This window comes from Streptomyces sp. NPDC006458 (assembly GCF_040612135.1).
Taxonomy (GTDB): Bacteria; Actinomycetota; Actinomycetes; order Streptomycetales; family Streptomycetaceae; genus Streptomyces.
Genome location: NZ_JBEXPR010000015.1, coordinates 166,972 through 222,888, shown reverse-complemented (window position 1 = coordinate 222,888; position 55,917 = coordinate 166,972). Strand labels below are relative to the sequence as shown.

52 protein-coding genes and 1 tRNA gene (1 of these 53 only partly in view) are annotated in these 55,917 nt (G+C 71.8%); 28 read left to right on the top strand and 25 right to left on the bottom strand.

All coding sequences use genetic code 11. The annotated features are described in order from the left end of the window. Window positions 1-284: 284 nt before the first annotated feature. Window positions 285-1,571 (bottom strand): M6 family metalloprotease domain-containing protein, encoded by a 1,287-nt coding sequence (locus tag ABZZ79_RS21860; RefSeq protein ID WP_356691152.1) that lies wholly within the window; start codon window positions 1,569-1,571, stop codon window positions 285-287. A 444-nt stretch (window positions 1,572-2,015) separates the two neighbouring features. Between ABZZ79_RS21860 and ABZZ79_RS21855 the strand changes: the two genes are divergently transcribed. After that, the gene (locus ABZZ79_RS21855) at window positions 2,016-2,627 is read left to right on the top strand and encodes a helix-turn-helix domain-containing protein (protein WP_356691184.1); all 612 of its coding nucleotides are present in this window, start codon (window positions 2,016-2,018) and stop codon (window positions 2,625-2,627) included. Window positions 2,628-2,766: 139 nt separating this feature from the next. After that, a complete protein-coding gene (locus tag ABZZ79_RS21850) occupies window positions 2,767-4,305 on the top strand; it encodes an MFS transporter (RefSeq protein ID WP_356691150.1) in 1,539 nt (512 codons plus the stop codon). A 130-nt stretch (window positions 4,306-4,435) separates the two neighbouring features. Here the strand turns inward: ABZZ79_RS21850 and ABZZ79_RS21845 are convergent, their stop codons facing one another. Then, entirely contained in the window at window positions 4,436-4,975 is a 540-nt protein-coding gene (locus ABZZ79_RS21845; RefSeq protein ID WP_356691148.1) for a MarR family transcriptional regulator, read from the bottom strand. A gap of 196 nt (window positions 4,976-5,171) precedes the next feature. Here ABZZ79_RS21845 and ABZZ79_RS21840 point away from each other — a divergent pair, with 196 nt between their 5' ends. Then, window positions 5,172-5,960, top strand: a complete 789-nt coding sequence (locus ABZZ79_RS21840) for a class III extradiol ring-cleavage dioxygenase (RefSeq protein WP_356691146.1) — start codon at window positions 5,172-5,174, stop codon at window positions 5,958-5,960. Window positions 5,961-6,120: 160 nt separating this feature from the next. Here the strand turns inward: ABZZ79_RS21840 and ABZZ79_RS21835 are convergent, their stop codons facing one another. Beyond that, entirely contained in the window at window positions 6,121-6,639 is a 519-nt protein-coding gene (locus tag ABZZ79_RS21835; RefSeq protein ID WP_356691144.1) for an N-acetyltransferase family protein, read from the bottom strand. Window positions 6,640-6,839: 200 nt separating this feature from the next. Between ABZZ79_RS21835 and ABZZ79_RS21830 the strand changes: the two genes are divergently transcribed. Continuing rightward, window positions 6,840-7,838 (top strand): sigma-70 family RNA polymerase sigma factor, encoded by a 999-nt coding sequence (locus ABZZ79_RS21830; RefSeq protein ID WP_356691142.1) that lies wholly within the window; start codon window positions 6,840-6,842, stop codon window positions 7,836-7,838. Between the two features lie 633 nt (window positions 7,839-8,471). Continuing rightward, complete coding sequence (locus tag ABZZ79_RS21825; protein ID WP_356691182.1) at window positions 8,472-9,188, top strand: TetR family transcriptional regulator; 717 nt, start codon at window positions 8,472-8,474, stop codon at window positions 9,186-9,188. A 39-nt stretch (window positions 9,189-9,227) separates the two neighbouring features. On the opposite strand, the gene ABZZ79_RS21820 is transcribed toward ABZZ79_RS21825, so the two are convergent. After that, a complete protein-coding gene (locus ABZZ79_RS21820; RefSeq protein WP_356691140.1) occupies window positions 9,228-10,190 on the bottom strand; it encodes a WYL domain-containing protein in 963 nt (320 codons plus the stop codon). A 62-nt stretch (window positions 10,191-10,252) separates the two neighbouring features. Here ABZZ79_RS21820 and ABZZ79_RS21815 point away from each other — a divergent pair, with 62 nt between their 5' ends. Together ABZZ79_RS21815 and ABZZ79_RS21810 are read left to right on the top strand one after the other, a co-directional pair. Beyond that, entirely contained in the window at window positions 10,253-11,881 is a 1,629-nt protein-coding gene (locus tag ABZZ79_RS21815) for an MFS transporter (RefSeq protein ID WP_356691138.1), read from the top strand. A gap of 496 nt (window positions 11,882-12,377) precedes the next feature. Then, entirely contained in the window at window positions 12,378-12,635 is a 258-nt protein-coding gene (locus tag ABZZ79_RS21810) for a hypothetical protein (RefSeq protein ID WP_356691136.1), read from the top strand. Between the two features lie 43 nt (window positions 12,636-12,678). Here the strand turns inward: ABZZ79_RS21810 and ABZZ79_RS21805 are convergent, their stop codons facing one another. The 4 genes from ABZZ79_RS21805 to ABZZ79_RS21790 all read right to left on the bottom strand — a co-directional run bounded on the left by ABZZ79_RS21805 (window position 12,679) and on the right by ABZZ79_RS21790 (window position 17,414). Further along, window positions 12,679-13,422, bottom strand: a complete 744-nt coding sequence (locus ABZZ79_RS21805) for a DUF6227 family protein (protein WP_356691134.1) — start codon at window positions 13,420-13,422, stop codon at window positions 12,679-12,681. A 188-nt stretch (window positions 13,423-13,610) separates the two neighbouring features. Next, window positions 13,611-14,825: an Ig-like domain-containing protein gene (locus ABZZ79_RS21800; protein WP_356691132.1), complete on the bottom strand. Its 1,215-nt coding sequence runs from the start codon at window positions 14,823-14,825 to the stop codon at window positions 13,611-13,613. Between the two features lie 185 nt (window positions 14,826-15,010). After that, on the bottom strand, window positions 15,011-16,039 hold the full coding sequence (locus tag ABZZ79_RS21795) for a P1 family peptidase (protein ID WP_356691130.1): 1,029 nt from the start codon (window positions 16,037-16,039) through the stop codon (window positions 15,011-15,013). 136 nt (window positions 16,040-16,175) lie between these two features. Continuing rightward, window positions 16,176-17,414: a low temperature requirement protein A gene (locus ABZZ79_RS21790; protein WP_356691128.1), complete on the bottom strand. Its 1,239-nt coding sequence runs from the start codon at window positions 17,412-17,414 to the stop codon at window positions 16,176-16,178. Window positions 17,415-17,523: 109 nt separating this feature from the next. On the opposite strand from ABZZ79_RS21790, the gene ABZZ79_RS21785 reads away from it, so the two are divergent. Next, a complete protein-coding gene (locus ABZZ79_RS21785; protein ID WP_356691126.1) occupies window positions 17,524-17,700 on the top strand; it encodes a hypothetical protein in 177 nt (58 codons plus the stop codon). 163 nt (window positions 17,701-17,863) lie between these two features. On the opposite strand, the gene mscL is transcribed toward ABZZ79_RS21785, so the two are convergent. The 6 genes from mscL to ABZZ79_RS21755 all read right to left on the bottom strand — a co-directional run bounded on the left by mscL (window position 17,864) and on the right by ABZZ79_RS21755 (window position 23,959). Next, window positions 17,864-18,340, bottom strand: a complete 477-nt coding sequence (gene mscL, locus ABZZ79_RS21780; RefSeq protein ID WP_356691124.1) for a large conductance mechanosensitive channel protein MscL — start codon at window positions 18,338-18,340, stop codon at window positions 17,864-17,866. A 138-nt stretch (window positions 18,341-18,478) separates the two neighbouring features. Continuing rightward, window positions 18,479-19,054: a hypothetical protein gene (locus ABZZ79_RS21775; RefSeq protein ID WP_356691180.1), complete on the bottom strand. Its 576-nt coding sequence runs from the start codon at window positions 19,052-19,054 to the stop codon at window positions 18,479-18,481. Window positions 19,055-19,252: 198 nt separating this feature from the next. After that, entirely contained in the window at window positions 19,253-20,086 is an 834-nt protein-coding gene (locus tag ABZZ79_RS21770; protein ID WP_356691122.1) for an S-methyl-5'-thioadenosine phosphorylase, read from the bottom strand. A 101-nt stretch (window positions 20,087-20,187) separates the two neighbouring features. Beyond that, window positions 20,188-20,517 carry an FmdB family zinc ribbon protein gene (locus tag ABZZ79_RS21765; RefSeq protein WP_356691120.1) on the bottom strand — a complete coding sequence of 110 codons (330 nt, stop codon included), beginning with the start codon at window positions 20,515-20,517 and terminating at the stop codon, window positions 20,188-20,190. Between the two features lie 67 nt (window positions 20,518-20,584). Then, window positions 20,585-21,877: an MFS transporter gene (locus ABZZ79_RS21760; RefSeq protein ID WP_356691118.1), complete on the bottom strand. Its 1,293-nt coding sequence runs from the start codon at window positions 21,875-21,877 to the stop codon at window positions 20,585-20,587. Window positions 21,878-22,384: 507 nt separating this feature from the next. After that, complete coding sequence (locus tag ABZZ79_RS21755; RefSeq protein ID WP_356691116.1) at window positions 22,385-23,959, bottom strand: potassium/proton antiporter; 1,575 nt, start codon at window positions 23,957-23,959, stop codon at window positions 22,385-22,387. Window positions 23,960-24,169: 210 nt separating this feature from the next. Between ABZZ79_RS21755 and ABZZ79_RS21750 the strand changes: the two genes are divergently transcribed. Beyond that, a complete protein-coding gene (locus ABZZ79_RS21750; protein ID WP_356691114.1) occupies window positions 24,170-26,995 on the top strand; it encodes a penicillin acylase family protein in 2,826 nt (941 codons plus the stop codon). 140 nt (window positions 26,996-27,135) lie between these two features. Here the strand turns inward: ABZZ79_RS21750 and ABZZ79_RS21745 are convergent, their stop codons facing one another. Beyond that, a complete protein-coding gene (locus ABZZ79_RS21745; RefSeq protein ID WP_356691112.1) occupies window positions 27,136-27,720 on the bottom strand; it encodes a 5-formyltetrahydrofolate cyclo-ligase in 585 nt (194 codons plus the stop codon). A 132-nt stretch (window positions 27,721-27,852) separates the two neighbouring features. Here ABZZ79_RS21745 and galU point away from each other — a divergent pair, with 132 nt between their 5' ends. From galU to ABZZ79_RS21710, 7 genes are all read left to right on the top strand, one after another. Then, the gene (gene galU, locus ABZZ79_RS21740) at window positions 27,853-28,779 is read left to right on the top strand and encodes a UTP--glucose-1-phosphate uridylyltransferase GalU (RefSeq protein WP_356691110.1); all 927 of its coding nucleotides are present in this window, start codon (window positions 27,853-27,855) and stop codon (window positions 28,777-28,779) included. Window positions 28,780-28,783: 4 nt separating this feature from the next. Then, complete coding sequence (gene glp, locus ABZZ79_RS21735; protein WP_356691108.1) at window positions 28,784-30,106, top strand: gephyrin-like molybdotransferase Glp; 1,323 nt, start codon at window positions 28,784-28,786, stop codon at window positions 30,104-30,106. A 122-nt stretch (window positions 30,107-30,228) separates the two neighbouring features. After that, window positions 30,229-30,708 carry a cyclic pyranopterin monophosphate synthase MoaC gene (moaC, locus tag ABZZ79_RS21730; protein WP_356691106.1) on the top strand — a complete coding sequence of 160 codons (480 nt, stop codon included), beginning with the start codon at window positions 30,229-30,231 and terminating at the stop codon, window positions 30,706-30,708. Continuing rightward, window positions 30,705-31,247, top strand: coding sequence for a MogA/MoaB family molybdenum cofactor biosynthesis protein (locus ABZZ79_RS21725; RefSeq protein ID WP_356691104.1), 543 nt, complete (start codon window positions 30,705-30,707; stop codon window positions 31,245-31,247). The genes moaC and ABZZ79_RS21725 overlap by 4 nt, the downstream gene beginning before the upstream one ends. 20 nt (window positions 31,248-31,267) lie before the next feature. After that, window positions 31,268-31,921 (top strand): GNAT family protein, encoded by a 654-nt coding sequence (locus tag ABZZ79_RS21720; RefSeq protein WP_356691103.1) that lies wholly within the window; start codon window positions 31,268-31,270, stop codon window positions 31,919-31,921. Window positions 31,922-32,106: 185 nt separating this feature from the next. Continuing rightward, window positions 32,107-33,555, top strand: coding sequence for a gephyrin-like molybdotransferase receptor GlpR (gene glpR / locus ABZZ79_RS21715; RefSeq protein WP_356691101.1), 1,449 nt, complete (start codon window positions 32,107-32,109; stop codon window positions 33,553-33,555). 104 nt (window positions 33,556-33,659) lie between these two features. Continuing rightward, window positions 33,660-33,733: transfer RNA gene (locus tag ABZZ79_RS21710), tRNA-Ala, on the top strand. 195 nt (window positions 33,734-33,928) lie between these two features. Here ABZZ79_RS21710 and ABZZ79_RS21705 read toward each other — a convergent pair. After that, window positions 33,929-34,405 (bottom strand): GNAT family N-acetyltransferase, encoded by a 477-nt coding sequence (locus tag ABZZ79_RS21705; protein WP_356691099.1) that lies wholly within the window; start codon window positions 34,403-34,405, stop codon window positions 33,929-33,931. Between the two features lie 77 nt (window positions 34,406-34,482). Here ABZZ79_RS21705 and ABZZ79_RS21700 point away from each other — a divergent pair, with 77 nt between their 5' ends. Together ABZZ79_RS21700 and ABZZ79_RS21695 are read left to right on the top strand one after the other, a co-directional pair. Further along, window positions 34,483-35,286: an exodeoxyribonuclease III gene (locus ABZZ79_RS21700; RefSeq protein WP_356691097.1), complete on the top strand. Its 804-nt coding sequence runs from the start codon at window positions 34,483-34,485 to the stop codon at window positions 35,284-35,286. A gap of 200 nt (window positions 35,287-35,486) precedes the next feature. Then, window positions 35,487-37,163 (top strand): hypothetical protein, encoded by a 1,677-nt coding sequence (locus tag ABZZ79_RS21695; protein WP_356691095.1) that lies wholly within the window; start codon window positions 35,487-35,489, stop codon window positions 37,161-37,163. Here the strand turns inward: ABZZ79_RS21695 and ABZZ79_RS21690 are convergent. After that, window positions 37,160-37,780, bottom strand: coding sequence for a MerR family transcriptional regulator (locus ABZZ79_RS21690; RefSeq protein WP_356691178.1), 621 nt, complete (start codon window positions 37,778-37,780; stop codon window positions 37,160-37,162). The two genes, ABZZ79_RS21695 and ABZZ79_RS21690, sit on opposite strands and share 4 nt — an antisense overlap. Before the next feature lie 194 nt (window positions 37,781-37,974). On the opposite strand from ABZZ79_RS21690, the gene ABZZ79_RS21685 reads away from it, so the two are divergent. The 4 genes from ABZZ79_RS21685 (at window position 37,975) to ABZZ79_RS21670 (ending at window position 41,549) form a co-directional block, all read left to right on the top strand. Next, the gene (locus tag ABZZ79_RS21685; protein ID WP_356691093.1) at window positions 37,975-39,498 is read left to right on the top strand and encodes an NAD(P)/FAD-dependent oxidoreductase; all 1,524 of its coding nucleotides are present in this window, start codon (window positions 37,975-37,977) and stop codon (window positions 39,496-39,498) included. Then, the gene (locus ABZZ79_RS21680) at window positions 39,495-40,412 is read left to right on the top strand and encodes an alpha/beta hydrolase (RefSeq protein WP_356691091.1); all 918 of its coding nucleotides are present in this window, start codon (window positions 39,495-39,497) and stop codon (window positions 40,410-40,412) included. The genes ABZZ79_RS21685 and ABZZ79_RS21680 overlap by 4 nt, the downstream gene beginning before the upstream one ends. Then, window positions 40,409-41,290, top strand: coding sequence for an SDR family oxidoreductase (locus ABZZ79_RS21675; protein WP_356691089.1), 882 nt, complete (start codon window positions 40,409-40,411; stop codon window positions 41,288-41,290). Before ABZZ79_RS21680 ends, ABZZ79_RS21675 begins: the two co-directional genes overlap by 4 nt. 94 nt (window positions 41,291-41,384) lie before the next feature. Further along, window positions 41,385-41,549: a hypothetical protein gene (locus ABZZ79_RS21670; protein ID WP_356691087.1), complete on the top strand. Its 165-nt coding sequence runs from the start codon at window positions 41,385-41,387 to the stop codon at window positions 41,547-41,549. 229 nt (window positions 41,550-41,778) lie between these two features. Here the strand turns inward: ABZZ79_RS21670 and ABZZ79_RS21665 are convergent, their stop codons facing one another. After that, window positions 41,779-45,021 carry a S41 family peptidase gene (locus ABZZ79_RS21665; RefSeq protein ID WP_356691085.1) on the bottom strand — a complete coding sequence of 1,081 codons (3,243 nt, stop codon included), beginning with the start codon at window positions 45,019-45,021 and terminating at the stop codon, window positions 41,779-41,781. A 173-nt stretch (window positions 45,022-45,194) separates the two neighbouring features. Between ABZZ79_RS21665 and ABZZ79_RS21660 the strand changes: the two genes are divergently transcribed. From ABZZ79_RS21660 to ABZZ79_RS21640, 5 genes are all read left to right on the top strand, one after another. Beyond that, entirely contained in the window at window positions 45,195-45,800 is a 606-nt protein-coding gene (locus ABZZ79_RS21660) for a TetR/AcrR family transcriptional regulator (protein ID WP_356691083.1), read from the top strand. A 126-nt stretch (window positions 45,801-45,926) separates the two neighbouring features. Next, window positions 45,927-48,140, top strand: a complete 2,214-nt coding sequence (locus ABZZ79_RS21655; RefSeq protein ID WP_356691081.1) for an MMPL family transporter — start codon at window positions 45,927-45,929, stop codon at window positions 48,138-48,140. A gap of 138 nt (window positions 48,141-48,278) precedes the next feature. Next, a complete protein-coding gene (locus ABZZ79_RS21650; protein WP_356691079.1) occupies window positions 48,279-48,794 on the top strand; it encodes a YbaK/EbsC family protein in 516 nt (171 codons plus the stop codon). Further along, window positions 48,791-49,636: a DMT family transporter gene (locus tag ABZZ79_RS21645; protein ID WP_356691077.1), complete on the top strand. Its 846-nt coding sequence runs from the start codon at window positions 48,791-48,793 to the stop codon at window positions 49,634-49,636. Before ABZZ79_RS21650 ends, ABZZ79_RS21645 begins: the two co-directional genes overlap by 4 nt. Before the next feature lie 85 nt (window positions 49,637-49,721). Continuing rightward, window positions 49,722-49,997 (top strand): DUF1876 domain-containing protein, encoded by a 276-nt coding sequence (locus ABZZ79_RS21640; protein ID WP_356691075.1) that lies wholly within the window; start codon window positions 49,722-49,724, stop codon window positions 49,995-49,997. Window positions 49,998-50,019: 22 nt separating this feature from the next. On the opposite strand, the gene ABZZ79_RS21635 is transcribed toward ABZZ79_RS21640, so the two are convergent. The 6 genes from ABZZ79_RS21635 to ABZZ79_RS21610 all read right to left on the bottom strand — a co-directional run bounded on the left by ABZZ79_RS21635 (window position 50,020) and on the right by ABZZ79_RS21610 (window position 55,129). Continuing rightward, on the bottom strand, window positions 50,020-51,189 hold the full coding sequence (locus tag ABZZ79_RS21635) for a serine hydrolase domain-containing protein (RefSeq protein WP_356691073.1): 1,170 nt from the start codon (window positions 51,187-51,189) through the stop codon (window positions 50,020-50,022). Between the two features lie 110 nt (window positions 51,190-51,299). Next, on the bottom strand, window positions 51,300-51,704 hold the full coding sequence (locus ABZZ79_RS21630; RefSeq protein ID WP_356691176.1) for an organic hydroperoxide resistance protein: 405 nt from the start codon (window positions 51,702-51,704) through the stop codon (window positions 51,300-51,302). A gap of 178 nt (window positions 51,705-51,882) precedes the next feature. Continuing rightward, window positions 51,883-52,362, bottom strand: a complete 480-nt coding sequence (locus tag ABZZ79_RS21625) for a MarR family transcriptional regulator (RefSeq protein WP_356691071.1) — start codon at window positions 52,360-52,362, stop codon at window positions 51,883-51,885. Continuing rightward, window positions 52,359-53,108, bottom strand: coding sequence for an ABC transporter ATP-binding protein (locus ABZZ79_RS21620; protein WP_356691069.1), 750 nt, complete (start codon window positions 53,106-53,108; stop codon window positions 52,359-52,361). The genes ABZZ79_RS21625 and ABZZ79_RS21620 overlap by 4 nt, the downstream gene beginning before the upstream one ends. A gap of 208 nt (window positions 53,109-53,316) precedes the next feature. Next, entirely contained in the window at window positions 53,317-54,078 is a 762-nt protein-coding gene (cbiQ, locus tag ABZZ79_RS21615; RefSeq protein WP_356691067.1) for a cobalt ECF transporter T component CbiQ, read from the bottom strand. A 1-nt stretch (window position 54,079) separates the two neighbouring features. Continuing rightward, window positions 54,080-55,129 carry an energy-coupling factor ABC transporter permease gene (locus ABZZ79_RS21610; protein WP_356691065.1) on the bottom strand — a complete coding sequence of 350 codons (1,050 nt, stop codon included), beginning with the start codon at window positions 55,127-55,129 and terminating at the stop codon, window positions 54,080-54,082. Between the two features lie 165 nt (window positions 55,130-55,294). Here ABZZ79_RS21610 and ABZZ79_RS21605 point away from each other — a divergent pair, with 165 nt between their 5' ends. Then, window positions 55,295-55,654 carry an SsgA family sporulation/cell division regulator gene (locus ABZZ79_RS21605; RefSeq protein ID WP_356691063.1) on the top strand — a complete coding sequence of 120 codons (360 nt, stop codon included), beginning with the start codon at window positions 55,295-55,297 and terminating at the stop codon, window positions 55,652-55,654. Window positions 55,655-55,738: 84 nt separating this feature from the next. On the opposite strand, the gene ABZZ79_RS21600 is transcribed toward ABZZ79_RS21605, so the two are convergent. After that, window positions 55,739-55,917: the 3' end of a penicillin-binding transpeptidase domain-containing protein gene (locus ABZZ79_RS21600; protein ID WP_356691061.1), read on the bottom strand. 1,492 nt of this gene lie beyond the right edge of the window; 179 of the gene's 1,671 nt are visible here — the last part of the coding sequence; its start codon lies off the right edge, out of view; the stop codon is at window positions 55,739-55,741.

Sequence of the window (55,917 nt, the reverse complement as noted above, 5' to 3'; positions counted from 1 at the left end):
GGGGCCGGGGAGTTATCGCCGGGGCCCGGGGTGGCGCCGGTGCCGGGTTCCAGGACCCGAGAGTCATGTCCGCTCCGTGGCCCCGGGCTCGAGAGCCGGGCCGCTTCGTGGCCCCGGGCACGACAGCCCCGTAAACCCCGCGTGACCCGCACCCGGTACACCCCGGCTCACGACCCCGAGAGCCATGCCCGCTTCGTGCCTCCCTGGCCCGAGAACGGGCCCGCTTCGTCCCCCTGGCCCGAGAGACGGCCCGCTGCGTGGCCCCCGGCCCCCCGACACCCCCGTCACCCCCGCGTGACCCGCACCCGGTACACCCCCTCCACCCCCACCCCCGCCACCGCGATCGTCACCCCGCGTCCCGGGTCCTTGAACGTCTCGCCGGGGGAGAACGGGGCGTCGGAGAGTTCGGCGTGGACGTTGGGGCTGCGGGTGCAGCCGCCGCTGTCGCGTTGGGAGTCGTAGACGCGGATGGGGCCCTGGCCGGTGTCGATGTCGGCGTCGACCTTGTAGATGAGGACGCCGGGGCGGCAGATGGACTCGTCGTTGCCGCCCCGGGTGCGTAGTTCGACGGCGTAGCCGGTGCGTCTGTCCAGGGGGACGAAGACCAGCTTTGCGCCGCCGCTGGTGGAGAGGGGGGTGAGGGCGTGCTCTGTCGTGCCCTGGGTCGCCGCGCAGCTGATCTGGGTCGTGTCCAGCCAGCCCAGCTTCCATTTGTGCCAGCCGAGGAAGTCGTTGTTGGCCCCCCAGTCCTCGCTCATGATGTCCCAGTGGCCGACCGCGCCCCCGCCCTCCTGGGTGTAGAGGTCGGGCAGGCCGAAGACATGGCCGTTCTCGTGGGGGAGGACGCGGTAGCCGGTGCGGTCGTAGGAGCCGGAGCCGTCGTCCTGGCGGGAGTAGACGAAGGAGGCGTTGGCGACGGGGACGCCGTCGGCGACCGGGGCGTCGCCGTTGCCGGCGAAGGTCACCGACAGGACGGTGTCCAGGGCGGAAGGGCCCGCGTTGGGGGTGACCAGGACGTTCAGGAGGTCGTATGAGCGGAAGTCGACCCGGGGGTCGGCCGAGGCGACGATGTCCTCGACCAGGCGGCGGTAGCCGGGGTCGAAGGGGGCGCCGCGCTCTATGCCGTACTCGGCGAACGGCTTCGGCATGCGCAGCCAGCCGGTGATCGGGGCCTCGGGGCGGTAGTCGAGGCGGCCGTAGCTGGCGGTGCGGAACCAGTGCTGGGTCTGCGGGAAGAACTCCTGGAAGCGGTCGAGTGCGGGTCCCTCGCCGGGGGCGTCGGAGAAGTCGATCATGAGAGTGAGGGCGCGGACCGTGCCGGTGGAGGGGGAGTAGCCGGTCCGGGTCGGGACGCCCTCGGACATCTGGACCTCGGCGCCGCCGTTGATCATGCAGGGCCCGAGGGCCGAGGAGCGCGCCAGCGCCGCGGGACCCGGGCCGGACGCCGTGCCGCCGAGCGTGAGGCGGCCGGCGCCCGCGGACGTGCTGACCGCGAGGGTCAGGGCCGTCACGGAGGCGAGGGCGGCGGCGCGGCGCGGGCGTATGCGGCGGCGGGTCGGCTGCGGCTGCATGCGGGGCCCTTCGGTCTCCGGGCAGCCACCGGTCACCGGCTGCACCCTTTTGATCACCCTGTGCCGCGTGATCCGGGCGCGCTCGCTGGAGGAGACCGATCGTGCGATCCCCGCTCAGGCGTTTGTGATTCAGGTCACATGAAATCTCTCGGAAGTCGGGAAATAAGCGGGGAGCCCATCCCCGTTTAATCGTGCGTACGGCGAAACGGGGATCCAGTCCCCGGATCGACTCGCCGGACACCGGAGCGGCACCCGACGTCCCGCCCCAGACACCCGGGCGGCACCCGACGTCCCGCCCGGACCGAGAACGAACCGAGCAACTACCGAGCACCGACCGAGACCGACCGAACGATCCGATCCGAGCCGAACGATCCGAGCCGAACGAACCGAACCGAGGAGTACGCCGTGACGACGACCGCCGCCACCCCAGTGCGCCGCCCGGCGATGCGGCTGCGCGCCGACGCCCTGCGCAACCGGGAGCGGATCGTCTCCGCCGCCCGCGAGATGTTCGTCGAGTTCGGCCCCGATGTGCCGCTCGACGAGATCGCCCGCCGGGCCGGCGTCGGCAACGCCACGGTGTACCGCAACTTCCCCGACCGCGACGCGCTGGTGCGCGAGGTCGTCTGCTCCGTCATGGACCGTACGGTCGCGGCGGCCGAGGACGCGCTCGCGGAGACCGGGGACGCCTTCGAGGCACTGGAGCGCTTCACGCACACGGCCGCCGACGAGCGGATCAGCGCGCTGTGCCCCATGGTCCAGAGCACCTTCGACAAGAACCACCCGGATCTGGAGGCCGCGCGCCTGCGCTGCGAGGAGCTCGTCGAGGCGATCATGGACCGCGCCAGGGAGGCCGGCCAGCTCAGACCCGATGTGGGCTTCGGCGACCTGATGGTCGCGGTGGCCCAGCTCAGCAGGCCCCCGGCCGGTGCCGCGTGCCTGGACACCGACCGCTTCGTCCACCGTCATCTGCAGCTGCTCCTCGACGGGCTGCGGGCCCCGGCCCGCTCCACCCTGCCGGGGACGGCCCTGACCATGGAGGACCTGCGCAAGCCCTGACCGATCAGTTCAGCGCTCCACTCCAGTCACCACTGCCGCCGAGCTCACGGCACCCGCCGTCGAGTCGTCCCTGACCACGTCTTCTTTCACCTGACACCTCTTGATTTGTCCATCACGAAGTCCCGAAGTGGGTACCTCCATGTCTGAAACAGCCTCCAAGGCCTCCCCGGCGGCCTCTCTCGCACCCGATCCGGGTCGCTGGAAGGCCCTCGTCTTCATCGCGCTCGCGCAGTTGATGGTGGTGCTGGATGCCACGATCGTGAACATCGCGCTGCCCTCGGCCCAGCAGGATCTGGGTATCTCGGACGGCAACCGGCAGTGGGTGGTGACCGCGTACGCGCTGGCGTTCGGTGGTCTGCTGCTGTTCGGCGGCCGGATCGCGGACCTGTGGGGCCGTAAGCGCGCGTTCGTGATCGGGCTGGCCGGTTTCGCGGCGGCCTCCGCGCTGGGCGGTGCCGCCACCACGGGCGCGATGATGTTCGGTGCGCGTGCCCTGCAGGGTGTGTTCGGGGCGCTGCTGGCGCCGGCCGCGCTGTCGCTGCTGGCGGTGATGTTCACCGACGCCAGGGAGCGTGCCAAGGCGTTCGGCATCTACGGTGCGATCGCCGGCGGCGGTGGCGCGGTGGGCCTGATCCTGGGCGGGTTCCTCACCGAGTACCTGGACTGGCGCTGGACGTTCTTCGTGAACATCCCGTTCGCGGTGGTCGCGGCGGCGGGCGCCTGGTTCGTGATCCGGGAGCCGCGGGGCGGCCGCAACCGCTCCTCGCTCGACATTCCCGGCGTGATCCTGTCCACCCTGGGTCTGGTCTCGCTGGTCTACGGTTTCACCCGGGCCGAGTCCGACGGCTGGAGCGACTCGCTGACCGTCGGCATGTTCGTCGCCTCCGCGGTGCTGCTGCTGTCCTTCGTGCTGGTCGAGTCGAGGGTGAGGGCCCCGCTGCTGCCGCTGCGGGTGGTCACCGACCGCAACCGCGGCGGTGTCTACCTCTCGCTGGGTCTGGCGATCATCGCGATGTTCGGCCTGTTCCTGTTCCTGACCTACTACCTCCAGGTGGTCAAGGGCTACTCGCCGGTCAGGACCGGTTTCGCGTTCCTGCCGATGATCGTGGGCATGATCACCGGCTCCACCCAGATCGGAACCCGGCTGATGACGCGGGTCGCGCCGCGTCTGCTGATGGGTCCGGGCTTCCTGGTCGCCGCGCTGGGCATGCTGCTGCTGACCCAGATGGAGACCGGCTCGTCCTACGCGGCGCTGCTGCTGCCCGCGATGCTGCTGCTCGGCCTCGGTATGGGCTCGGCGTTCATGCCGGCCATGTCGCTGGCCACCCAGGGTGTCAGGCCGCAGGACGCGGGGGTCGCCTCCGCGATGGTCAACACCTCGCAGCAGGTGGGCGGCGCCATCGGCACCGCGCTGCTGAACACGATCGCCGCGTCCGCGACGACCTCGTACATCGCGGACCGCATCGGCTCCGCCTCCAGCCCCTCGCAGCAGCGGCTCGTCCAGCTGGAGGGCATGGTCGAGGGCTACACCAGCGCCATCTGGTTCGCGGTCGGCATCCTGGTGGCCGCCGCCGTCATCGCCCTGACCCTCGTCAACGCCGGCAAGCCCGGCGGCAGCCCGGTCGCCTCCGGCGAGGGCGCTCAGGACGAGGCACCGGTCCCGGTCGTCGCCCACTGACCCACCGGTCCCGACGGAGGTACCCCACAGGGCCCGTTCGTACGGACGAGGAAGGGGACGCCTCGTCCGTACGACCCCCCGGACCTGCCCCGGCAGCGCCCAGCCGAAGGAGCTGGCGCCCCAACAGGCACTAGCGCAGCCAGGGCAGGTCCGCTCCCGCGTCCGCGGGCTGAAGTCCCTCGGCGACGATCTGCATGATCTCGCCGAGGGACTTCTGCTGTTCCGGGGTGAGCCGGTCGAACAGTGCCTGCCGTACGGCGGTGACATGGCCGGGCGCGGTGCGGCGCAGCACCTCGTAGCCGTCGTCGGTGAGCACCGCGAACTGGCCGCGCTTGTCCGAGTCGCAGTTCTCCCGGCGCACCCAGCCGTTCTTCTCCAGCCGGGCGATGGCGTGCGAGAGCCGGGACCGGGTGATCTTCGCGTCCATGGCCAGCTCGGTCATCCGCAGCCGCCGCTCCGGGGCGTCGCCCAGCCGCACGAGCAGGCCGTAGTAGATGTGCGGCATCCCCGCGTCGCGCTGGAGCTGGCGGTCGAGGTGGTCCTCCAGCAGGGTGGTTGCATGGAGGTAGGAGCGCCAGACGCGCTGCTCCTCGGCGGTGAGCCAGTGGGGCTCGCCGAAGGGCGTGCGATCGGCCGCGGCTGCGCCGGTGGGTGCGTGTGCCGTGTTCATGGGTCCACTGTACGGCCGTAGTCCTTGAAGTTTAAACAAGACTGGCTTACGCTCGTACCGACAGAAGCTTTAAAGTTCAAGCTCCATGCCCGGTGCCGGCTCGCTGGCTCGCCGGGTCGTCAGGTCCGTCAATCCGTCAGGTGCGTCAGTCCGTCAGGTGCGTCAGTCCGTCAGGCTTCCGGAGGGAGTCCCCGTCATGTCCGCCACCCAGGAGCGCATGCCCGCCCTGTACCTGTCCCACGGGGCCCCGCCGCTCGCGGACGACCCCGTCTGGCCCGGCCAGCTCGCCGCCTGGTCCGCCGGACTGCCCCGGCCCAGGGCGGTCCTCATCGTGTCCGCCCACTGGGAGGAGGCGCCGCTGGCACTCGGCGCGGTGGAGCCCGTACCGCTGGTCTACGACTTCTGGGGCTTCCCCGAGCACTACTACCGCGTCCGCTACGACGCCCCGGGCGCGCCCGAGCTGGCCGATTCCGTACGCAAGCTGCTGCGCGCCCCCGGCATGCCGGTGCAGGACATCCCCGACCGCGGCCTCGACCACGGGGCCTATGTGCCGCTGGTGGAGATGTACCCGGAGGCCGACATCCCGGTCCTGCAGATCTCCATGCCGACACTCGATCCCGTGCGCCTGATGGAGATCGGCCGCAGACTCGCGCCGCTGCGCGACGAGGGCTTCCTCATCGTCGGCTCCGGGTTCTTCACCCACAACCTGGCCGCGCTCCGGCACACCGGCGCCGGGGTCCCCGGCTGGTCGGCCGAGTTCGACGACTGGGGGCGGCGGGCGCTGGAGACGGGGGACGTGGACGCGCTGCTCGACTTCACGGCCAAGTCCCCGGCCGGGCGGCTCGCGCACCCGCGCACCGAGCACTTCGCACCGCTGTTCGTGACCATGGGCGCCGCCGACGCGGGGGGCGAGCTCGGGGAACAGAAGTCCGTGATCGACGGGTTCTGGATGGGGCTGGCCAAGCGGTCCGTGCAGTTCGGGTGAGTGGCGGATCGGCCGGCGGCAGTCCGGGTGAGGACCCGGACCCGGACCCGGACCCGAGCCCGGTCGACCGCTCGGCTCGTGCCGCCCGTGCCGCCCGTGCCGCCCATGCGGTCCGTGGGGTGCGTGCGGTCCGTGCGGTTCGGGTGAGCGCCCCGCGGGGCTACAGCTCCTTCTCGTACCAGGCCACGTCCCAGTAGCGGCCGAACTTGCGGCCCACCTCGCGGTACGTGCCCACATGCCGGAAGCCGAAGCGCTCGTGCAGCCGGACCGATGCCTCGTTGGGCTGGGCGATGCCCGCGTACGCCCGGTGCACGTCCTCGCCCGCGAGGGCCTGGAACAGCGCCTCGTAGAGCAGCGTGCCGATGCCGCGCCCGCCCGCGTGCGGGGCGACGTAGACCGTGACCTCCACCGAGGTCGCGTAGGCGGGCTTCGCGCGGAACGGGCTGGAGGTGGCGTAGCCCAGGACGTCCTGGGAACCGGAGTCCAGGGCAACCTTCAGCCGGTACGGCCCGTCTTCAGGGTGGGAGAGCAGCCAGGGGCGGCGCTCCCGCGCGGTGAAGACGCCGGTGTCAAAGGTGATGGGCGTCTCACGGACGTAGTGGTTGTAGAGGTCGGTGAGGGCCTGGAGGTCTCCCTCGACCCCCGGCCTGACCTGCACGTCCGATGGCTCCGACAGCATCCGATCCCCTCCGTGGCGGCACAGGGTACTGCATGATCAGAAAAATCGAGGACCAGGTTGGGAATTCTGTCCTGATTCCAGTCGTTGTTTCCTTCGGATGCCGGGCACCCGAGAAGAGTGGCCGAGTGTCCGGAACCGCCCGCTGACCTTCCCCCAGCGCCCTGAGGGCCTGGGGGGACCCCATTCGCAAGGGAGCACGCATGGCAACCCGTGCCGTCGCCCGTCGCAAGTCCGCCACCGGCGAGACCGCAGACGCGGCCAGCAGTGTTCGCACCCATGGCGGCGAGATCGCCGACCGCGACCTGGTCGGCATGTATCTCGACGAGATCGCGCGCACGCCACTGCTCGACGCCGCCAAGGAGGTCGAGCTGTCGCAGACGATCGAAGCGGGTGTGTTCGCGCAGCAGGTCCTCGACGGGTGCGAGGAGTCGAAGGCGGACGCCACCCGTGAGGAGCTTCAGGCCCTGGTCGACGAGGGCGAGCGCGCGAAGGACGTCTTCATCCGCTCCAACCTCCGGCTGGTCGTCGCCGTGGCGCGCCGCTACCCGCGCAGTGGTCTGCCCCTGCTGGACCTGATCCAGGAGGGCAACGCCGGCCTGGTGCGCGCGGTCGAGAAGTTCGACTACTGCAAGGGCTTCAAGTTCTCGACGTACGCCACCTGGTGGATCCGTCAGGCCATCACCCGGTCCATAGCCGACCAGTCCCGCACCATCCGTCTGCCCGTCCACCTGGTGGAGGAACTGGGCCGGATCCGGCGCGTGCAGCGCGAGTTCAACCGGGACCAGGGCCGTGAGCCGGAGCACGCGGAGATCGCCGTGGAGCTCGGCACCACGCCTGAGCGCGTCAGCGACGTCCTGGACTGGGCCCGCGACCCGGTCTCGCTGAACATGTCGGTCGACGACGAGGGCGAGACCCAGTTCGGCGACCTCCTGGAGGACACCTCCGCGGTGTCGCCGGAGCAGTCGGTGCTGACCCTGCTGCGCAGCGAGGAACTGGACGGCCTCATCGGCCGCCTCGACCAGCGCACGGCCTCGATCATCAAGATGCGGTACGGCATCGACGACGGCCGGGAGCGCACGCTGACCGAGGTCGGCAAGGAGCACGGGCTGACCCGTGAGCGCATCCGCCAGATCGAGAAGCACGCCCTGCTGGAGCTGAAGAAGCTGGCCCATCAGGCCGGCTTCGACGCGGCGGCCTGACGGACGCGACCGGGGCCGGGGCCGGGTCCGGGTTGTTCCGGGGGTTGTCGCTCCGATGCGCATCGGGCGCCCGGCGCGGGTCCGCCGTGGCCGACAGGGGCGTACGCCGGGTGGCGTGAGGCCGCGCGAACATGGCTGTGTTCCGTCGCTTCAACCCCTGGGGCGGCGGGAACAACCCTTCAGGGCAAGCGGGTTCGCACCGGGTGTGCGGGGCGCGGCCCCAAGGGGCCTGGTGCGCAGGACCGTTCCGCCTGTGACCTGAGGCCTCGGTACCACCGTCCGATCGCGAAGGCTTTTCGTCCACGTCCCGACGCACTCCCCCCGGTGCCGGGACTTTCCCGAGCCGGGCTTCGGCGCCTCTCCCCCCTGAGCGCCGGGGCCCGGCTCTTTCGCGTACCGGGCGCGGCGACGGGTGGTGCGGGTCTCTCGCGGCCAGCGGCGGATGCGCGCCGGCCGGAACGGCGTGGGAGCGTGGAATGACGGGGCACCCCGGACCTGAACCCCGGGGTGGCCCGCCGGATGGCAGATTGTGCCACATCGGCATAGCCTGCCGACGTGAGCAGCACCACCTCCGAGCAGAACCGGCCCGGTTCCCCCACATCGCTGACCGAGCGGCGCAAGGCCGAGACCCGCATGGACATCGCCCGCGCGGCCGCCGGACTCTTCGTCAGCCGTGGCCTGAAAGCCACCCGCGCCGAGGACATCGCCCAGGTCGCAGGCATTGCCCCCCGTACGTTCTACCGCTACTTCGCCTCCAAGGAAGAGGCCGTCGCGCCTCTCTACGCGGCCGGTGCGCAGCGCTGGGCGGAGGCCGTGCGCGAGGCCCCGGCCGGACTGGACCTGCCGCAGGCCCTGGAGCACGCCGTACGGCACACCCTGCAGCCCGGTGTCGGTGTCTCGGCCGCCTCCTGGGAGTGGGTGCGCACCCTGATCCGGCTCGCGGACTCCAGTCCCGCGCTGCGCAAGGTGTGGGCGGAGGTGTGCCAGGCCTCGGAGGAGACGCTGGGGGAGGTGCTCGTGGAGCGGGCCGGGGTGAGGGACGCGGGTGACTCGGCGGACGGTGTGACGGGCGAGGTGGCGGGTGCGTCCGGTGCGGACGGTGTGACCGGCGAGGTGACGGGCGCGTCCGGTGCGGACGGTGGTGACAACGTTGCCCGGAGTGATGAGGGCGTCGGGGCCGAAGGGTACACCGGGCGGCGGTTCCTGGCCGCCGTCGCCGGCGCCGCCGTACGGACGGCCGTGCAGGAGTGGGCGGCCGGTGACGCTCCTCCCGGGGGAGCGCGGGGGCCGGCGGCGCTGGCCCTGCGGAACCTGGAGGCGCTGAAGGGGTTCGACTGGCGGCCGCGCTAGCACGGCCGCCTCCTCCGACGGCTGCCCGGCGCCGCGGGATCACCGCGCCGCACGCGTCAGGCGGCCTCCCAACTCGCGGACGCACGCCACCAGTTCGGCGGGCTCCTGGACCGTGAACTCATGGCCGAGCATGGCGAGCCGCACGGCCAGCCACTGAACGGGATCGCCGCTCGTGCCGCGCAGACGGCAGGTGGCGGCGTCGAGCGGCTCGGGCGGGCTCAACCAGGCGGGGAGCGCCGCGGCGACGGCCTCCGCGGGGGCGGCGAAGGTGACGGCGAAGTCGTAGGACTCCTGGTGCCGGCCGATGGACTGCCGCAGGTACTCCGCGGCGCTGCCCGTCGGCAGTTCCCGCGGCGCGAACCGCGCGCCCGTCGCGAAGGGTTCGCTGACCCGGTCGACACGGAAGGTGCGCCAGTCGGCGCGGTCGAGGTCGTAGGCGACGAGATACCAGCGGCGGCCGGTGGACACCAGCCGGTACGGCTCGGTCAGGCGGCGGGACTCGATGCCGTCCTTGGCCCGGTAGGCGAAGCGCAGACGTTCCTGGCCGGCCACCGTCGAGGCGATCACGGTGAGCGTCTCGGGTGCGATACTCGGGCCGTCGCCGCTGGTCAGGGCGGTCGTCGCGGCCTGGAGAGTGGTGACCCGGCGGCGCAGCCGGGACGGCAGGACCTGCTCCAGCTTGGCCAGCGCGCGCACGGACGCCTCGTCCACGCCCTCGACCGCGTGCCCGGCACCCGCCCGCAGGCCGACCGCGATGGCCACGGCCTCCTCGTCGTCGAGGACGAGCGGGGGCATCGCCTTGCCCGCGACGAGGCGGTAGCCGCCGTCGGAGCCCTTGGTGGCCTGGACGGGGTAGCCGAGTTCGCGCAGGCGGTCGACGTCGCGCCGGACGGTGCGCCGGGAGACGCCGAGCCGGTCGGCGAGCTCGCCGCCGGGCCATTCGCGGGGCGTCTGGAGCAGGGACAGCAACTGGAGGAGCCGAGCCGGGGTGTCCGTCGTCATGAGAACGAGGATGCCTCGGATCTAGGACACGATCTGACCTAATGAGGCTCTAGCTTTGTCTCATGACCTCCACCGAGACCACCTCCGCACCCGCCCCGGGCAGCTCGGGCAGCCCTCAGGGGCAGCCGGAGCCGAACGACCGGCGCCGCTGGTTCGCCCTCGCCATCGTCATGACGGCCGCCTTCATGGACCTCGTCGACGTCACGATCGTCAACATCGCCATCCCGTCCATCCAGCGGGACACCGGCGCCTCCTTCAGCCACATACAGTGGATCACCGCCGGATACGCCCTGGCCTTCGCCGCCGGGCTGATCACCGGTGGACGGCTCGGTGACATCCACGGCCGCAAGCGGCTGTTCCTCATCGGCATCGGCGGCTTCACCATCGCCTCCGCGCTGTGCGGCTTCGCGTCGGACCCGGACATGCTGGTCGCCGCGCGCATCCTGCAGGGCGGCATGGCGGCGCTGATGGTGCCCCAGGTGCTGGCGATCGTGCACGCGACCTTCCCGGCGCACGAACGCGGCAAGGTGTTCGGCCTGTTCGGCGCGGTCGTGGGCATGGGCGCGGTGCTCGGCCCGCTGCTGGGCGCGCTGCTGACGGAGTGGAACCTGTTCGGCCTTGAGTGGCGGCCGATCTTCCTCATCAACCTGCCTGTCGGCATCGCGGGCCTGCTCCTGGGCCGCGCGTTCATCACCGAGTCCCGCGCCCCGAAGGCGCTGAAGCTGGACCTGGTGGGCGTCGCGCTGGTGACCCTCGGTCTGCTGATGCTGCTCTACCCGCTCACCCGTGGCCGTGAGCTGGACTGGCCGCTGTGGGGATACCTCTCGATGGCGGGCTCGGTCCTGGTGTTCGGCGCGCTGGTCGCCTACGAGCGGTACAAGACCGCGCGGGACGGCTCCCCGCTGATCGAGCTGTCGCTGTTCCGCGTCAAGAGCTTCGCCGCGGGCATCGCCGTACAGATCGTCTTCGGTGTCGGGCTCGGCATCTTCTTCCTGGTGTGGACGCTGTACCTGCAGATCGGTCTGGGCTGGGGCCTGCTGAAGGCCGGTCTCACCGGGGTGCCGTTCTCCATCGCGGTGTCGGTGGCCGCGGGAATGTCCGTGCAGAAGCTGGTGCCCCGGTTCGGGCGCAAGGTGCTCCAGGCGGGCGCGCTGACGATGGCGGCCGGAGTGCTGCTCTACCTGTGGGAGTCCCAGCGGTTCGGGCTCGACATCACGCCCTGGCAGATGATCCCGCCGCTGGCCGTGATGGGTGTGGGCATGGGCCTGATCTTCGCCCCGCTCACCGACGCGGTCCTGTCCGAGGTGCCGCGCGAGCACGCCGGTTCGGCGTCCGGCCTCATCAACACGGTCACCCAAATGGGCAACGCGCTCGGGCTCGGCCTCGTGTCCGTCGTCTTCTTCGGGGTGATCGACGACAAGCCTGCTCCGGCGCAGGTGGGACCGGAGTTCGTGGACGCCTTCCAGAACGCGCTGGGGTGGGTCGTGGCCGTGATGGGCGCGATCTTCCTGCTGATGTTCGCGCTGCCCAAGCGGTCGGCCGAGCACGCGGAGGCCGCGGCGTTCGAAGGCGCCGGGGGTGTCGAGGGCATCGGCGGCGCGGAGGACGCCGCGGTCGCGAAGGGCGCGGACCAGGTGCCGGCCGGGGCCGTCGCGGCTGGTGCGCACGAGCACGGTCCGAAGGGCGCCTAGCGCTCGGCGAACCGAACCGGACTAAACCTCCGGACGGCCGAGGGGCCGTCCGCCACGGGCCGCCGCCCCTCCCGCGCAGTCGCGTCGCGGGAAGGGGCGGAGGCCCGTTTTCGCGCCGGTCCACGGCTTTTCGCGCCGGTCCACGGCGCACGCCACTGGCCGGCCGGGGCGGCGAGGCGCACCGGCCGCCGTGGCCCCTGGGGGCGGGCCGCCCCGAACAGCCGCGCCCCCGGACGGAGGAGGGGGTTCCCCGTCCCGGCCTCCGTCACCCGACGCGGCCCGGGTTCCCCCTTTTCCGCGCCTGTCACGCCGAGCAGGCGTGGTTTCACCGGCAGCCTGGACGGCGGTGCCCGCCTGCCCGTTTGCGGCGTGCTGCGCTTTTCGCGCTGTTTGGGGCAGGTTCACGGCACCTGGGCGAAAGCAAGCCAACTGCACCACCTGCGAGATACATCACGGTCCGCGATGAAGGCCCGGACCGTGGTGTCTACTGGGGTGTATGCCTGAGCATGTCTCGATCCTGCAGTGGGCGGGGGTGGCCGTCCTCGCCGTGGGCGCCGCCGCCTGCGCGGTCGGCCTGAGCCGCATGCTGCGTCGCGGCCGCTTCGAGGCCGCCGCACGGGCGCCACGCCCGGTCGGGCTGCCCGCGCTTCCACGCCAGCGGCGCGCGGGCCCCGAACTGGAGTCGGTCGAACTGACCGCGGCCGAGCGGGACGCCTTCGCGGGCCTCGTGCGGCAGTTCGCCGAAGGTCACTGAGCGCGGACGCGCCGCCGAGCCGGACAGACGCCTCGGGCGAGACTCAGGAGACCTGCGCCGCGCGCCGCTCCATCGCCTCGCGTGCCGCGTCCTCGCTGCCGTACACCTCGCACATGTGCCGTCCGTCGGGCGTGGCCGTGTGCTCGGCCTCCCACAGGGACAGCTCCCTGCCGTCACGCAGCAGGAACGCGTGCTCGTAGAGGGCGAATCCCAGCCCGATGCGCCCCGCGCGGCACGGCCGTCCGAACGCCTGGGTGATCTGGTGCGCGAACGCCGTGGCCAGCAGCGCCGCCGTCTCCGCGCCCGGCCGGTCCGGGTTCTCCGCCCGCCGCAGGAGCCGACGCGCGTGGTCCGCAGAGTCGTCGGGCACGTACGCGTGGCGCGGGCCGGGCGGGGGTGACTGCGGCGCGAGTGCCGGCAGTTCGAAGTCGGGGGCCGCAGGCGGCAGCGGGAGCCGGCCGGTGGCCGCGCGCAGCTCGTCCTCGTCGACGTACACCTCGTGCTGTGTCGCTCCCGACAAGGTGTTGTGCACCAGCTCCCACAGGGTGAGCGCCGAGCCGTCGGCCAGCAGCCAGGTGTGCCGGTACGTCTCCCGGTGCAGGCCCGCGCTGTGGTGGGCGGAGTGCAGCGAACTGTCGTGCGCCAGCGCGGAGTCGAGCTGTCGTAACACGTCGTCGGGCAGTTCGAAGGAGTTCAGGGCGCGGCCGAGCAGTCGCGCGAGATGCTCCTCCGGAGACTCCGGCGACTCGTGTGGTTCGTACGCTTCCGTGTCGTACGGAACGCTCAAGGTTTCTCCCGGCGTTGCTGCATGTCACCTTGTGGGTGCATACCGTAGCCCCTCGGTCGGACATCATGTCCGGGAACCGAGAAAACGTACGTGAGGGAAAACGGGTGGGTCGCCGGAGAAGTTCCCGCACGACCCGACACATTGTCAAAACCCGCTGTTCACAAGCTATTTACCCCGATGGCGACCGGTCAGACCGCGCTGCCCGCGACCCAGTCTCCCCACGCCATGTTCCAGCCGTTGAGCCCGTTGTCCGGGGCCACCGCCTTGTCGGCGGAGTTCTTCACGATCACCACGTCCCCGATGATCGAGTTGTCGAAGAACCACTTGCCCGGTGTGTCCCCCTGAGCGCCCTGGACGTCCTGGAGCCCCACGCAGCCGTGGCTGGTCCCCTCGCGCCCGAACGGCGGGTTGCCCTTGTCGTACCAGTAGTTGCCGTGGATGAACGTCCCCGAGCCGGTCAGCTGCATCGCGTGCGGCACGTCCGCGATGTCGTACTGCCCGGCGAAGCCGACCGTCGAGCCGTCCATCCGCGTCTGCTCGGCCTTGCTGGAGATCACCATCTGGCCGTTGTACGTGGTGTTCTCCGGACTGCCCGCCGAGATCGGGAGCGTCTTGAGGGTGCTGCCGTCCCGTACGACCGTCATCGTCTGCGCGGCCGCGTCGACCGTGGAGACCTGGGAGCGGCCGACGGTGAAGGTGACGGTCTTCTTCTGCACGCCGTAGGCGCCGTTCGCGCCTTCCACGCCGTCCAGGTCGATCTTCATCGTGACCTTCGAGCCGGCCTTCCAGTACTCCTGCGGCCGGAAGTCCAGCCGCTGCGAGCCGAACCAGTGCCCGACGACCTTCTGCCCGCTGTCCGACGTGACCGTGATGTGCGACTGCACGGCCTTCTTGTCGCTGATCTCCGTGTCGAAGGTGAACGACACCGGCATCCCCACGCCGACCGTCGTCCCCGCGTCCGGCAGATACGTCCCGATGTAGCTGTTCGCCTCCGAGACCGTGGTGAACCGGGCGTCCGCCGCGGCCGTCCGGCCCTGACCGTTCTTCGCGCTCGCCGCTATCCGGTACGCCGTGCCGCGTTCCAGCCGCTCCTTCGGCCGCCAGCTCGTGCCGTCCGCCGACATCGCCCCCGGCACGGCCTCGCCCGACTCCGCCTCCGTCATCCGTACGCTCGTCAGCCTGCCGTCGCTGACCTTCACACCGGTGGCGTTGATCGACGCGGCCGTCGAGCCGTCCTTCGCCGAGATCACGATCCGCGGCACCGTGTTCCGGGAGTCGCCTCCGCCGTTCTTGTCGTTGTCCGCGCTCGCGCTTCCACCGCACGCGGTCAGGGTGAGCGCGCCCACCGCCAGGGCGGCGCACGCCGTGATCAAGCGACGCGAGGCTATGTCCGGCGTTGTCACGGGCTGCTCCCAGTTCGTGTGATGTGTGTGATCCGCTCCGATGCGTGGGGAAAGAGGCGACCGGACGCGGGCGGGTTCCCGCCCTGTCGCCCCGCGGTCCATCGGTGACAGAACCGGGACAATCGGCCTGACGGGAGGGGCCGTTGGGGCATCCGGGGTTCCGAGCGGGGGCCCGCGCCGCTCACTCAACGGCGCCCGTACAACTCCTCGTACGACGGCCAGGCCCCGCCCGGACCCTCCACGGACTGCGCGGCACGCACGGCCCGGACGATGGCACGGGTCACCGTGTCGGCGCCCGCGGCGAGGATCTCGTTCAGCGCCAGCGGGTGCTCGGCGTCCAGCGGCCGTGCCCCGGCGGCCAGCGCGAACACCGTGTCGCCGTCGTTGAGCAGATGTACCGGCCGCACGGCGCGCGCGATGCCGTCGTGCGCGGTGCCCGCCAGCTTCTGCGCCTGCGCCCTCGACAGGTCCGCGTCGGTGGCGACCACCGCGAGCGTGGTGTTCAGGGGCGGCGGCGCGTTCCTCGCGGCGGCCTCGGCCAGGCGCCGCCGCGCGGCGGCATGGACGGGCGCCGCGGGCCGCTCCAGATGCCCCTCGAACAACTCCCCGTACAGCACGCCCGACTCGGGGTCCGCCGCCGAGCCCGCCGCGTTGGCCACCACCAGCGCGGCCACGGTGATCCCGGAGTCCAGCACCGTGCTCGCCGTCCCGATACCGCCCTTGAGCTGCCCGACCACCGCGCCCGTGCCCGCGCCCACGCTCCCCTCGGCCACCCGTGCCCCGGCCTCGCTCGCCGCGGCGGCCTCGACGGCGGCCCGTCCGGTGGCGGCGTCCGGCCGGGCCCGGAAGTCGCCGCCGCGGCCCAGGTCGAAGACGCAGGCGGCGGGCACGACGGGCACGACGTGCGCCGGGTCCGGGCCGACGGACACCCCGCGCCCCCGCTCCTCCAGCCAGGCCATCACCCCGGAGGCTGCGTCGAGCCCGTAGGCGCTGCCGCCGGTCAGCACGACCGCCTCGATCCTCTGCACCACGTTGCGCGGGTCGAGGGCGTCGGTCTCCTTGGTGCCGGGGCCGCCGCCCCGCACGTCGACGGCGGCGATCACCCCGCCCTCGGGTGCGAGGACGACCGTGGTGCCGGTGAGCCATCCGTCGCCGGTGCGCGTGGCATGCCCCACGCGCAGACCGGCGACGTCCGTCAGAGCGTCGACTGTCATGTGCTCCAGTCTTGCCCGGACGGGGGGCGCGTATGACCGTTCACGCGCGACGGCGCGGTGTCGGGCGACCGGGGGTGTCGGCACCGCACCACGGGCTCGGTGCGGGGCGGGCGTGGTGTCACGGCAGGGCGTGGTGTCAGGCCACCGGGGCGGCCGCTCTCGCCGCGTCGTCCCGCGCGGCCGTGCGGGCCGTCAGGGTGGTGCCGGCCGCCACCGCCAGCGCCGACACCAGGCCCGCCGCGAGCACGGCCCAGTCGCCGAGGAAGGTGCAGCAGATGACCGCCAGCGCCGTGGCGGGCAGCACGACCTGCTGGGCGATGCCCGCCTTGAAGTGGCGGGAGTGCAGCGCCCACACGGTGAGCAGATACAGGGCGGTCGGCAGGGTCACGGCGGCGGAGGCGGCCAGGGCGGAGATGTGCGCCTTGCCGACCGTCTGCTCGACGGCCACCTCCAGGCCCGCGCCGATCGCCGCCGCCGAGGCGAAGATCAGGTAGTGGCCGTAGCCCCACAGGAACGCCTGCCGGTTGGAGCGCAGGTGGCCGTGGATGGGCACCGCGAAGTAGATCCACCAGGCGGAGAAGACGATCAGCAGGCCGCCCGTCGCGATCGGCACCAGGTCGGCGAGGGCGTCGTGCTCCTCCACGCCCGTCTTCACGGCGACCGTGGCCGCCGCGACGGTCTCGCCGAGCACGATGATGGTGAACAGCCCGTACCGCTCGGCGATGTGGTGCGGATGCCAGGCGGTCGTCGCGCTGCGCTCCGCGAGGACCGGCACGCACAACTCGGCGATCGCCATCACCAGGAACACCCAGGGCCTGCCCCCTTCCGGGAAGAACAGCAGCCCCAGCCAGCCGACCTGGCAGAGCAGCACGCCGACCGCGTAGCGCACGGCCACGGTTCTCTCGACGCCCCGGGCCGAACCCGCGGCCCTGAGCCACTGCGCGGCCATGGCCGTGCGCATGATGGCGTAGCCGAGCCAGACGGCCACGAAGTCGTGGTCCTCGAACGCGCGCGAGACACCGGCCGCGAGCACCAGGACGCCGGAGATCTGGACGAGCGTGACCACCCGGTAGAGCACGTCGTCGTTGTCGTACGCCGAGGCGAACCAGGTGAAGTTCATCCAGGCCCACCAGATGGCGAAGAAGACCATCGCGTAGTCCATGATCCCGTCGCCCACGTGGTTCTCGGCGAGGGCGTGCACCAGCTGGGCGCCCGCCTGGGCGATGGCGACGACGAAGCACAGGTCGAAGAAGAGCTCCAGCGGGGAGGCGACCCGGTGGGCCTCGCGGCGGCCCCGGGCGGTCAGCCTGCGCAGCGGCCGGCCGGCGGTGGGCGGCCCGGAGTGCGCCGCCGGCGGAGTCGAACTGGATGTCATGTCTCCCAGCACAGCAGACACCGGCCGGAAAATCCTGTGCGTGGTTTCACAAACGAACAAAGGGCGTCCGGGTGTGAAGGGCAGGTCCGCGGACCCGTACGCTGGAGGCATGAGCACCGCATCCGCCCCCGAGCCGCGCGACCCGAAGGCCGCGCTGAACTTCGACGACCCGCTGTCCCAGCAGTCCTCGGACGACACGGACCGCGGGTGGGGCGAGCGGCCGGCCGGTGACAGTGCCGACGACCTCAAGCGCTTCCTGGACGAGAAGCCGCCGCACCACCTCTGAGCTGCCCACCACCACTGAGGGCCGTGCCGCCACCGGGTGCCGCGCCGCCTCTCGGCGCCGTACCACCACCTGGCGCGGCGCCACCTCCGAGTGCCGCGCCGCCCGGCCGTGGGGCGGACAGCCGGACGGGTCCGTGCCCCAGGGGCCGACCCGGCCCCGGCCGTCAGCGTTCGCTCTGGCCCGAGCCGCGCTGCGCGACCAGCGCGTCGCGGATCTCCTTGAGCACCTCCAGCTCGGTCACCTCGATGACCTCGTGGGCGCCCTCCTTGGCCTTGCGCTGGGCCTCCACCCGGGCCAGGTACTTCGCCATCGGCAGCACCATCAGGAAGTAGACCACCGCCGCGGTGATCACGAAGCTCAGCGTCGCTCCGAGCACCGAGCCCCACAGGATCGTCACGCCGCTCGTGACCGTCCCGTCGGCAGCCACCTCGCAGGGGCCTTTGAGGCAGGACCTGTAGCTGTCGAGGTTCTTGGTGCCGATCGCTCCGACCAGCGGGTTGATGACGCCCCTCACCACCGAGTTGACGATGTTGGTGAAGGCGGCACCGATGACCACCGCGACCGCCAGATCGATGACGTTTCCGCGCATCAGGAAGGCCTTGAAGCCTGCCCAGACGCCCGGATCCCTCTTCTCGCCCACTTCGGAGCCTCTCCTCGTGCACACAGGTTGTGGAACAAGCCGCTCCGCAACCTACGTCAGGGTGAGGCCATCCTGTCCAATTCAGTCGCTCCAAGGAGCGACTTGACAGCGAGTCATGCAAAGAAGGTCGGATTTCGTTCAGCACAGCGTCACCGCCAGCCGTGCCATGGCGCTCGCCCCGGCCAGCCGGGCCGCGGTGGCGCGCGGCACCGAGAGCACGACCAGCGCCCCGGTGTCCGCGGTCTCGGCGAGGGGCTCGGGCACCTTCGTGACCAGCGCCCCGCGGGCGATCACCTCCGCCTCGCCGCCCGTCGCAGTCTCCTGGGCGGCGATGACGTCGACGCGGTCGCCCGGGCGCAGCAGCCGCACCGTCGCGCCGTCGGCGATGCGCACCGGCGCGGTGACCGTCCGGACCGCCGCCCTGCGGTCCGGAGCCCGGTCCGGCACCGGATGGCCGCGGGCCTGCTCACCTCGGTGCGGGCCGGCCCCCGCGTGCGGCCCGGCCGCCACGAGCGCGGCCGCCGTCATGGCGAGCCCTGCCGAAAGGGCGCGCCTGCGATGCCGGAGGAGCCGGCCCAGTCGAGACCGCCCGCCGCGCACCCGCACGGGGGCGAAGTGCGGCACCTCGCACGTGGCCGGGGCGTCGCTGCCCGGCGGGTGCGCGGAGGAGTAGGAGGAGTAGGAGGAGTAGGGGGAGAAAGGGGGAGGGGACACAGTCACGGGAACCACCACCTGCGACGGGAATCGGTGTGCGGGCCTCCACGATGGGCCCCCGATCCGATGCCCCGCCCGAGCCGGTGGACGGGTGGCCGGTTGTGGACAACTCCCTCACCCGAACGGACGTTCCACCCGCCGGCCGCCTTGGGGCTACGGCAGGCGAACGGGACGTTCCGCCCACCGGCCGACTCGGGGCTACGGCAGCGCGAACCCCGGATCCATCCCACCCAGCGCGTTCACGCACAGACAGTCCCGCGCATCGTTCGCGGGCAGCGCGGCGACCGCGTCGAACAGCACACCCCGCAGCCGGTCCACGTTCTCCGCGAACACCCGCAGTACGTCGTCGTGCGAGACGCCCTCCCCGGTCTCCGCGCCCGCGTCCAGGTCGGTGACCAGGGTGAGCGAGGAGTAGCAGAGTTCGAGTTCGCGGGCCAGCGCGGCCTCCGGGTGACCGGTCATGCCGACGACCGACCAGCCCTGCGCCTGGTGCCACAGCGACTCGGCGCGGGTCGAGAAGCGCGGCCCCTCGATCACGGCCAGCGTGCCGCCGTCCACCGGCTCCCAGTCCCGGCCGCGCGCGGCCTTCAGCGCGGCCGTGCGACCGGCGGGGCAGTAGGGGTCGGCCAGCGACACGTGCACCACGTTCGGCACCGTGCCGTCCGGCAGCGGGAGCCCGTCGAAGTACGTTCCGACGCGTGACTTCGTACGGTCCACGAGCTGGTCGGGAACGAGGAGCGTGCCCGGCCCGTACTCCGGGCGCAGGCCGCCCACCGCACACGGAGCGAGGACCTGGCGAACACCGACCGAGCGCAGCGCCCACAGGTTGGCCCGGTAGTTGATCCGGTGCGGCGGCAGATGGTGGCCGCGGCCGTGCCGGGGCAGGAACGCGACTCGCCGGCCCGCGATCTCGCCGAGGAAGAGAGAGTCGCTCGGCGACCCGTACGGCGTGTCCACCTGGATCTCGGTCACGTCGTCGAGGAACGAGTAGAAGCCGGAGCCGCCGATTACACCGATGTCTGCGTTCGCCATGACGAGCACGGTAGCCCGCGCGGCCGTGGCGTGAGCGACCGGCACCGGAAACGCCGAGGACCCTGTCGTCGTACGGCGACAGGGTCCCGCGAGCGGGTGCGTCAGGCGGCGGAGGTGCCGGCCGAGCTCGTCGAGCCCGAGGACTTGGAGTCCGAGGACGATGACGACGTGGAAGAGGCGGGCGAAGAAGTCGACGAAGACGAAGACGAGGACGTCGACTTCGACGAGGACGCCGGCGAGCTGCTCGACGACGAGCCGCGGCTGTCGTTGCGGTAGAAGCCGGAGCCCTTGAAGACGATGCCGACCGCGGAGAACACCTTCTTGAGGCGACCGCTGCAGTTGGGGCACTCGGTCAGGGCGTCGTCGGTGAACTTCTGCACCGCCTCGAGGCCCTCGCCGCACTCGGTGCACTGGTACTGGTACGTCGGCACTGTCTTCCTCCTGGCACTCTCACTCGATGAGTGCTAACGACGGTCCATAGTGACGTATTCCCGGGGATCAGTCCACCGTCACCGGCACGCGGTGACCGACGCCACGCGCCACGGTGATGCCGCGGGGGCGTGCCACGAGGTGCGCACGCAGGGCGAGCACGGTCGCCAGGGCCAGCAGTGTGCCGCCCATCGGCACGAGGAATCCTGCACCGGTCCAGAAGCGGTCCTCCAACTGGCCGGCCAGGGTGACCGCGGCCGCCTGCCCGAGCGCCACCGCGCCCGTCAGCCAGGTGAAGGCCTCGGTGCGCGCACCGGCCGGGACCAGTCCCTCCACCAGCGTGTAGCCGGTGATCAGCGCGGGTGCGATGCACATGCCGACCAGCAGGCCGAGCCCGGCGAGCAGTGGTACGGAGTGCGCGGTCCACAGTCCGGACGCGACGAGCGCGAGCGCCGCGTAGCCGACGACCAGGCGCTGCCGGGGCGCGCCCTTCCAGGCGATGGCGCCGCAGGCGATGCCGGAGATCATGTTGCCCGCGGCGAAGGTCCCGTACAGGACGCCGTTCAGGCCCGGCTCGCCGATGGACTCGGTGAAGGCCGCGAGGGACACCTGCATGCCGCCGAAGACCGATCCGATGCCGAGGAAGGCCACGATCAGGACGCGCACTCCGGGTATGCGCAGCGCGGATTCGTGCTTCACGCGCGCGTGCCCGCCTGCGGCGACCTGGGGCTGCGTGCTCTTCTGCGCGGCGAACAGCAGGCCGCCCAGCAGGGTCAGCGACGCCTCGGTCACCAGTCCCGCGGCCGGGTCCACGGTCGTGCACAGTGCCGTCGCGAGCAGCGGGCCGACGACGAAGGTGAACTCGTCGGTGACCGACTCGAAAGCCGCCGCCGTCGTCATCAGGGGCGAGCCCTGGAGCCTCACGCCCCAGCGCGCGCGGACCATGGGCCCGACCTGCGGGACCGAGGCGCCTGTGGGGACGGCGGCGACGAACAGTGCCCACAGAGGCGCGTGGGCGAGCGCGAGCGCGGTGAAGGCCAGGCCGGACAGGGCGTGCACCAGGACGCCGGGGAGCAGTACGGCGCGCTGTCCGTAGCGGTCGGCGAGGCGCCCGGTGCAGGGCGCGAACAGGGCCATGGACACGCCGGTGACGGCCGCGGCGGCACCCGCCGCCCCGTACGAGCCGGTCGTGTGCTGCACGAGCAGCACGATCGAGAGGGTCAGCATCGCGAACGGCTGGCGCGCCGCGAATCCGGGGAGCAGGAACGTCCAGGCGCCGCGGGTGCGCAGCAGTTGCCCGTATCCGGGGCGGGAGGGTGCCGGCGAGTTCTCCGACGGCTCGGTGGTGACCGTGGACGCCACGGCCCGTGCCTTTCTGCCGCCTGGTAGCGCGGCCCCCTGCGGGTGGGGGGCGACGCCGAGAGCTGTCCTCTTGCGCGGAACTGCGGTAGATACCGGCGCCCCGTTGCGAGGAAGGCGTCGCGGCCGCCATACGGTCGCGCCAGCTCTGCGTCAGGCAGAGTTGGTTCGATCTAGTCTGCCTTCATCCTACAGGCGTCTACGCGCGTCACATCTGTGAAAGTGAGCACCATCGCGGCATCGGCCTGTGAATGAAGGCGGTGTGAACAGAGCGAAACGTGTCCTTAACGGCACATGCCGCCCCCGGTGAACCGGGCGGGAATGACCTGGCCCGCGCCCCCGCGTGCGTGCCCGGACCTCCTGAACCGGTGCGAGAGCCGCATCCGCTCCGAGCCCCCGCGCCCCCGCGTGCGTGCCCGGGACGCGACACGCGCACGCACCCGAGACGTCGCAAGCGACATCGCGCGCACCCGTGACATCGCAAGCGGCATCGCGCGCGTACCCGCGCGGTCAGTGTCCCCCGGACTCCTGGCCGTTCGTCCCCAGCCACCCGGCCAGCTTGCCGCCCTGGCCCACCGCGCGCAGCCGGCGCTCGGCGGCGTCGCGCACCGGGTCGGTGGCGACGACGAGCAGTTCGTCGCCCCGCCGCAGCACGGTCGAGGGCAGCGGCACGAACGACTTTTCGTCGCGGACGACGAGCGTGACGGCGGCACCGGCCGGCAGCCGGAGCTCGCTGACCTCGACGCCGTGCATCCTGGAGCCCTGGGGGATCGACACCGACAGCAGATGCCCGCGCAGACGTTCGAGAGGCGCGGACTCGATGCCGAGGTCGGTGGTCCCGGACCCGTCGCCGAGGCGCAGGGCGCGGGCGAGCCAGGGCAGGGTGGGGCCCTGGATGAGGGTGTAGACGACGACCAGCACGAAGACGATGTTGAACAGGGTGCGGCTGCCCTCGATGCCGCTCACCATGGGGATCGTCGCCAGGATGATGGGCACGGCGCCGCGCAGTCCGGCCCAGGACATCAGCGCCTGCTCCGGCCACGGCACCCGGAACGGGACCAGGCAGAGCACGACGCTGAGCGGCCGGGCCACCATGGTCAGCACGAGGCCGATGACGAGGGCGGGCCAGATGGCGTCGCCGAGCTCGTGCGGGGTGACGAGCAGGCCGAGCAGGACGAACATGCCGATCTGCGCGATCCAGCCGAGGCCCTCGGCGAAGCCGCGGGTGGCGGGCCAGTGGGGCAGCCGGGCGTTGCCCATCACCATCGCCGCGAGGTAGACGGCGAGGAAGCCGCTGCCGTGCCCCAGGGCGCCGGCGGCGTAGGCGGTCACGGCGATGGCCACGACGGCGATCGGGTAGAGGCCGGAGGCGGGCAGGGCCACGTGCCGCAGCGCCCAGGCGCCCAGCCAGCCCACCGCGAGACCGACGGCCGCGCCGATGGCCAGCTCCAGGACTATCTCGCCGATCAGGACGTACCAGTGCTCGACCGGACCCGCGGTGGAGAAGGCGACGACCAGGATGACCACCGGGGCGTCGTTGAAGCCGGACTCCGCCTCCAGGGTGCCCGCCACGCGCGCGGGGAGCGGAATTCTGCGCAGGACGGAGAACACCGCGGCCGCGTCGGTGGAGGAGACGACCGCGCCGATGATCAGCGCCTGACGCCATTCCAGCCCGATCAGATAGTGGGCGCCCGCGGCCGTGACGCCGACGCTCACCGCGACCCCGGCCAGTGCCAGCGCCGTGGCGGCCGGCATGACCGGTTTGATCTCCTTCCACTTCGTCCCGAGACCGCCCTCGGCCAGGATCACGACCAGGGCCGCGTACCCGATGACCTGGGTGAGCACGGCGTCGTCGAAGTGGATGTCGCCGACCCCGTCCTGACCCATCAGGACGCCGATGCCGACGTAGATGAGCAGGCTGGGGAGCCCGCTGCGCGAGGAGAGCCGGACCGCGGCCACGGCGACGAGCAGGACGAGCGAGCAGACGAGCAGGAGTTCGTTGAGGTCGTGGACTGTCAGTGGCCGTTCCCTTCCCTGGCTCGCGAGGGCATCACGCGCGCGTGAACGCTGATGTCCATCGGACACGAGATCAAGGAATCCCGCATCCAACTACTTCGTTACCTTACCTAACTCTTGACGCTTTCTTGACGCTCGACCGGGCAAGATCGAACATCCGTCCGCGCGGGTTTCCGACTCCGAGTCAAGGGGCGTCGGGCCCTGCGCCTATGGTTGCTCCAGCGCTCATTCAAAGTCACAGCCCGACCTGCCGCTCGCGTTAGGACAGCAAGGACAGCGATGCCCCCCAACACCACCGCCTCAACGGGTACCAAGCCCGCCAAGTCCGGCCGGAAGAAGGGGCGCAAAGCCCGTCTGTTCGTGCTCGTGCTGGCGCTGGCTCTCGTGGGCGGCGTCGCCTACGGCTCGTACTGGTCCATCAGCACCGTGCGCGCCAGCTTCCCGCAGACCGGCGGCACCATCACGATCGAGGGCCTCTCGGGGCCCGTCGACGTCAAGCGGGACGGCAACGGCATCCCGCAGATATACGCGTCCTCCGACGAGGACCTGTTCATGGCGCAGGGCTTCGTGCAGGCGCAGGACCGGTTCTACGAGATGGACGTGCGCCGGCATCTGACCTCCGGCCGGCTGTCGGAGATGTTCGGCGAGGGGCAGATCGAGAACGACGAGTTCCTGCGCACCCTGGGCTGGGACCGGGTGGCGAAGGAGGAGTACGACAGCAAGCTGTCCGATTCCACCAAGAAGTACCTCCAGGCGTACGCCAAGGGCGTCAACGCCTATCTGAAGGGCAGGCAGGGCGAGGACATCTCCCTGGAGTACGCGGCCCTCGGCTTCGCCAACGACTACAAGCCCGCCGAGTGGACCCCGGTCGACTCCGTCGCGTGGCTGAAGGCGATGGCGTGGGACCTGCGCGGCAACATGCAGGACGAGATCGACCGCGCCCTGATGACCAGCCGCCTCGGCCCCAAGCAGATCGCCGACCTGTACCCGGCCTACCCGTCCGGCCGCCACAAGGCGATCGTCCAGGAGGGCCGCTACGACGAGGGCACCGAGACGTTCGACGGGGACGGCGGCGAGAGCGACGGCGAGGGCGACGGCGAGGGCGACGGCGAGGGCGACGGCTCGGGCACCGACCCCGGCACCTCCGGCGACTCCGACGCCACGGGCGGCGGCACCGACGCCACGGGCGCCTCCGCGGACGGCGCGGCCCTGCAGACCCAGCTCTCGGGCCTCTACGACGTGCTGGAGGACCTCCCCGAGGCCGTCGGGGTGAACGGCAATGGCATCGGCTCCAACTCCTGGGTCGTCGGCGGCGCCCACACCATCACCGGCAAGCCGCTGCTCGCCAACGACCCGCACCTGTCGGCCTCGCTGCCGTCCGTCTGGTACCAGATGGGCCTGCACTGCCGCACGGTCTCGGAGGCGTGCGGTTTCGACGTCAGCGGCTACACCTTCGCGGGCATGCCCGGCGTGGTCATCGGCCACAACAAGGACATCGCCTGGGGCATGACCAACTCCGGCGTGGACGTCACCGACCTCTACCTGGAGAAGCTCACCGGCGACGGCTACCAGGTCGACGGCAAGGTCAAGCCGTTCAAGACGCGCGAGGAGACCATCAAGGTCGCCGGCGGCGAGTCCAAGACCATCGTCGTCCGCGAGACCGGCAACGGCCCGCTGCTCTCCGACCGCGACGACGAGCTGGTCAAGGTAGGCCGCAAGGCCACCGTCGACACCGCCGCCCCCGACCGCGGCGACGGCTACGGCATCGCCCTGCGCTGGACCGCGCTGGACGCGGGCACCTCCATGGACGCCGTGTTCGCGATGGACCGGGCGGCCGACTGGGACGGCTTCCGCGCCGCGGCCGCGCTGTTCGACGTGCCCTCGCAGAACCTCGTCTACGCCGACACCAAGAACCACATCGGCTACACCCTGCCCGGAAAGATCCCCACGCGCGCGCAGGGCCACAACGGCTCCGTCCCCGTGCCCGGCTGGAACTCCAGGTACCGCTGGCAGGGCTTCATCGGGCAGGACGAGCTGCCCTACGAGTTCGACCCCGCGCGCGGGTACATCGTCACCGCCAACCAGGCCGTGGTGGACAAGGGCGACTACCCGTACACCCTCACCACCGACTGGGGCTACGGCACCCGCAGCCAGCGCATCAACGACCTGGTCGAGTCGAAGATCAAGGGCGGCGGCAAGATCTCCACCGACGACATGCGGCAGATGCAGCTGGACAACAGCAGCGAGATCGCCAAACTGCTCGTCCCCATGCTGCTGAAGATCGACATCAGTGACCCGGACGTCCGCCAGGCGCAGAAGCTCCTGGAGGGCTGGGACTACACCCAGGACGCCGACTCCGCGGCCGCCGCGTACTTCAACTCGACCTGGCGCAACATCCTCAAGCTCGCCTTCGGCAACAAGCTGCCCAGGGAACTGCGCGCCAAGGGCCAGTGCCTGTGGGTCGAGCCGACCGACACCACCGGCCCGGCCGACGAGAACCGCAAGGTCCGCGAGTGCGGCCAGCGCGACGCCGACCAGGCCCAGCCGGACGGCGGCGACCGCTGGTTCGAGGTCGTGCGAGGCCTCGTGGACGACGAGGACAGCGACTGGTGGACCACGCCGGAGGTCGGCACGCGCGACGGCGCGGCCAACCGCGACGACCTGTTCAAGCGCGCCATGGTCGACGCCCGCTGGGAGCTGACCGCCAAGCTCGGCAAGGACATCGACACCTGGAGCTGGGGCCGGCTGCACCGCCTGTTCCTGAAGAACCAGACCCTCGGCACCGAAGGCCCCGGTTTCCTGGAGTACATGCTCAACCGCGGCCCGTGGAAGCTCGGCGGCGGCGAGGCCACGGTCAACGCCACCGGCTGGAACGCCGCCGGAGGCTACGGCGTCGTCTGGGTGCCCTCGATGCGCATGGTGGTGAACCTCGGCGACCTCGACAAGTCGCGCTGGATCAACCTCACCGGCGCCTCCGGGCACGCCTACAGCGCCCACTACACCGATCAGACGGACAAGTGGGCCGAGGGCGAGCTGCTGCCGTGGGCGTTCACGGAGAAGGCGGTCGACGACAGGACGAGCGACACCCTGACCCTGAAGCCGTGACCTCGCCCGGCGTCGCCCCTTCCTGACGGCGCCGGACACGAATGGCCCTCCACGCGCGCGTGGAGGGCCATCGCGTTGTCAGTGCCGCGTGAGACATACATCACGCGCCGGCGGACCGTCCCGCGCGTTCCGCGCCCCGGTCAGGAGCCGGGCCGGAAGCGGCGTACGCCGGACGGGGTGACCACCGCCTGGACGGGCCGGTCGTGCGCCTCCCCGGGGACGCGCTCGACGACCTCGCTGTCGTAGAGGAGCACCACCAGGGCGGGCCGGGCCTGCGCGCGCTCCAGCCGGGCGAGCACGCGGTCGTAGGAGCCGCCGCCGCGGCCGAGGCGCATCCCGCGGGCGTCGACGGCGAGTCCGGGCAGCAGGACGGCGTCCGCGGAGGTGACGGCGTCCGGGCCGAGGCGCTCGCCGGAGGGTTCCAACAGGGCCATCTTCCCGCCGTGTTGGACGCTCGTGAGAGAAGCCGGACCGTCGTACGTACCCCAGTCGAGGTCGTTGTCGGGCAGGAGGGCGGGCAGCAGCACGCGCACGCCCCGCGCGCGCAGCGCGTCCAGCAGCGCGAGGGTGCCCGGCTCGGTGCCCACGGAGACGTATGCCGCCACCGTGCGCGCCTGCGCCAGCTCGGGGAGGTCGAGTGCGTGTTCGGCGAGGTCGGCGGCCGCGTCCCGTACGACATCTGCCGTCAACCTGTTCCTCACCGACAGGAGTTCTCGTCGCAACATTCTCTTGTCAGTCTCGCTAGGACGTCCGAACTGCCTCACTGGTTCCTCCTGTTCCGGTCCAATGCGCTCATATGAGAGCCAATTAACCGGAGCCACAGATCTCTCTCAAAGGCACCGGATAAGGTTGCGGCCATGACTCAGGCGCACCCCAGGATCAGCAAGGCCGTCATCCCCGCAGCAGGCCTCGGCACCCGGTTCCTGCCGGCCACCAAAGCCACTCCCAAGGAGATGCTGCCGGTCGTTGACAAGCCTGCGATCCAGTACGTGGTCGAGGAGGCGGTGTCCGCGGGCCTCGACGACGTCCTCATGATCACGGGTCGCAACAAGCGTCCCCTGGAGGACCACTTCGACCGCAACTACGAGCTGGAGTCGGCCCTGCAGAAGAAGGGCGACGCCGAGCGACTGGCCAAGGTACAGGAGTCCAGCGACCTGGCGACCATGCACTACGTCCGCCAGGGCGACCCCAGGGGCCTGGGTCACGCGGTGCTGTGCGCCGCCCCGCACGTCGGCCACGAGCCCTTCGCGGTGCTCCTCGGCGACGACCTGATCGACCCGCGCGACCCGCTGCTCCAGCGCATGATCGAGGTCCAGGAGCAGCACGGCGGCAGCGTCGTGGCGCTCATGGAGGTCGCGCCCGAGCAGATCCACCTCTACGGGTGCGCCGCCGTGGAGGCGACCGCCGAGGGTGACGTCGTGAGGGTCAACGGCCTGGTCGAGAAGCCCGACGCGGCCGACGCGCCGTCGAACTACGCCATCATCGGCCGCTACGTCCTCGACCCGCACATCTTCGAGATACTGCGCAAGACCCAGCCCGGCCGCGGCGGCGAGATCCAGCTGACCGACGCCCTCCAGCAGCTCGCCGAGACGTACTCGTCGTCGGCCACCCCCGCGGGGAAGGCCGGCGGCCCGGTGCACGGCGTCATCTTCCAGGGCCGCCGCTATGACACCGGAGACCGCGGCGACTACCTGCGTGCCATTGTCAGACTCGCGTGCGAACGTGAGGACCTGGGACCGGACTTCCGGTCCTGGCTCCGCAGTTACGTCACCGAGGAGATGTAGCACTTTGAGCACCGCCGCGCCCCGTTCCGCCGGCCAGGACCACCTGTGGTCGGTCGACGAACACCTGGAGGACATCCTCGCGACCGTCCGCCCCCTCGAACCCATCGAGCTGCAACTGCTCGACGCCCAGGGCTGTGTCCTGGTCGACGAGGTCACGGTGCCGCTCTCGCTGCCGCCGTTCGACAACAGCTCCATGGACGGGTACGCGGTGCGGGTCGCCGATGTCGCGGGCGCGAGCGAGGAGTTCCCGGCCGTCCTGGAGGTCGTCGGGGACGTGGCCGCCGGCCAGGCCGAGCTGCTGCACGTCGGCCCCGGCCAGGCCGCCCGGATCATGACCGGCGCCCCGCTGCCGCCGGGCGCCGAGACGGTCGTGCCGGTCGAGTGGACCGACGGCGGGCTCGGCGAGGGCCCGGCGACCGGCATGCGCGCGAGCAGCCTCGCCCCCGAGGGGGCGAGCGGGCAGGTCCAGGTCCACCGGCCGGCCGAGGCACGCGCGCACGTGCGCGCCCAGGGCAGCGATGTGAAGGCCGGTGACCGCGCCCTCGCCGCGGGCACCGTTCTCGGACCGCCGCAGATCGCGCTGCTCGCCGCGATCGGCCGCGGCACGGTTCGGGTGCGCCCGCGCCCGCGCGTGGTGGTGATCTCCACCGGCAGCGAGCTCGTCCAGCCGGACGAGGCCCTGGCCGGCGGCCAGATCTACGACTCCAACAGCTTCGCCCTCACCGCGGCGGCCCGGGACGCCGGCGCCATCGCCTACCGGGTGGGCGCGGTCGCCGACGACGCCGAGATCCTGCGCACCACCGTCGAGGACCAGCTGGTCCGCGCCGACCTGATGGTCACCACCGGCGGGGTGAGCGTGGGCGCCTACGACGTCGTCAAGGAGGCCCTGTCGCACGTCGGCGACGAGGACGAGGCGGGCAGCGGCATCGAGTTCCGCAAGCTCGCCATGCAGCCCGGCAAGCCGCAGGGCTTCGGTTCCATCGGCCCCGACCACACCCCCCTGCTGGCGCTGCCCGGCAACCCGGTGTCGTCGTACGTCTCCTTCGAGCTGTTCGTGCGCCCGGCGATCCGCACGCTCATGGGCCTCGACGACGTCCACCGGCCGCGCACCCGGGCCACCCTGTCCGGCGACCGGCCGCTGACCTCGCCCAAGGGCCGCCGGCAGTTCCTGCGCGGGTCCTACGCCGACGGCGCGGTGACCCCGGTCGGCGGTGCCGGGTCCCACCTGGTCGCGGCTCTGGCGCAGGCCGACGCGCTGATCGTCGTCCCCGAGGACGTGGAGTCCGTCGAACCCGGCAGCGAGGTCGAGGTCGTACTGCTCGGCTGAGCGCACCCGCGCGGGCCCGGCGAACCTGCTCCGCCAAGCGTGACGAAGTGGCGGTACCGTGTCGCGCACAGCAGGCCCGTGCGCCGCACCGCGACGGGCCCGGACCGGGAGCGCCACACAGCATGAGCACGCAAGGCCGACTGACGCACATCGACGAGGCGGGCGCCGCCCGTATGGTCGACGTATCCGGAAAGGACGTGACCGCGCGCACCGCGCGCGCGAGCGGCCGGGTGCTCGTCTCACCCCAGGTGGTGGAACTGCTGCGCGGGGAGGGTGTGCCCAAGGGGGACGCCCTGGCCACCGCGCGGATCGCGGGCATCATGGGCGCCAAGCGCACACCGGATCTCATTCCTCTGTGCCACCCGTTGTCGGTGTCCGGTGTGACACTGGATCTGTCGGTCGCGGACGACGCCGTGGAGATCACCGCCACGGTGCGGACGACGGACCGCACGGGCGTCGAGATGGAGGCCCTCACCGCGGTCTCCGTCGCCGCGCTCACCGTGATCGACATGGTCAAGGCGGTCGACAAGGGAGCGGTCATCACGGACGTGCGGGTGGAGGAGAAGACGGGCGGCAAGTCGGGCGACTGGAGCCGGGCATGACACTGGACGCCTCAGTGGGCGGCGCGTTGGTCGCGCCGTACGCCGCGCTTGTCGTGACCGCCTCCAACCGGGCCGCCGCCGGGGTCTACGAGGACAAGGGCGGCCCGCTGGTCGCCGACGGCCTCAAGGGCCTCGGATTCGCCGTCGACGGGCCGCAGGTGGTGCCCGACGGCGATCCCGTCGAGGCCGCGCTGCGGGCCGCCGTCGAGGCCGGTTACGACGTCGTCGTCACCACCGGCGGGACGGGCATCTCGCCCACCGACCGCACACCCGAGGCGACCCGCGAGGTGATCGACCGCGAGGTGCCGGGCATCGCCGAGGCCATCCGGGCGTTCGGAAGGGAGAAGGTGCCGACCGCCGCGCTCTCCCGGGGACTGGCCGGAGTGGCGGGCGCCACGCTGATCGTCAACCTGCCGGGCTCCACCGGCGGGGTGAGGGACGGGCTCGCCGTCCTGGAACCCCTGCTGAGGCACGCCGTCGACCAGATCCGCGGCGGGGACCACCCCAGACCCGGCTCCGGCAGTGGGGGTGCGAGCTGAACAGCCCATCCTGGCCTGTCGTGCTGGCGGACGGAGACGTCGTCCTCCGGCCGATAAAGCTGCGCGACCAGCGGGCCTGGCGCGAGGCCAACCGGCGCAACCGGGACTGGCTGCGCCCCTGGGAGGCGACCATCCCGCCGCCCACCCCGAGCGGGCCGATCGCGCACCGGCCGACCTATCGCCAGATGGTCCGGCACCTGCGCTCGGAGGCGAACTCGGGGCGGATGCTCCCGTTCGTGATCGAGTACCAGGGACGGCTGACCGGTCAGCTGACGGTCGCCGGGATCACCTGGGGCTCGATGTGCTCCGGGCACATCGGCTACTGGGTGGACCAGGGGGTGGCAGGGCGGGGAGTGATGCCGACGGCGGTCGCGCTGGTCGTGGACCACTGTTTCCGCAGCGTCGGGCTGCACCGCATCGAGGTCTGCATTCGCCCCGAGAACGCGCCCAGCCGCCGGGTCGTGGAGAAACTCGGATTCCGCGAGGAGGGGCTGCGGCCCCGTTATCTCCACATCGACGGCGCCTGGCGCGACCATCTCGTCTACGCGCTGACGGCCGAGGAAGTCCCGGACGGGCTGATGAACCGCTGGCGGCGCACCCGCTCGGCGAGCGGGGCGCGCGACGAGCGGAGTGCGCCTCCCGACCGGCGGAACACGCAGGGGAATCCCGCATAGCCCGGAAAATTGAATGCGTGTTCGATAATGACCGGTCGGCGACCGGTTCGAGGCAATCAATTCGCCTCCTGTGCGGGCCACTGATCGCATCGGTCACAAGAAAAGTTCGAAATATCAGCCAGATCGTGCGACACACCGGCCCAATTGGCGGATGGCCTCACGCAAACCCCTCTACCGTGTGAGGCGTGAGCAGCAGCGGCCTCATCTACGCAGTCATTGTCGGGGCCTGGGCCGCCTACTTGGTGCCGATGTGGCTCCGTAGGCAGGACGAGCTGAACGAGGCCCGTCCGACGGAACGCTTCAGCACCGCCATCCGGTTGCTGTCCGGACGGGCGGGCATGGAGCGCCGGTACGCCAAGGACCGGGCGCGCTCCGCCGACGTGGGGGAGCCTGGCTTCGACGACCCGGACGGGGTCACCGACTCGGTGGACGTCCGGGCCTTCGCCATGCCTCCGACGCGCCCGCAGACGGCGGCCCAGGTGCCCGGAGCGTCCGGCCGCGGACCGTCGGGAGCGGCCGGCGGTGCCCCGGCGGGAGCGTCGGGTCACGCCCCTTCCGGCCACGCCCCTTCCGGCCACGCCCCTTCCGGACACGCCCCTTCCGGACACGCCCCTTCCGGCCATGCCTCTTCCGGACACGCCCCTTCCGGCCACGCCTCTTCCGGACACGCTCCGTCCTCCCGCGCGGCCGAAGCCCCGTCCGCCCGTGGTGCCGACGCCCCGTCCGCCCGTGCGGCGGACTCCGCGCCCGCCCGTGGTGCCGGTTCCGCGTCGGCGCGCAGGCCCGTGCCGGGTGCCCGGCGTGCGCCCGGTGGGCCCGCCGCCGCCGCGCGCGCCGAGCGCGCCGAGCGCTCCAAGGCGCTCGCCCGCCGTCGGCGTACGACCGTGCTGCTCTTCGTCGCGTTCACGCTGGGCGCGATCGTCGCGGCCGTGGGCGGGCTGGCGTTCCTGTGGGCGCCGGGCGTGCCCGCGGTGCTGCTCAGCACGTACATCGCGTATCTGCGCTCGCAGGAGCGGCGCCGGTTCGCGTACCAGATGGACCGCCGGCAGGCCGAGGCCGCGGCCCAGCGGCTGCGCGAGCGGGCCCGCCAGCCGCGCCGGCCCGCCGCGGAGCCGGTGGCCGACGACGCCGAGGAGCCCGAAGAAGCGGGCGAACCCGAGGAGGACCCCGGGCTGTCGGCGCTGGCGGCGGACCGCCGGGCACTGGTGGAGCAGACCGACCACGCCGAGTGGGTCGACCAGCAGCGGGAGCGCCAGCGCGGGCCCGGCCGGGGTGACAGCTGGGAGCCGGTGCCGGTGCCCCTGCCGACGTATGTGACCGCGCCGGTCGCCCCGCGCGCCACCTCCGACATCGACCTCGGGGCGCCGGGCATCTGGAGCTCGGCACGGTCGAGCACGGTCGCGGGCGAGCAGGAGACGGGCGCCGCCGAGCGGGCCGACGAGCTGCGCGCCGAGGACCGGGCGGACGGTGCCGACGGCTCCGACGGGGCGGACGCCGATGACCGCCCCGCCGAGGGTGACGGCCGCGGTGACGCGCGCCGGGCCGCCTCGGCGCGCCGGTCGCGGGAGCGGGGCCGTACGCCCCTGTTCGACCAGTACGAGGACGGCGGACGGCCGCGGGCCGCCAACGAATGACGGTCCCGGTCCGCTCGCCGCGGCCGACCGCCGCGACCAGGCACCCTGCCGGGAACGGATTTCCAAGCACCGCGATCGGGATGCTAGAGTTTCACTCGTTGCAAGGGCCTGTGGCGCAGTCCGGTAGCGCACCTCGTTCGCATCGAGGGGGTCTGGGGTTCAAATCCCCACAGGTCCACCGCAACAACTGATCCCGGCGAAATCCGGGGGAAGTTGAGAAGATCCCGTCCGATCGGCTGATCGGGCGGGGTCTTTGTTTTGGCCGGGTTTCGCCCGGGTTTTGCCCGGGGTTCTGCTCGGGGTTTCGCCCGGGAGCCGGCCCCCGATGGGGCGTCAGGCGCCCCCGCGCCGGACGCCCCTGGGGTGATGGGTCTCACAGGGTCTTGGCGTAGCAGCGGCTGTCCGAGTGGAAGCGGTAGTAGCCGAACTTGGTGCACGGCGCGTAGCCCGTGGACGTGTAGAGGGCGATGGCCTCGGGCTGCTTGGTGCCGGTCTCCAGGACCATGCGCAGCCGGCCGGCCGCGCGGGCGTCGTCCTCCAGGGCGGACAGGATCCGGCGGGCCAGGCCGATGCCGCGCATGTCGCGCACCACGTACATGCGCTTGAGTTCGGCGTCGCCGTCCTCGTTGCCCTCGCCGTTGCTGTCCCGGCTGCGCCAGCCGCCGGTGGCGACAGGGCGGCCGGAGGCGTCGTACGCGATGAGGTACGCGCCGTTGGGCGGCTCGAAGTCGGTGGCGGCCATCGAGGTGGCGTCGCCGCCGTCGCCGTAGCGCTCGTGGTACTCGGCCTGGACCTCGTCGTCGAGCTTGACGGCGTCGGGGTGGTCGTAAGGGACGCGTCGGATATCCATGCTGGTCATCGTACGTATGGGCAGTTTCTCACTGTTCGAATTCTGGACCTGGTCCAGTGTGCCGGTATCGTGCCGGGGTGCTCACTGTGACCTCTGTGAATGTGAACGGGCTGCGCGCCGCCGCGAAGAAGGGCTTCGTGGAGTGGCTCGCCGGGACCTCCGCCGATGTGCTGTGCCTCCAGGAGGTGCGGGCCGAGCCGCAGCAGCTGCCCGAGCACGTGCGTACCCCGCAGGGCTGGCACGTCGTGCACGCGCCCGCCGCCGCCAAGGGCCGGGCCGGTGTCTCGCTCTACACGCGCCGGGAGCCCGACGCCGTTCGGGTCGGCTTCGGCTCGGCCGAGTTCGACGGCAGCGGGCGCTACGTCGAGGCCGACCTGCCCGGTGTCACGGTCGCGTCCCTCTATCTGCCCTCCGGTGAGGTCGGCACCGACCGGCAGGACGAGAAGTACCGCTTCATGGGCGAGTTCCTCCCCTACCTCAAGGACCTGCGCGAGCGGGCCGCCGCCGACGGGCGCGAGGTGCTGGTCTGCGGCGACTGGAACATCGCCCATCAGCCGGCCGACCTGAAGAACTGGCGCGCCAACGGCAAGAACTCCGGCTTCCTGCCCGAGGAGCGGGAGTGGCTCGGCCAGGTCTTCGACGCGGCGGACGGCGGCTATGCCGACGTGGTGCGGGACCGGCACCCGGACGTGGAGGGGCCGTACACCTGGTGGTCGTACCGCGGGCGGGCCTTCGACAACGACAGCGGCTGGCGCATCGACCTGCTCGCCGCTACGCCGGGGCTCGCGGACAGCTGCGTGAAGGCGTACGTGGAGCGGGCCGCCAGCCACGGGGAGCGGTGGAGCGACCACGCGCCGGTGACGGCGGTCTTCGAACGCTGACGGGCCGCGTGCGCGTCCCGGCACCCCCGCGGAGGCGTCGCGCCGCCCCCGGAGGCACCCGTCCGGGCGCCCGGAGACGGCTGTCCGACGCCCTGGCCGCATCCGTGTGACCGCCAGGTGGCCACTCCGTATACTCCGCCGGAGCGCGGGGCTCCGGGCCCCGTCCGTCCGAGCACCCGGCCAGAGAGTCGAACGCCGCCATGAAGAATTCCCTGCCTCCGCTGTCGCCGAACTACGCGGCGCTGACGAACCGCTCCTACACGGAAAGCGTGGAGACGCACGGGAAGTGGCCGGTCGAATTCCAGTTCCGGCCCGCGCAGGGGGACCACCGGCATCTGCTGGTGGTGTTCTCCTCGGTGGGCAGCAAGTACGGCTTCGGGGGCGCGCTCGACAGCGTCAAGTGCAATGTCCTCAGGATTCGCGACCATTTCGACGGCGCGGCCTCCTATTACGTGGCCCGGGACATGGACTTCAGCGTCTCGGATTCCATACAGGCCCTCATCCAGGACCATATGCGGCGCCTGCGTGTCACCCGCGACGAGGTGACCCTGCTCGGTGCCTCGAAGGGCGGAAGTGCCGCGCTCTTCTACGGCCTGAAGTACGACTACAAGAACATCGTGGCCTCAACGCCGCAGTATTTCCTCGGCAGTTACTCGAAGGGGCACGGCCAGCTCGGGGACGCCGTGCTCGGCGAGGGGCAGCCGGACGAGAACGTGGCCGTCCTGGATGCCGTGATGAAGGACGTGATCGAGAAGGACACGGACCTCAAGCGGAACATCTACCTCGTGTCCTCCCCGGCGGATTACCAGTACGAGCAGGAAGTCGTGCATTATCTGCCCGCGCTGCGGGAGTACGAGAACTTCAACTTCCTTTTCGTGGAGTCCCCGACCGTGCGGCGGCACGACGAGGTGGTCCGGCAGGCGCTGCCGTCGATCCTGAGCATCGTGTACGCCGTCACCGAGGGCGTGGCGCCCCGCTGGGGAGAGGTCACCGTCGGGGCCTACGCCGAGGAACCGGAGGCGGCCGCCGCGCACCTCGCGCGGCTGCGGGCGGGCGACACCGCGCTGGCCAAGCTCGGCAGGGCCGTCTTCACCGACGGGAAGCTGGAGCTGAAGGGCCATGCCTTCCTGCCGGGGGTCTCGCCCGACGGCCCGGCGGACGAGAGCAAGCGCCTCGTGCTGGAGAAGGACGGACAGACCTGGAGCTATCCGCTGGAGACGACCAGTGAGATCCGGCTCTACCGGGACTATTTCGACGAGTACTTCTGCGAGTACGGGAGGGGCGGTTTCGCCTCACACGGCGAGCTGACCTTCGCGGAACTCCCGCAGGGAACGTACGACGTCTCCGTCTGTGTCGAGAGTGAGTCCGAGGGGATCGCGCGGCGGACCCGGCTGATCTCCGCGACCGCGGTGGACCGGCGGCAGGTCTGCGGTGACTCCGAACTCCTTTTCCGCGGTGGAAAGGGCGGCCTCAAGCTGGTCAAGAGGAGCATTGTCGGGTTCGATTCGCCCGGAGTGTGCTTCAGCGCGGTGAAGGCGGAGGAACGCGAGCGGCGGATCCACGCCGAGGGCGTCTTCTTCCTGCCCGGCCGCAACGCCGACCGGGACACGCACGCGTTCTACTACCTCGTCCTCGAAGGCAGGTCCGGCCGCCACTCCTTCCCGCTGGCCGCGAGGAGGAAGCCCGACGCCGTACGGCCGCACAAGCTGCCGGGAGACCTCGGCACCTACGACTTCGGCTACTACGCCACGGAAGCCGCCGGAATCGACGTGTCGGACCTTCCGGCCGGGAAGTACACCCTGCTCGTGTCGATGAGCGTGGGCGGCGCCCTGTTCACCAAGAAGGCCGGGAAGGTCACGCTCAAGAAGCCGCGTTAGTCGCGCTTGCGCAGCTTGCGGTCCATGGCGAGGGACACCTCCGCCTCCACCACGCTGCGGGCCAGCGGGCGCAGGCGCTGGAGGTCCTCCTCCGGGCCGTGGCGCAGGACCAGGTCGGCGAAGAGCTCGGCGAGGGCGTCGGCGTGCTCGCGGACACGGGTCGCGGCGCCGAGCACCTCGGCGAGCGGGATGCCCTCGCGGACCAGGGCGGCGGACACGTCGAGCAGGCGGCGGCTGATGTGGACGAGGTTCTCCCCGTCGGTGCCGACGTAGCCGAGCTCCATGGCCGCGGCGAGGTTCTCGGCGGTCACCTCGCCCGTGAAGTGGTCGGCGAGCTCCTCGGGCGTGAGGCGGACCGGCTCCTCCTCGGTGGGGGCGCCCAGCCCCAGCAGGTCGCCGACGTCCCGGCCGTGGTCGAAGGTCTCCGTGAGGTCGGCGATGCCGCTGAGGGTGTGGCCGCGCTCCAGCAGCGCCGCGATCGTGCGCAGCCGGGCCAGGTGATGGTCGTCGTACCAGGCGATGCGGCCCTCGCGGCGCGGTGGCGGGATCAGCTTGCGCTCGCGGTAGAAGCGCAGGGTGCGCACCGTGATGCCGGCCAGTCGGGCCAGTTCCTCCATGCGGTACTCGCCGGGCCGTCCCCCGCCCGCGGGCCGGGGCTCGCGCGCTGCGTCGTCCGCCCTGCCGGGCACGTCGTCTCCCACGGCGGAAAGCCTATTGGACCCGCCCCCTACCGGTCGGTACGCCGCTGCTCTACTCTCCCCATTGCGCCAGTGTTCACTGGCATGGTCCGGCGATGCGTGGAGGCTTCGGGATGGCCGAGCACGAACATGTTCGGGTGGCGGTGATCGGGTCCGGGTTCGGCGGGCTCGGCGCGGCCGTACGACTGCGACGCGAGGGGATCACCGACTTCGTCGTCCTGGAGCGGGCCGCCGGCGTCGGCGGGACCTGGCGGGACAACAGCTACCCCGGGTGCGCCTGCGACGTGCCCTCCCACCTGTACTCCTTCTCCTTCGCGCCCAACCCGGACTGGCCGCGCACCTTCTCCGGCCAGGAGCACATCCGCGCCTACCTGGAGCACGTCACCGACACCTTCCGGCTGCGCCCGCACATCCGCTTCGACTCCGAGGTCAGGGTGATGACCTGGGACACCGAGAAGCTGCGGTGGCGGATCGAGACGAGCGGCGGGACGCTCACCGCCGACGTCGTGGTCTCCGCCACCGGGCCGCTGTCCGACCCGAAGATCCCCGAGATCCCGGGGCTGGACTCGTTCCCCGGCAAGGTGTTCCACTCCGCCCGCTGGGACCACGACTACGACCTGCGCGGCAAGCGCGTCGCCATGGTCGGCACCGGCGCCTCGGCCATCCAGATCGTGCCGGCCGTCCAGCCGCAGGTCGCGAGCCTCACCCTCTTCCAGCGGACCGCGCCCTGGGTCATGCCCCGGATGGACCGGGCGATCAGCGGCGTCGAGCGCTCGCTGCACCGGGGGCTGCCCTTCACCACCCAGCTGCGCCGCGGCCTGCTGTGGGGCATCCGCGAGCTCCAGGTGCAGGCCTTCACCAAGCACCCCGACGGACTGGGCCTGGTCGAGCGGCTGGCCCGGCGGAACATCGCACGCGCCGTCAAGGACCCGGCCCTGCGCGCCAGGCTCACCCCCGACTACCGCATCGGCTGCAAACGCATCCTGCTGTCCAACACGTACTACCCGGCCCTCGCGCGGCCCAACGTGGACGTCGTGGCCGGCGGACTCGGCGAGATCCGCGGCTCCACGCTCGTGGCCGCCGACGGCACCGAGGCCGAGGTCGACGCGATCATCTTCGGCACCGGCTTCCATGTCACGGACCTGCCGATCGCCGAGCGGGTCGTCGGCGCGGACGGCAGGACCCTCGCGGAGCACTGGAAGGGCGGCATGGCGGCCCTGCGCGGCGCGACCGCCGCCGGCTTCCCGAACTGGATGACGATCATCGGCCCCAACACCGGCCTCGGGAACTCCTCGATGATCCTGATGATCGAGTCCCAGCTGAACTACATGGCCGACTATCTGCGCCAGCTCGGCGTTCTCGGCGGCCGCGCCGCCCTCGACGCCCGCCCCAGCGCCGTCGGCACCTGGAACCGCCGCGTGCAGGACCGCATGCGGCGCACCGTGTGGAACACCGGTGGCTGCACCAGCTGGTACCTGGACTCCAGTGGCCGCAACACCACCATCTGGCCCGGGACGACGACCGAGTTCCGGCGCGCCACCCGCCGGGTGGACCTCGCGGAGTACGCCGTGCTGCGCCCGCCTACGGCGCAGAAGCCCGACCTGAAGATCGTCGACGCCGAGGACGTGAGCGCGTGAGCCGCCTGATGCACGTGGCCTCCGGCCCCTACGCCCCGCCCGTGCCCGCCCGCACGCTCACCGCCGTCTCCGCGGACGGCGCCCGGCTGCACGTGGAGGTGCACGGGCCCGAGAAGGCGCCCGTCGTCGTCCTCGCGCACGGCTGGACCTGCTCGACCGCCTTCTGGGCCGCGCAGATCCGCGACCTGTCCGCCGACCACCGCGTGATCGCCTATGACCAGCGCGGCCACGGGCGCAGTCCGGCGAGCCCCGCGTGCAGCACGGACACGCTCGCCGACGACCTCGAAGCGGTGCTGCTGGCCACGCTCGCGCCCGGCGAGAAGGCTGTGGTCGCCGGTCACTCGATGGGGGGCATGACCGTCATGGCCGCCTGCGGGCGGCCCGCCTTCCGGGCGCACGCGGCGGCGGTCCTGCTGTGCAGCACGGGCAGTTCGCGACTGGTGGCCGAGTCCACGGTCGTGCCACTCAGGGCCGGCCGGTTGCGGACCTGGCTGACCGGGCGGATCCTCGCATCGAGCGCGCCGCTCGGGCCGGTCACCCCGCTCGCCCGGCGCGTCCTGAAGTACGCCACCATGGGCGCGGGTTCGGCGCCGCACATGGTCGAGGCGTGCGCGCGGATCGTGCACGCCTGCCCGCGCAGGGCCCGGCACTCCTGGGGCAAGGTGCTGTCGATGCTCGATCTCGACCACGGCGTACAGCAGTTGCGGGTGCCCACGGCGGTGATCGCCGGCACCGCCGACCGGCTCACCCCGCCGGTGCACGCCCGCGCCCTGGTCGCCACGCTGCCCCTCTGCGTCGGGCTCACCGAACTGCCCGGACTCGGACACATGACACCGGTCGAGGCGCCGGAGACGGTCACCAGCCGCATCCGGTCGCTGGTCAGCACGTACACGCAGGTCAAGGAGGGCGCATGAGCAAGGTGAGTCTGGAGGGGCAGGTCGCGGTCGTCACCGGGGCGGCGCGCGGCGTCGGGGAGCTGCTCGCCCGCAAGCTGTCCGCGCGGGGCGCGACCGTGGCGCTGGTCGGCCTGGAGCCGGACGCGCTCAAGCAGGTCTCCGAGCGGCTGCACGGCGAGAGCGGCCACTGGTACGCCGACGTCACCGACCACGAGGCGATGGCCCAGGTGGCGCGCGAGGTGAAGGAGCGGTTCGGGAAGACCGACATCGTCGTCGCCAACGCCGGTGTGGCGAGCGGCGGTCCGTTCGTCGACTCCGACCCCGTGGCGTGGCGGCGGGTGATCGAGGTCAACCTCATCGGGTCGGCCGTCACCGCCCGCGCGTTCCTGCCGGTGCTGATGGAGAGCCGGGGCTATCTGCTGCAGATCGCGTCCCTGGCGGCCATGACCCCGGCGCCGATGATGACGGCGTACACCGCGTCCAAGTCCGGTGTGGAGGCGTACGCGCACAGTCTGCGCGCCGAGGTCGGCCACAAGGGCGTGAAGGTGGGCGTCGGTTACCTCTCGTGGACCGACACGGACATGGTGCGCGGGGCCGACCAGGACGATGTCATACGGGAGCTCAGGCAGCGGCTGCCGTGGCCGTCCAACAAGACGTATCCGCTGGGTCCGGCCGTCGACCGGATCGTCGCCGGGATCGAGCGGCGGGCCGGCCATGTGTACGGGCAGTGGTGGCTGCGCGGGATGCAGGGGGTGCGCGGGTATCTGCCGGGGGTCATCGCGACGGTCGGGCAGCGGGAGATGGCGCGGTTCGCGGACCGGCTGGACGGGATGCGGGTCGGGCTGGTCGGGGCGGGTGGGGCGGCGGACGAGCAGGACCGGGCCGCCCGGCACTGATCACGGTGTGTCACTGATCGACATGCATTCGGTCACCATGCGTGTGAGTCTGGTCGAGGCCCGAATCCCTCACCCACGTCAGGAGTGAACTCACATGGGCATGAAGAACAAGTCCCAGGACCAGTCGCAGCAGTGGCAGGAGCAGGCGAAGCGGAAGGCCGAGCAGGCTCGGGAGCGGGGGCGGCGTCCCGAGGACGACGATCCCGAGCGGGAGCGTCGGGAGGCCGACGAGCGCTTCGACCAGGACTACGACATGTAGCTGCGCGGCCTAGGTGTGGTGCGGGGTGCCCTCTCTCCGGGGGCACCCCGCACCCCTTTGTCCGCGTGCTTTTCCTACGTGCTTTGCCTGCGTGCGTTTTCGGCTGACGGGCGGTGGGGGTGTTCGCGCCCGCGCGGCGGAGCCGGCTTCACCGTCCGCACCCATGACCACACCCGGGGGGTGTTCGCGCCCGCGCGGCGGAGCCGCATGTCGGCACAGTCCCGCGCCCCTAAAACGGGGAAGGGGAGCGGGGCGGCAGTTCCGGCCTTGATCTGTTCGGTACGTCCCGGTAGTCGGGGGGTGTTGCCGGGGGCGTCGTCGCGAGGAGGTCCAGGGCGAGGCGTACGGCGTCGTCGAGTTGGGCGTAGCGGCCCTCGGCCCAGTCGAGGGGGGTGCGCAGGGCTTCGAGGTCGGGGTCGACGCCGCGGTTCTCGATGGACCAGCCGTAGGCGTCGAACCAGGCGGCGTTCATCGGGACGGTGATCACGGAGCCGTCGCCGAGGCGGTGGCGGCCGGTCATGCCGACCACGCCGCCCCAGGTGCGCTGGCCGACCACCGGACCCAGCTTGAGGAGTTTGAACGCGGCCGTGATCATGTCGCCGTCGGAGGAGGTCGCCTCGTCGGCCAGCGCGACGACCGGGCCGCGCGGGGCGTTCGAGGCGTACGACACCGGCTGGGCGTCACGGGTGAGGTCCCAGCCGAGGATCGTGCGGGTGAGCTTCTCGACGACGAGTTCGCTGATGTGGCCGCCCGCGTTGCCGCGCACGTCGACGATGAGGGCGGGCCGGGAGACCTCCATGCGCAGGTCGCGGTTGAACTGGGCCCAGCCGGAACCGCCCATGTCGGGGATGTGCAGATAACCGCACTTCCCGCCGCTCAGCTCCCGCACCACCGCCCGGCGTTTGGCCACCCAGTCCTGGTAGCGCAGGGGCCGTTCGTCGGTGAGGGGCACCACGGCGACGCGGCGGGAGCGGCCCGCCTCGCCCTCGGCGGGGGTGAAGGTCAGCTCGACCGTCGTACCCCCGGCTCCCGCGAGCAGTGGGTAGGGCCCGGTGACGGGGTCGACCGGGCGGCCGTCGACATGGGTGAGGACGGCGCCCTCGCGGATGCCGGTGCCGGCCAGCGGGGAGCGGGCCTTGGAGTCGGAGGAGTCGCCGGGCAGGATCCGCTTGACCATCCAACTGCCGTCCCGGCACACCAGGTTGGCGCCGAGCAGACCTTGCAGCCGCTGGTAGTGCGGGGGGCCCTCGTTGCGGCGGGCGGCGCTGACATAGGCGTGGGAGGTGCCCAGCTCGCCGAGCACCTCGCGCAGCAGGTCCGCGAACTCGTCGGGCGAGGCGACCTCCTCGACCAGCGGGCGGTACTGCTCCAGCACCGCGTCCCAGTCGATGCCGCACATGCCCGGGTCCCAGAAGTAGGCGCGGATCAGGCGCCCGGCCTCGGCGTAGGACTGGCGCCACTCGGCGGCCGGGTCGACGGTGTGCAGGATGCGGCGCAGATCGATCCAGACGATGGAGTCGCTGTCGCCGGACTCGGCGGCGGGTACGGCCCTCAGATCGCCCTCGTCGACGACGACCAGGCGGCTGCCGTCGCCGCTGACCGCGAACCAGTCCAGGTGGTCGACGAGTTCGGTCCGCTTGGCCTTGGTGATGCTGAAGTGCTCCAGGGTGGGGCGGCCGCTGGTGTCGTCCGGGTTGGCGAAGGTCTCGCCCAGCGCGCCCGAGATCGGCCAGCGCAGCCAGACCAGTCCGCCGCCCGCGACCGGTTCGAGGGCCGAGTACTTGGACGCGGTGACGGGGAAGGGCGTCACCCGGCTCTCCAGGCCCTCCAGTTCGACGGTGACCGTGCCGTCGCCGCCGCCCTCGTCCTCCACCGGGTCCAGGCCGCCCGCGGCCGGCCGGCCCTCCGGGTTCAGCGCGAAGGGGGAGGGCGTCGCCGAGGACAGCGGCACGAGGTAGGGGCGGCAGCCGAGCGGGAAGGACAGGTCGCCGGTGTGCACGTCGTAGACCGGGTCGAAGCCTCGCCAGGACAGGAAGGCGAGGTAGCGGCCGTCGCGGGTGAAGACCGGGTTCTCGTCCTCGAAGCGCCCGTTGGTGACGTCGACGACCATACGGTCCTTGATCCGGGCCATCTTGATCTGGCGCAGCGACCGCCCGATGCCCGGGTGCGACCAGGTCAGCCAGGCCCCGTCGGGGGAGAACGCGAGGTCGCGGACGGGTCCGTTGATCGAGCGGATCAGCTCGGTCACCTCGCCGTTGGAGTCCTCCGTCGCGTCGATGAGCAGCAGCCGTCCGTCGTGCGATGCGATGGCCAGGCGCTCGCCTTCGGGGTCGGACACCATCTCCAGCACCCGTCCCAGCTCACCCGAGGCCGGCCGGCGCGGCGCGCGGTCGCCGGTGGCCCGGGGCAGATAGGCCACCTCGACGGCGTCCTCGCCCTCGGCGTCGGTCACATAGGCGACCTGCCCGCTGGAGCCCAGCATCTCGGGCAGCCGTACCCGCACGCCCGGGGTGTCGGTGATGGTCCGGGCCGGGCCGTCGCGGTGGGTGAGCCAGTACAGGCTGCCGCGCACCACGATCGCGCCGGCCCGTCCGGTCTCGTCGACCGAGATGCCGTCGACGTGCTGCGCGGCCGGCACCTGGTAGGGGCGGCGGCCCGCGCGCGGCCCGCTCAGCCGTACGTCCAGCCGGCGCGGCTCGGAGCCGGCGGCCAGGTCGTCCACCATCCACAGCGCGCCCGCGCACTGGTAGACCACCCGGGTGCCGTCGGTCGCGGCGTTGCGGGCGTAGAAGGCGTCGTGGTCGGTGTGGCGGCGCAGGCCGGAGCCGTCGTGGGCGCAGGAGTAGAGGTTGCCGACGCCCTCGTGGTCGGAGAGGAAGGCGATCCGGCCGCCGACGAACATCGGGCAGGCCAGCTGCCCTTCGAGGTCGGCCAGCAGTCGCTCGCCGTGCAGCCACAGCCGGCCCGTGGCGCCGCCGCGGTAGCGCTTCCAGGAGGCCATCTCGTGCGGGGCGGTGCCCGTCAGCAGCAGGCTCCGGCGCTCCCCGTCGAGGTCGGCGACCTGGATGTCGGAGACCGGGCCCCAGGGCAGCTTGCGGCCGGGGTCGCCGTCGGGGGAGACCTTGTAGGCCCAGGTGAAGTAGGAGAAGGGCTCGCCGTGCGAGGCGACCGCCAGGATCGTGCCGTCCGGGGTCCAGCCGCACACCCGGGTGTCGAGGCTGCCCCAGTGGGTGAGCTGTCGGGCCGGCCCGCCGTCCACCGGCACCAGATGCAGTTCGGGTGCGAGGCTGCGCCAGCTCGTGTACGCGAGGTGGCGGCCGTCGGCGGAGAAGCGCGGCTGGCCGAGCTTGGTGCGGTCGACCGTGAGCCGCCAGGCCCGGCCGGGTTCGTCCAGCGGGGCGAGCCAGAGGTCGTCCTCGGCCACGAAGCAGAGCAGGTCACCGCTGATGTGGGGCAGGCGCAGATAGCTCACCTCCCCATGCTTTTCCGCTGGACGGGGTGGAGCAACTTGTGACTTTCCGCCGCCCAATGAGTACGAAACCGTTTCGTACGTGGTGCAGGTCACGTACGAAACGGTTTCGTTTCGCAAGGTGCTGCGCTAGATTCGTGGACGTAGGAGTCGGACGGAGCGGGAGGGTGAGGGACATGGCTGAGGCAGCGGTCACCGCGCAGCGTCGCAGCCGGATCACGCCCGAGCGCGCGGCCGAGCTGTACGAGGCCGTGCTCGGCCTGCTCCGCGAGGTCGGCTACGACGCTCTGACGATGGACGCCGTCGCCGCCCGCACGAGGTCCAGCAAGGCCACGCTCTACCGCCAGTGGGGCGGCAAGGCCGAACTGGTCGTCAAGGCCCTGCGGCACAACAAGCCCGGCAAGATCGACGACATCGACACCGGCTCGCTCCGCGGCGACCTGCATGCTCTGGTGGGCATGGAGGACGACTGCACCAGGGAGCAGAACTCCGCGCTGATGCGGGGCATCGCCATGGCGATCCACCAGAACCCGGATCTGCGCCAGGCGTTCCAGGAGCTGCTGATCGAACCGGAGATGGCCGAGGTCCAGCGGGTGCTGCAACGCGCCGTCGCCCGGGGCGAGGTCCGCCCCGACTGCCCGGCGCTCGACTTCATGCTCCACATGATGATCGGCGGGTTCGTCACCCGCGCCCTGCTGGACGAGCAGCCGCCCACCCGGGCCTTCCTCACCTCGTACGTGGACGCCGTGGTCCTCCCCGCCCTCGGCGTGCGCACCGCCTGAGCCGTCATCCCCTTTTCCTGATACCTGACGTCGCCGCTCATGTCGTCGGGCCGATCGCCCCTGCCTCCCCGCCGGGCCGGTCACCCCTGCCCAGAACCACCCCACGACCTGACCGGGAGTACGCCCGTGGCCACCTTCCTGTACAAACTCGGCCGCCTCGCCTTCCGGCGACGGCACTTCGTCGCCCTGATCTGGGTGGCGCTGCTGACCCTCGCCGGGGTCGGCGCGGCCAGCGCGCCCGCAGCGGGCACCACCTCGTTCTCCGTCCCAGGCACCGAGGCGCAGAAGGCCTTCGACCTGCTGGAGGAGCGCTTCCCCGGGATGAGCGCCGACGGGGCCACCGCCCGCGTCGTGTTCAAGGCACCGGCCGGGGAGAAGATGACGGACGCCGAGAACAAGGCGGCCGTCGAGAAGACCGTCGAGGAGCTGTCCACCGGCAGCGAGGTCGTCTCCGTCGCCGACCCGTACCAGGCGAACGCGGTCAGCAGCTCCGGCTCGATCGCCTACGCCTCGGTCAAGTACGACGTCTCCGGCATGGAGTTGCAGGACTCCAGCCGCGAGGCGCTCCAGGACGCCGCCGAGCAGGCGCGGGAGTCCGGGCTGACCGTCGAGATCGGCGGTGACGCCCTCCAGGCCACTCCCGAGACCGGCTCCACCGAGGTCATCGGCATCGCGGTCGCCGCGGTCGTCCTGGTCATCACCTTCGGCTCGCTGCTCGCCGCCGGACTGCCGCTGCTCACCGCGATCATCGGTGTGGGCATCGGTGTCTCCACCATCACCGCCCTCGCCGGCGCCCTCGACCTGGGCTCCACCACCTCCACGCTGGCCACGATGATCGGCCTGGCCGTCGGTATCGACTACGCGCTGTTCATCGTCTCCCGCTACCGGGCCGAACTCGCCGAGGGCCGCGACCGCGAGGAGGCGGCCGGACGCGCCGCCGGCACCGCGGGCTCCGCGGTGGTCTTCGCCGGACTCACCGTCGTCATCGCCCTGGTCGGCCTCGCGGTCGTCAACATCCCGATGCTGACCAAGATGGGCTTCGCCGCCGCCGGCACCGTCGCCATCGCCGTCCTGATCGCGCTCACCCTCATCCCGGCGCTGCTCGGCTACGCCGGCCGCAAGGTGCGCCCGACGGGCGAGAAGTCCAAGCTGCTGGGCGGCGGCCGTGCCAGGAAGAACGCCGGCCGCCCGAACATGGGCACCCGCTGGGCCAGCTTCGTGGTGCGCCGCCCGTTGGCGGTGCTGCTGGTGGGCATCATCGGCCTGGGCGCCGCGGCCCTCCCGGCCGCCTCCCTGGAACTTGGCCTCCCCGACGACGGCTCCCAGCCCACCTCCACCACCCAGCGCCGCGCCTACGACCTGCTCTCCGAGGGCTTCGGGGCCGGCTTCAACGGTCCGCTCATGGTGGTCGTCGACGCCAAGGACAGCGCCGACCCGCAGGCCGCGTTCGCCGAGACCGGCGACCGCATCAAGGCCCTGGACAACGTCGTGACGGTCACCCCGGCCGCGCCCAACAAGGCCGGCGACACCGCCACCATCACGGTCGTCCCCGACGCCAAGCCGTCCTCCGCGACCACGGAGGACCTGGTCCACTCCATCCGCGACACCGGCGCGGACATCGCGGCCGACACCAGGTCGGACGTGCTGGTCACCGGCGCGACGGCGATGAACATCGACGTCTCGCAGAAGCTGAACGACGCGCTGATCCCGTATCTGATCCTGGTGGTCGGCCTGGCCTTCCTCCTGCTGATCGTGGTCTTCCGCTCGATCCTGGTCCCGCTCAAGGCGGCCCTCGGCTTCCTGCTCTCCGTCATGGCCGCGCTCGGCGCCGTGGTCGCGGTCTTCCAGTGGGGCTGGCTGTCCGGGCTCATGGGCGTGCAGGAGACCGGACCCGTCATGTCGATGATGCCGATCTTCATGGTCGGCGTGGTCTTCGGTCTCGCCATGGACTACGAGGTCTTCCTCGTGACCCGGATGCGTGAGGCGTACGTGCACGGGGAGAACCCGGGCCAGGCCGTGGTGACCGGCTTCAAGCACGGCGCCCGGGTGGTCACCGCGGCCGCGGTGATCATGATGGCGGTGTTCGCGGGCTTCATCGGCTCCAGCGAGTCCATGGTCAAGATGATCGGCTTCGGCCTCGCGATCGCGGTGTTCTTCGACGCCTTCATCGTCCGTATGGCGATCGTCCCGGCCGTCCTGGCCCTGCTGGGCCGGCGGGCCTGGTGGCTGCCGAAGTGGCTGGACCGGATCCTGCCCAACGTGGACGTCGAGGGCGAGGGCCTGCGCACCGCGGGCGACCGCGAGGGCCTCGACGAGGAGAAGCGGCTCGTGCGCGCCTGACACGCCGCCGCAGGACCGGCCGGTGAGGGGACCCGTGGGGACGGGGATCCCTCACCGGCCCTTCTGTGTCCGGGGCCGGACCGCGCCGGCGCGGAATCCGGTCGCGTGCCCGCTACACGCACGGCTAGCGTGCCCTGCATGACAACGACACCCGCCACCGACGCCGAGGGCTGCGGAGCCCACCCCCGTTTCGCCGAGGCCCTGTCCGACTCGGGCCTCGACGGCCTGCTCGGCCGGGTCCGCAGATTCCCGGACGCGACCCGGACCGCGGCCGAGGCCGCCGCGGCGATCGGCTGCGAGCTCAGCCAGATCTGCAAGTCGCTGATCTTCGCGGCGGACGGTGTACCGGTGCTGGTGCTGATGGACGGTGCCTCGCGCGTCGACGTCGAGCGGGTCCGGCGCGAGCTCGGCGCCGAGAAGGTGACCCGGGCCGACGCGGGCGTCGTACGGGAGACCACCGGGTACGCCATCGGCGGGGTGCCGCCGTTCGGGCACCGGACGCCGACCAGGGTGCTCGCCGACCGGGCGCTGCTCACGCACGACGAGGTGTGGGCGGCGGCCGGGAACCCGCACGCGGTCTTCCCGATGGCGCCCGAGGCACTGGTGGAGCGGGCCGGGGCGACCCTGGTGGACGTGCGCGAGCGCACCGCGTGACGCCGGCCGTCACCGCGGCGGTGCTGCTCGCCGCGGTCACGCACGCCTGCTGGAACGCGATCGCCCACAAGATCACCGACAAGCTCGTCGGGTTCACCCTGATCTCCGGCGGCGGGATGCTGATCGGGTTCGCTCTGGCGCCGTTCGTGGCGTTCCCGGCGGCCGCCGCCTGGCCCTACCTCGTCGCCTCCGCCGTCATCCACATCGCCTACTACGCCCTGCTGATGCGGTCCTTCCGGCTCGGCGACTTCGGGCAGGCCTACCCGATCGCCCGCGGCAGCGCGCCGCTGGTGGTCACCGGGCTGGCCGCCCTGTTCGCCCACGAGGTGCCCGACGGCTGGGCGGCGGCCGGTATCGCGCTGTCCTGCGCCGGGCTGACCGGTGTCGCTCTGTGGGGGCTGCGCGGGCGGCAACCCAACTGGGCGGCGATCGGGGCCGCGCTCGCGACCGGGCTGTGCATCGCCGCGTACACCGTGGTGGACGGGCTGGGCGTACGGTCCTCGGGGACCTCCCTCGGGTACGTCGCCTGGCTGATGATCGCCGAGGGGTTCGTCCTGCCCGCCTACGCGTTCCACGTCTGGCGCGGGCAGACGCTCGCCCGGCTGCGGCCCTTCGCCGGGGTCGGCCTGCTCGGGGCCGGGCTGTCGGTCGCGGCGTACGGGCTGGTGCTGTGGGCGCAGACCAAGGCCGAGATGGCGCCCATCGCCGCGCTGCGCGAGTCCTCGATCCTGGTCGGCGCGGCGATCGGGGCCGTCGTCTTCAAGGAGCGGTTCGGCGCGCCCCGGATCTGGGCGGCCGGGCTGCTGGTCATCGGGATCGGGCTGATGCTGCACACAGGGTGAGGGATCTGACCGGACTCGTCCCGATTGGGTGCGGTCATGCCGTGCCGGGGGCACCCTGGAAGCAGGTGTTCCGGAGGTGATCGTCATGATGCACACCACTGTGGGATGGCATGTCGAGCTGGAGTTCATGGAGGACGAGCAGCACACCAAAGCGGCCGCGATGGTACGCCTGCCCGACGGGACCGAGGTACGGGGCCACGGGCACGCCAGCAGGCACCAGACCGACTCCAATCAGCCGCGGGTCGGGGAGGAGATCGCCGGTGCGCGGGCGCTCGACCAGATCGCCCGGCAGCTGCTGTCCAAGGCGCACGGAGAGATCGACCAGGCGTCCGGGCGTACGTCGCACCCCATCCACATGTGAGGCGCCCCGCCCTGTCGGCGCGTCAGTCCCCGCTGGTGAGGGCCGTCCGTACGGCCCTCACCAGTGCCTGTGCCCGCGGGTCCGCCGTCACGCTCTTGCGGAAGCCGTTGGTGACATAGCCGAAAGCGACACCGGTCTCCGGGTCGGCGAAGCCGAGGGCGCCGCCGCGGCCGGGGTGGCCGAAGGAGGTGGGGTTCAGCAGCGGGGACGCGCTGCCGTGCAGCATGTAGCCGAGCCCGAAGCGGGTGCCGACGACGAGCACGCGGTCCTCGCCGAAGGACTGCTCGCCACGGGCCAGTTCGGCGCTCTGCGGCGTGAACAGACGCCGTCCGCCGTCCACTTCGCCGATGAGCGAGGCGTAGATCCGGGCCAGGCCGTCGGCGGTGGCGATGCCGTTGGAGGCGGGCAGGGCGGCCGCGTGGTAGGCCGCGTCGTTCTCGTCGGGGAGCGGGGTGATCGCGGCGAAGGCGCGGCGGGTGAGCGAGTCCGGGTCGGCGTAGGCGTCGGCGACCGCGCGCTTGGGGCGGGTCCGCAGCGCGCCCGCGGCCTCGGGTATCTCGGCCGGACCCACCCGGCCCACCCGGGCGGTCTCGGCGTCCGGCAGCCCCAGCCAGAAGTCCGCGCCGGCCGGCCCCGCGATCTCCTCGGCGATCCACGCGCCGATCGGCCGTCCGGTGACCCGGCGCACCAGCTCGCCGGTCAGCCAGCTGAAGGTCTGCGCGTGGTAGCCGTGTCCGGTGCCGGGCTCCCAGGCGGGTTCCTGCGCGGCGACGGCCTGTGCCCCGAGGTCGGGGTCGGCGGCCTCCGCGGGCGTCAGCGGCCGGTCCAGGACGGGCACGCCCGCGCGGTGCGCGAGCAGATGCCGGACGAGGGTGCGCTCCTTGCCGGCCGTCTTGTACTCCGGCCACCACCGGCCGACCGGCGCGTCCAGGTCCAGCTCGCCGCGCTGGTGCAGCAGCAGGAGAGCGGCGGCGGCGACACCCTTGGTCGCCGACCGCACGATCTGCGCGGTGCCGTGCTCCCAGGGGGCGGTGCCGTCGATGTCCCTGGTCCCGCCCCACAGGTCGACCACGCGGTGGCCGTCGCGGTACACGGAGACGGCGGCGCCGCGGTCGCCGAGCACCTCGAAGTTGCGTACGAACGCCTCCCTGACCGGCTCGAAGCCCTCGGCCACAGTGCCGTGCACGTCCACGTCCGTATGTCCTTTCCGCCCCGCCTTCGACAGCGGTTCCAACAAGCTCGGGCCGCCTGCGACTCCTCATCGGCCGGCGGTTCCCGATCCGGCTACGGAAGGGTACGGCGTCAGCCGAGCACGATGGTGACGTCGATGTTGCCCCGGGTGGCATTGGAGTACGGGCAGACCTCGTGCGCCGCGTCCACCAGCTTCGCCGCGACCTGCGGGTCCAGCACCGGCAGCGACACGCTGAGCGCGACCGCGAGGCCGTAGCCCTGGTGCGCGTTGGGGCCGATGCCGACCTTCGCGGCGACCGTGGAGCCGGTCAGGTCCAGGCCCGCCCTGCGGCCCACCAGGACGAGCGCGTTGTGGAAGCAGGAGCTGTAGCCGGCCGCGAACAGCTGCTCCGGGTTGGTGCCGTCGCCGTCCCCGCCCAGCTCCGGCGGCACCGCGACCTTCAGCCCGATGTGGCCGTCCTGGCTCGTGACGTACCCGTCGCGGCCGCCGTGCGCGGTCGCCTCGGCGACGTACATGATCTTCTTCGGACGGGTGTCGACGACGGCACCTTCGACCACGACGGGACCTCCCCCTGGGTGTGCGGACTGCGGGCAACACGGAAGTGCACAACTACATCGTGCACAAGGTACCGACCGGTAGGGGAGCCGGGTACGGGCAGGGGTGGGAAACCGCGGGTAACCACAGGCGCCCCGGTCAGCGTGTGCGGGTCGCCGCCTCGTCCGCCCGCTCCGCGAGCCCGCGCAGCTCCTCGCGCAGCCGTGCGATCGCCGGGCCTTCGAGTCCCGTCGCCCGCAACAGGGCGCCGGGGACGCCGGCCGCGCGCTCCCTGAGCTCCTCGGCGCGGCCCGTGCACGCGACACGCACCGACCGCTCGTCCCGAGCCGACCGCTCCCGGCGCACCAGACCGGCCGCCTCCAGGCGCTTCAGCAGCGGCGAGACCGTGCCGTAGTCGAGGCGCAGGGCGGCCGCGAGCTCCTTGACCGTGCTCTCGCCGCGCTCCCACAGCACGAGCAGCACCAGGTACTGCGGGTAGGTGAGGCCCAGTTCGTCCAGGAGGGGCCGGTACGCGGCCGTCACCGCGCGCTGGGCGGCGTACAGCGCGAAACACAGCTGCTCGTCCAGCAGCAGCGACCCGGCGGGGGTCTCGGGGTGCTTCTCGTCCTGACGCGTCACGCGCCCATTGTCACGGACCGGGGGTCGAAGCCGAAGGGCAGCTCCAGCCGATGGGCGCGCATCAGGTCGTCGTCGGCCAGCAGCGTGCCGGTCGGGCCGTCGGCGGCGATCACACCCTCGCTGAGGATCAGCGCCCTCGGGCACAGCTCCAGGGCGTACGGCAGATCGTGGGTGACCATCAGGACGGTGACGTCCAGGGAGCGCAGGATGTCGGCGAGTTCGCGACGGGAGGCGGGGTCCAGGTTGGAGGACGGCTCGTCGAGGACGAGGATCTCCGGCTCCATGGCGAGCACGGTGGCGACCGCCACCCGGCGGCGCTGGCCGAAGGAGAGGTGGTGCGGCGGGCGGTCCTTGAAGTCCGCCATGCCGACCTGCTCCAGCGCCCGGTCGACGCGCGCCTCCAGCTCGGCGCCCCTCAGTCCGGCCGCGGCGGGCCCGAAGGCCACGTCCTCGCGGACCGTCGGCATGAACAGCTGGTCGTCGGGGTCCTGGAAGACGATGCCGACCTTGCGGCGGATCTCGGCCATGTGCTGCCTGCCGACCGGCAGTCCGGCGACCGTGACCCGGCCCGCGCCGCCGGCCAGGATGCCGTTGAGGTGCAGCACGAGGGTGGTCTTGCCCGCGCCGTTCGGGCCGAGCAGGGCGACCCGCTCGCCGCGTCCGATCGAGAAGTCCACGCCGAACAGGGCCTGGTGGCCGTCGGGGTAGGCGAAGGCGAGGCCGGAGACCTCCAGCGAGAATGTCACCGGACCCTCCGAATCCCGTCGCGCGATCGGCTCGCGTCGATCACGAGCGGTGCGTTGCGTGAACCAGTCATGCGCATTCCTTCTGACGTTCGCAGTGCGAACCGGGCAGGTTCCGTGCCGGCCGGCTTCGGGGGAGCAAGGCCCTTCGGGTCGCCGACCCGTGGGGCCTCCTGAGCCAGGAATCCCCCTGCTTCTACCGGGGGAGGGTTCAAAGGGTCCATCCCAGCAGACACACGACGAGAGCCGCGCCCGGGAGCGTGAGGGCATGCGTCCACTGTGTGCGGGAGGCGGTCACCTCGTCGATGACAGGCATCGAACCGGCGTAGCCGCGGCTGACCATGGCGAGGTGGACGCGCTCGCCGCGTTCGTAGGAGCGGATGAACAGCGCGCCCGCCGACGTGGCGAGCACGCCCCAGTGCCGCAGCCCGCGGGCTTCGAAGCCGCGTGACTCGCGGGCGATCCGCATGCGGCGCATCTCGTCCGTGATGACGTCGCCGTAGCGGATCATGAAGGACGCGATCTGCACCAGCAGCGGCGGCAGTCTGAGCCGTTGCAGGCCGAGCAGCAGCTCGCGCAGCTCGGTGGTGGAGGCGAGCAGGACGGAGGCGGCGACGCCCAGGGTGCCCTTGGCGAGGACGTTCCAGGCGCCCCACAGGCCGCTGACGCTCAGGGAGACGCCGAGCACCTCGGTGCGCTCGCCCTCCGCCACGAAGGGCATCAGCACGGCGAACGCGACGAACGGCACCTCGATCAGCAGCCGCTTGAGCAGGAACCCCGCGGGCACGCGCGCGTGGGCCGCGGTGCCCGCGAGGAGCGCGGCGTAGAGCCCGAAGGCCCACATCGCCTCGCGCGGGGTCGACACCACGACCACCACGAAGGCGAAGGTGGCGACGAGCTTGGTGTGCGGCGGAAGCGCGTGCACGGGCGAGTGCCCGTGCCGGTAGAGCTTGTGCGCGTGCCCGGCCCCCATGTCAGGCGCTCGCGGTCACGGAGGTGTCGGTGACCTCGGCCGAACGCCGTCGGCGGACCGCCCAGAACACCCCGCTGCCGGCCACGACCGTGACGCCGACACCGATGACGCCGGCCAGGCCCCCGGACAGCCGGGCGTCGTCGACGTCCTTGACGCCGTAGTCGGCCAGCGGGGAGTCCGCGTTCGCGTGGTCCTCGGCCTTCTTGTCGATGCCGTGGTCGGCGGCGACCTTCTCCAGGCCGTCGGGGCTGGCGGAGGCGTAGAAGCTGACGACGCCAGCGAGTACCAGGGAGGCGGCCAGGCCGGTGAGCCACACCTTGCGGGTGGGGCGGGCGGCGACCGGGACCGGGCGGGCGGCGGGGGCGTCGACGAGTTCGCCGTTCACCCGCAGCTTCAGCGGCCGGTGCAGGTCGCGGGCGCCGTACACCAGGTCGGGGCGGACGGCGAGGACGGCGCCGACGGTGAGCGAGGTGATCACGGCCTCGCCGAGGCCGATCAGGACGTGGACGCCCACCATGGCGGTGGCGACCTTGCCGATGGAGACGTCGGTGGTGCCGCCGACGGCGTACAGCGCGGTGAAGGCGAGCGCCGAGACCGGCACGGAGAGGAGAGCGGCGACGAAGGTGGCGGCGGTCACCGAACGGCGGGTGCGCGGCAGGACCTTCACCAGGCCGCGGAAGACGGCATAGGCGACGACGGTCGTCACGACGGCCATGTCGGTGATGTTCACGCCGAGCGCGGTCAGGCCGCCGTCGGCGAACAGCACGCCCTGCATCAGCAGGACCACCGACACACACAGCACGCCTGTGAAGGGGCCGACGAGTATCGCGGCCAGGGCCCCGCCCAGCAGATGGCCGCTGGTTCCGGCGGCCACGGGGAAGTTCAGCATCTGCACGGCGAAGATGAACGCCGCGACGAGTCCGGCCAGCGGCGCGGTCCGCTCGTCGAGCTCGCGGCGCGCGCCGCGCAGGCTCACGGCGACGGCTGTGGCGGCCACGACTCCGGTGGCGAGGGACGTGGGGGCGTTGATGAATCCGTCAGGCACATGCACCGTTCGATGATAGTGGCTTAATGCGAATCACTTGCAAGAGCGTGTAGGCACTAATTACTGGACGGAATCATGATGCCGGGGGGCGCGACGTGGAATATGTGCGACATTGGGGGGAAATCGGAAGTAAAGCTTTCATTCAGGTCACGCAGCGTTAGGGGCCTGCCGATGTCTGTAGTCGAGCAGTACGCACGAGCCCACATAGTCAAGGACACCGACGTCACGGTGCTGGAAGAACGCGGAGCCGTCCCCGTCGTGCTGCGCTATGACCCGGACATCGATCCCCGCGCGATCCGGGTCGGCCTGCCCGGACCGCACGAGTGGACCTTCTCCAGGTCCCTGCTCGAACAAGGATTGCGTGCCCCGGCCGGCAACGGAGAGGTACGCGTGTGGCCCTGTGGCCGGGTTCAGGCCGTCGTCGAGTTCCACTCCTCGCAGGGCGTCGAGGTCGTGCAGTTCGACTCCAAGGCGCTGCTGCGCTTCCTGCGCCGGACGTACATCGCCGCGGCACAGCCCGTCGCCCACTGAGCGATCCGGATCACCGGCCGCCGCGGCTCACCCAGCGGTACGCAACGGCCGCCGCGGCTCACCGACCGGAGCGGGTGTGCGGCCTCAGCCGCCCGCCTTCAGCATGGCCGCCACGATCGGGCCCGCGGTGTCGCCGCCGTGGCCGCCCGCCTGGACCACGCCCGCGGCCGCAAGATCTCCCCGGTACGCCGTGAACCAGCCGTTGGGCTTCTTCTGCCCGTCGACCTCCGCCGAACCGGTCTTGGCGCCCACGTCGCCGGTGA

What these genes read in the sequence shown, in the direction of transcription:
- ABZZ79_RS21860 (WP_356691152.1), bottom strand. Translation starts at nt 1,571, where the DNA reads ATGCAGCCGCAGCCGACCCGCCGCCGCATACGCCCGCGCCGCGCCGCC.
- ABZZ79_RS21855 (WP_356691184.1), top strand. Translation starts at nt 2,016, where the DNA reads ATGCGGCTGCGCGCCGACGCCCTGCGCAACCGGGAGCGGATCGTCTCC.
- ABZZ79_RS21850 (WP_356691150.1), top strand. Translation starts at nt 2,767, where the DNA reads ATGTCTGAAACAGCCTCCAAGGCCTCCCCGGCGGCCTCTCTCGCACCC.
- ABZZ79_RS21845 (WP_356691148.1), bottom strand. Translation starts at nt 4,975, where the DNA reads ATGAACACGGCACACGCACCCACCGGCGCAGCCGCGGCCGATCGCACG.
- ABZZ79_RS21840 (WP_356691146.1), top strand. Translation starts at nt 5,172, where the DNA reads ATGTCCGCCACCCAGGAGCGCATGCCCGCCCTGTACCTGTCCCACGGG.
- ABZZ79_RS21835 (WP_356691144.1), bottom strand. Translation starts at nt 6,639, where the DNA reads ATGCTGTCGGAGCCATCGGACGTGCAGGTCAGGCCGGGGGTCGAGGGA.
- ABZZ79_RS21830 (WP_356691142.1), top strand. Translation starts at nt 6,840, where the DNA reads ATGGCAACCCGTGCCGTCGCCCGTCGCAAGTCCGCCACCGGCGAGACC.
- ABZZ79_RS21825 (WP_356691182.1), top strand. Translation starts at nt 8,472, where the DNA reads ATGGACATCGCCCGCGCGGCCGCCGGACTCTTCGTCAGCCGTGGCCTG.
- ABZZ79_RS21820 (WP_356691140.1), bottom strand. Translation starts at nt 10,190, where the DNA reads ATGACGACGGACACCCCGGCTCGGCTCCTCCAGTTGCTGTCCCTGCTC.
- ABZZ79_RS21815 (WP_356691138.1), top strand. Translation starts at nt 10,253, where the DNA reads ATGACCTCCACCGAGACCACCTCCGCACCCGCCCCGGGCAGCTCGGGC.
- ABZZ79_RS21810 (WP_356691136.1), top strand. Translation starts at nt 12,378, where the DNA reads ATGCCTGAGCATGTCTCGATCCTGCAGTGGGCGGGGGTGGCCGTCCTC.
- ABZZ79_RS21795 (WP_356691130.1), bottom strand. Translation starts at nt 16,039, where the DNA reads ATGACAGTCGACGCTCTGACGGACGTCGCCGGTCTGCGCGTGGGGCAT.
- ABZZ79_RS21790 (WP_356691128.1), bottom strand. Translation starts at nt 17,414, where the DNA reads ATGACATCCAGTTCGACTCCGCCGGCGGCGCACTCCGGGCCGCCCACC.
- ABZZ79_RS21785 (WP_356691126.1), top strand. Translation starts at nt 17,524, where the DNA reads ATGAGCACCGCATCCGCCCCCGAGCCGCGCGACCCGAAGGCCGCGCTG.
- ABZZ79_RS21770 (WP_356691122.1), bottom strand. Translation starts at nt 20,086, where the DNA reads ATGGCGAACGCAGACATCGGTGTAATCGGCGGCTCCGGCTTCTACTCG.
- ABZZ79_RS21750 (WP_356691114.1), top strand. Translation starts at nt 24,170, where the DNA reads ATGCCCCCCAACACCACCGCCTCAACGGGTACCAAGCCCGCCAAGTCC.
- ABZZ79_RS21745 (WP_356691112.1), bottom strand. Translation starts at nt 27,720, where the DNA reads ATGTTGCGACGAGAACTCCTGTCGGTGAGGAACAGGTTGACGGCAGAT.
- galU (WP_356691110.1), top strand. Translation starts at nt 27,853, where the DNA reads ATGACTCAGGCGCACCCCAGGATCAGCAAGGCCGTCATCCCCGCAGCA.
- moaC (WP_356691106.1), top strand. Translation starts at nt 30,229, where the DNA reads ATGAGCACGCAAGGCCGACTGACGCACATCGACGAGGCGGGCGCCGCC.
- ABZZ79_RS21725 (WP_356691104.1), top strand. Translation starts at nt 30,705, where the DNA reads ATGACACTGGACGCCTCAGTGGGCGGCGCGTTGGTCGCGCCGTACGCC.
- ABZZ79_RS21705 (WP_356691099.1), bottom strand. Translation starts at nt 34,405, where the DNA reads ATGGATATCCGACGCGTCCCTTACGACCACCCCGACGCCGTCAAGCTC.
- ABZZ79_RS21695 (WP_356691095.1), top strand. Translation starts at nt 35,487, where the DNA reads ATGAAGAATTCCCTGCCTCCGCTGTCGCCGAACTACGCGGCGCTGACG.
- ABZZ79_RS21690 (WP_356691178.1), bottom strand. Translation starts at nt 37,780, where the DNA reads ATGGAGGAACTGGCCCGACTGGCCGGCATCACGGTGCGCACCCTGCGC.
- ABZZ79_RS21685 (WP_356691093.1), top strand. Translation starts at nt 37,975, where the DNA reads ATGGCCGAGCACGAACATGTTCGGGTGGCGGTGATCGGGTCCGGGTTC.
- ABZZ79_RS21675 (WP_356691089.1), top strand. Translation starts at nt 40,409, where the DNA reads ATGAGCAAGGTGAGTCTGGAGGGGCAGGTCGCGGTCGTCACCGGGGCG.
- ABZZ79_RS21670 (WP_356691087.1), top strand. Translation starts at nt 41,385, where the DNA reads ATGGGCATGAAGAACAAGTCCCAGGACCAGTCGCAGCAGTGGCAGGAG.
- ABZZ79_RS21660 (WP_356691083.1), top strand. Translation starts at nt 45,195, where the DNA reads ATGGCTGAGGCAGCGGTCACCGCGCAGCGTCGCAGCCGGATCACGCCC.
- ABZZ79_RS21650 (WP_356691079.1), top strand. Translation starts at nt 48,279, where the DNA reads ATGACAACGACACCCGCCACCGACGCCGAGGGCTGCGGAGCCCACCCC.
- ABZZ79_RS21640 (WP_356691075.1), top strand. Translation starts at nt 49,722, where the DNA reads ATGATGCACACCACTGTGGGATGGCATGTCGAGCTGGAGTTCATGGAG.
- ABZZ79_RS21630 (WP_356691176.1), bottom strand. Translation starts at nt 51,704, where the DNA reads ATGTACGTCGCCGAGGCGACCGCGCACGGCGGCCGCGACGGGTACGTC.
- cbiQ (WP_356691067.1), bottom strand. Translation starts at nt 54,078, where the DNA reads ATGGGGGCCGGGCACGCGCACAAGCTCTACCGGCACGGGCACTCGCCC.
- ABZZ79_RS21605 (WP_356691063.1), top strand. Translation starts at nt 55,295, where the DNA reads ATGTCTGTAGTCGAGCAGTACGCACGAGCCCACATAGTCAAGGACACC.